This is a genomic window from Pseudomonas sp. P4_C8 (assembly GCF_056401975.1).
In genome coordinates, this window is record NZ_JBFUIH010000004.1 from 57,106 (window position 1) to 114,776 (window position 57,671).

Here is a 57,671-nt window from a genome sequence, read left to right on the forward strand (position 1 = left end):
AACTCGATCACGACCTGGCCCAGGACATTGTCGACCGGGCGATGGCCATCCTGCCCTACAACGTCAACGTCATGGACAGTCAGGGGTTGATTCTCGGCAGCGGCGAGCCAGAGCGCATCAACACCCGCCATGAAGGCGCGCAACTGGTGCTGGCCAACGGTCGGGTGGTGGAGATCGACGCGCAGACGGCGATTCATCTCAAAGGCGTACAGCCGGGAATTAACCTGCCGCTGCTGCTCGATGGGCGCTTGATTGGTGTGCTTGGCATTACCGGCGAACCCGAGCAGTTGCGCACCTATGCAGAGTTGGTGCGAATGACCGCGGAGATGCTGGTCGGCCAGCGCAATCAACAGGCCGAGCAGCAATGGCGGCGCCAGCGTTGCGATGATCTGCTGGCGTTGCTGCTGAGCGAGGCGGGGGATTCGCCACGATTGCTCGACGAAGCGCAGCAGTTGGGGCTCAAGCCGCAGATGACGCGAGTGCCGTATCTGTTTGAGTTGGGCATGGAACACGGCCCGGCGCAAACCGTTGAAGCGCTGAGTACCTGGCTGACCTCGCGTTACCCGGACAGTTGGTGCGTGAGTTCCGCTAAGTCGTCCTTGCTGTGGTGCCGGCCGGCCTCGCAAACTATCGAAAATGAACGGCTGCTGGAAAAACTCGACGGCCTCGGCTGGAACATTTTGCGCATTGCCGTGGGCGGGCAGGCCGAGGGATTGTCGGGGCTGCGGCGCTGCTACCGCCGTGTCGGCGACTTGCTGGCATACGGGCGCGATGTGTTGCCGCGTTCGCGCTTGCTGACGCTCACCCGTTACCGATTACCGGTGATGCTCTGGCGGCATCGCAACGACGATGCGCTGGACGAATTGCTTAAACCGCTGCGCAAAGTCATCGCCAAGGACGGCAACGGCCAACTGTTGGCGACCTTGCGCAGTTGGTGTGATCACGATGGGCAGAGCCAGGCGTGTGCCGATGCGCTGGGGATTCATCGCAACAGCTTGCGGTATCGGATGGAGCGGATTGCCGAGCTGAGTGGGGTTGATCCACTCAAGCTGGATGGGATGCTTGCGCTCTATCTTGGCGTCCAACTCCTGCCGCAATCAGACTGACCGAACACCCGTCCCGTAGCAGCTGCCGAGCCCGCGAGGCTGCGTTCGGCTGCGCAGCAGTCGTAAAATAATGCACTGCGGTGTGTCAGGGAAATTGTGCTTGCCGGGGTTACGACGGCTTCGCCGCCGAACGCAACCTCGCGGGCTCGGCAGCTGCTACAACAAGTGTGTAGGTCGGTAGGATTTTGTGAAAATGAACAATAAACGCCATGCCCCCTTGTGCAGCGGACTGGCGTTATTGTCCGGGGCTAATGGCAGCATGGAACGCATTGGAACTGGAGAATTCGCATGAAAATTGTCATCGCCCCCGATTCGTTCAAGGACAGCCTCAGCGCCCAAGGCGTGGCCGACGCTATTGCGCTGGGTCTGGCAGACGTCTGGCCTGATGCGCAACTGCTCAAGTGCCCGATGGCCGACGGCGGCGAAGGCACGGTCGAGTCGATTCTGGCGGCGTGTGAGGGCGAATTGCGCCGCACCAATGTGCGCGGTCCGCTCGGTGCTACGGTCAATGCCGCATGGGGTTGGCTGCCGCACAACCACACCGCGATCATCGAAATGGCCGAGGCCAGTGGCTTGCAATTGGTGCCGCCGGGCAAGCGCGATGCATGCGTCAGCAGCACCTTCGGTACCGGCGAACTGATTCGCGCGGCCCTCGACGCCGGGGCGCAACGGGTGATTCTGGCGATTGGCGGCAGCGCTACCAACGATGGCGGCGCCGGGGCGATGCAGGCACTGGGCATCAAATTGCTGGATGCGCAGGGGCAAACCGTGGCGCCGGGCGGTTTGGCGTTGGCGCAACTGGATCGCATCGATCTCAGTGACTTCGACCCACGTCTGGCCGAGGTGCGCTTCGACATCGCTGCCGACGTTAACAATCCACTTTGCGGGCCTCACGGCGCTTCAGCCATTTTCGGCCCACAAAAAGGCGCATTGCCCGAGCAAGTGCAGCAACTGGATAACGCGCTTGGGCACTTTGCCGATCTGTGCGCCCATGCGTTGGGTCACGACGTAAAGGATGAACCGGGCAGCGGCGCGGCGGGCGGTCTGGGTTTTGCCGCGAAGGCATTTCTCGGCGCGCAATTTCAGGCTGGCGTGGAAGTGGTTGCCGAACTGGTCGGTTTGGCGGAAGCGGTGCAGGGTGCTGACCTGGTGATCACTGGCGAAGGGCGATTCGATGCCCAGACCTTGCGTGGCAAGACGCCGTTCGGCGTGGCGCGCATTGCCTGGCAGCACGGCGTGCCGGTGATCGTGATCGCCGGCACCTTGGGCGAGGGTTATCAGGCGTTGTACGAACACGGCATCGATGCCGCGTTTGCCTTGGCGAGCGGGCCGATGACGCTGGAACAGGCGTGCGCTGAAGCGCCACGATTGTTGCGTGATCGCGCCAGTGACATCGCACGGGTCTGGCGAATCGCCAAAGCCTGACGCAAAACTCGTAGCAGCTGCCGAGCCTGCGAGGCTGCGTCCGACTGCGCAGCAGTCGCAGGATTTAAACCGCCGCCCATGAACTGTCGCGTCTGGCAGTGGATTTGAATGCCAGGGTGGCGCGTTTCGTGATTTGAGATAGGGTGATGGCTGGGAGTCCGCGCACGACAGGAGAATCACATGCGCTATTCAGCCTTGACCAAACGAATTGCCGGAGACGGAGCGGCAGCCTGGCAGATTCATGACCGAGCGCTGGAAATGCGCGAGCAGGGTGTCGATGTCTTGCTGCTGTCGATTGGTGATCCAGACTTCGACACGCCACAACCCATTGTCCAGGCCGCCATCGACAGCTTGCAGGCCGGCGACACCCATTACCCGGAGGTGCGCGGCAGTCGAGGGTTGCGCAGCAGCATTGCGCGGCGCCATCGCCAGCGCAGTGGTCAGGGCGTGGACGCTGACCATGTCATTGTGTTTCCGGGGGCGCAATGCGCGGTGTACTCGGTCGCGCAATGCCTGCTCGATCCGGGCGATGAAGTGATCGTCGCCGAGCCGATGTACGTGACCTATGAGGGCGTGTTCGGCGCCTGCGCCGCCAAAGTGGTGCCGGTCGCGGTGCGTCCGGAGAACGGCTTTCGTGTCGATCCGGCGGATGTCGCGGCACTGATTACCCCGAGAACCCGGGTCATCCTGCTCAACAGTCCGAACAATCCGTCCGGCGCCAGTTTGCCGCTACACACTTGGCAAGCGCTCGCCGAATTGTGCCTGCGCCATGACCTGTGGCTGATCAGCGATGAGGTCTACAGCGACCTGTTGTTCGAGGGCGAGCACACCAGCCCGGCGAGTCTGCCGGGCATGGCCGAGCGCACGGCGACCATCAACAGCTTGTCCAAGTCCCACGCCATGAGCGGTTGGCGGGTCGGCTGGGTGATTGGCCCGAAAGCCATGGCCGAGCATCTGGTAAATCTGTCGTTGTGCATGCTGTTCGGGATTCCGGACTTCATTCAGAACGCGGCGCAATTGGCGCTGGATCAAAACCTGCCGGAAGTGGCGTTGATGCGCGAGGAATATCGCCAGCGCCGGGATCTGGTGTGCGCGCGGTTGAGCGGTTGTCCCGGCATCAGGCCTGTCCGGCCAGATGGCGGGATGTTTGTGATGGTTGATGTACGCCAGACCGGGCTGGGTGCCCAGGGGTTTGCCGAGCGGTTGCTGGAGGGCTATGGCGTATCAGTGCTGGCGGGGGAGGCGTTCGGGCCGAGCGCGGCGGGGCATATCCGGATAGGGTTGGTGGTGGATCAGGTGCAACTGGCGGATGCGTGTCGAAGAATCGCGTTATGTGCGGCGGATCTTCTCGATGCGCGCCGGGCCTGAAAATTTGCGCTGAGTTTGATGGCCCTTTCGCGAGCAGGCTCGCTCCCACATTGGATTTTGTGAACGCCACAGGTCCAGTGTGGGAGCGAGCCTGCTCGCGAAGGCGGATTAACAAACGCTGATTAACTCAGCCTTGCCACGCCGATGCATTCACCAAATTCTTCGGCCGCTTTCCAGCCAACGCCATCAGCAAATTATCCACCGCGCACGTGGCCATCGCCTCTCGCGTCTCATGCGTCGCCGACCCCATGTGCGGCGTCGCGACCACGTTGTTCAACGTCAACAGCGGCGAATCCGTGTCAAGCGGCTCGCGCTCAAACACATCCAGCCCCGCCCCCCGAATCTGCCCCGCCCGCAGCGCTTCAATCAGCGCCGCTTCGTCCACCACCTTGCCCCGGGAAATGTTGATGAAAATGCTCTCCGGGCGCATCAAGGCGAACTCTTCAGCGCCGATCAACCCTTCGGTTTCAGCCGTCAGCGGTAAGGTCAGGCAAATGAAATCCGCCTGCTGCAACAACTCCGGCAGGCTTCTGTACTGCGCATTGAAACGCTGTTCCACCGCCGGTTTCGCCGAATGGCTGTGATAGATCACCGGCATGCCAAACCCGAAATGCCCGCGCTGCGCCAAGGCTTCGCCGATGCGTCCCATGCCGATGATGCCCAGCGTCTTGCCATGCACATCGGTGCCGAAATGCGCCGGGCCGATGTTGCGTTTCCACTGGCCGCTGCGAACCATGTTCGCCAGTTCCACCACACGCCGGGCGGTCGCCAGAATCAGTGCGAAACCGGTGTCCGCGGTCGTTTCAGTCAGCACGTCGGGGGTGTTGCTGAGCAGGATGCGGCGCTCGGTGAGGTAATCGATGTCGTAGTTGTCGACGCCGACGGAGACGCTGGCGATGGCTTCGAGATTCGGCGCAAGGTCCAACAACTCCGCGTCCAGTTTCAGACTCGCCCCGAGCAAGCCGTGGGCGCGGGGCAGGGCCTCACGCAATTGCGCGAGGCCCTCCGGGTTGAGGTTGTCGATCAGCGTCACCTCGGTGTGCTCATGCAGGCGAGCCATGAGCAGCGGCGAGAGTTTCTTGTACAGCACAACCTGCTTTTTCATCGTCATGTTCTCAATTTCAATTCAAGGGTGAGCAGTCGCTGGACGTTGCGCAGCTGCCTTTTCCACAACCCGGTCACTGGCACCGGGCTTGAGGAAAATCGTCAGCACTACCGAGAGCATCAACGCGCCGCTCATCAGCAAATACGAAGCGCCCGGCGATCCGGTGCTGCTGTTCAAGTAGCCCACCAGATATGAGCCGCCAAACGAACCCAGCGCGCCCATGCTGTTGATTAGCGCCATGGCGCCCCCGGCGACATTGGCCGGAAGAATCTCCGGGATGATCGCGAAAAACGGCCCGTAAGGCGCATACATGCAGGCGCCGGCAATCACCAGCAGGGTGTAGGACCACCAGAAATGTTCGGCGCCCAACGCGTAAGAGCCGTAGAACGCGATGGAGGCGATCAGCAGCGGCGGCCAGACGAAGCGTTTGCGCTTCTGCAATTTGTCCGAGCCCCAGGACACCAGCAGCATGCCAATCACGGCGGCCAGATACGGCAACGCCGACAGCCAACCCGCCTCGATCATGTCCATCTGCGCGCCGGCCTTGAGGATCGACGGCAGCCACAACACGAAACCGTAAACCCCAATGCTCCAGCAGAAAAACTGCAAGGCGAGGATGATCACTTTCGGCGAGCGAAAGGCTTCGGCGTAGTTCTTCACCGCTTTGATGCCGACCTGTTCGGCGGCGAGGGCGCTTTCCAGGTCCTGCTTCTCTTGATCGCTGAGCCACGTGGCTTGTGCCGGACGGTCATCGGCCAGCCGCCACCAGATAAACGCCCAGAGTACCGCCGGCAACCCTTCGATGATGAACATCCAGCGCCAGCTGAAATGCTGCACCAGATAACCCGACACCACCGACATCCAGAGCATGGTCACCGGGTTGCCGAGGATCAGGAAGGTGTTGGCGCGCGAGCGTTCGGCACGGGTAAACCAGTGACACAGATAGATCAGCATCGCCGGCATGACCGCGGCTTCGACCACGCCGAGCATGAAGCGGATGACGATTAGCCAGTAGGCGTTGGAGACGATCCCGGTCAGCGTCGCGAGGCCGCCCCAGAGAATCAGGCTGACGAAAATCAGCTTCTTGACGCTGTGCTTCTGCGCATAAATCGCGCCCGGCACCTGAAAGAAAAAGTAACCGAGAAAGAACAGCGCGCCGAGCATCGACGACAGGCCGGGCGTGATCATCAGGTCGGCGGCCATGCCCGAGGCAGCGGCGAACCCGTAGTTGGCGCGATCCAGATACGCCAGGCTATAGGTGATGAACACGATGGGCATGATGTACCACCAGCGGCGGGTGGGGAGTGAAGCTGTTTTCATGATGGTGCTCCTGAGCTTGTTGTTTTTGTCGCAGCAGGTAACGGTTTAAATCTTTAGTGACTGCAAGCTCCTACAGGTCCTGTAGGAGCAGAGCTTGCTCGCGATTGACGCCCTCAAATTCAGCGGACATTTCGAACCGGGTCGGCAAACCCTCCATATCCCCCCGACTCCGCACCGCACGGCTACCAATCCAGTTGGCCCGCCGCACCGCATCGGCAACGGTTTGGTTTTCCAGCAGCGCGCTGATCATGCCGACGGCAAAACCATCACCAGCGCCGACCGTATCGACCACGGTTGCCACCGGCACACCGGCGACAAATCCCTGATCTACAGGTGTGCGGTAATACGCGCCCTGCGGGCCCAGCTTGATCGCCACCGCTTCAGCACCGAGATCAAGGTAAAACGCCGCAATATCCGCCGGGTCTTCAAAACCGGTCAGCAAGCGACCTTCACTCAACCCCGGCAGCACCCAATGGGCGAGGGCGGCAAGGCGGTTTATCTCGGTGATCATTAACCGTTCGCTGGCCCACAGGCTTGGGCGCAGGTTCGGGTCGAAGGACACACTGCGCCCGGCATGGCGCATGCGCGTCATCAACTCAAAGGACATTTCCCGTGCGGATGCGGACAACGCTGGCGGAATGCCGGTGGCGTGCAAGTGCCGGGCATTGAGAAGTTGCGGGGTAATCGACTGCACCGACAAATGACTGGCCGCCGAACCGCGACGGAAATATTCAACCGCCGGATCGCTGCCATCGTCAGTGCGGGACTTGAGCTGAAACCCGGTCGGGTGCGCCGGGTCGATGGCGACATGGCTGCAATCCAGGCCTTCTTTGCGCAACGTGTCTACGACAAACCGCCCCAACGAATCGGCGCCCACCCGGCTCAACCACGCCACGTTGAATCCAAGTCGTGAAAGGCCAATCGCTACGTTGCTGTCCGCCCCGGCAATACGTTTGTGGAACTGGCCGACGTCGGCCAGATCACCGCTTTGCTCGGCGACAAACATCGCCATGGTCTCGCCGAACGACAGGATATCGAACTCAGACATGCGCACTCTCCAACCGGGGTTGACCAAGGTGGGCGAGGGTGGCGACGTGCTCGCGGGTCAATTGCACCAGGTCATCGCCTTGCAGCGGGTATTCCGCCGCCCGCATAACGCCTTGGGTCATGTGGCGCAACAGTTGTTCCCACAGTTGCACGTCGCTGGGCGTCGGCGCGATCGCGACCAGCTTGCCGTCGGCACGGCGTGTCACCGCTTTGCAGTGCACGTAACCGACATGCCGACCGAGCAGCCGTGCGGCGCTGGCGGCGGACTGGTCTTGCCATTGCCAGTTGCCGATGTCGAAGGTCATTTTGATTGGCAACCGTTGTTGCTCGACCTCGCCGAAGAAGCGTTGAAACGGTTCGATTCGGCCGCCGTGCAAGGTCTGGTCGTTTTCCACCAGCAACTGCACCGGGCTCTGAGCAAGGACGCGGCTCAATGCCTGCAGATCATTGTTGTCGGTGAAGTAACCCAGGGACACTTTCAGCCATTTGGCGCCGAACGTTTGGGCACGCTCAAGCGTGGTGAACAGTTCGGGATTGGGTTTGGACTGACCGGCCAGCCACAGTTCCATCGGGGCGGAGTAGATGCATTCCAGACCTTGGGATCGGCTGTCGTCAGCCAGTTGCAGCGGGTTTTCATCCGTCAGCAACTCTTCGCGCCATTCAATTTGCGTGGCACCGGCAGCGGCCAATATGTCGATAAAACTGCCTTGGCCGCGTTGGCGCACGAGGTCCGCGCCGTAGCTGGACAGGCTGATGGAAACGGGTGGTTTATTCATTGTTTTATACCTCTGAAACCGGTTTCATTTTTGTTCAAAAAAATGGCTAGCTGAATGATGTGGTGTTCTTCAGGGCCTCTTCGCGGGCAAGTCGAATCGTCGCACCGCCGCTCCTACAGGTTTTGTGAACGCCACAGATCTCTGTAGGAGCGGGCTTGCCCGCGAAGAGGCCCGAACATTCACCGCAAATTTCCAAGGGTCGACCCCCGCACAACCAACCGCGCCGAAAAATCCAGGGTCCGCACCGCCCCGACATCCCCGCGCAACCGCTTGAGCAAACACTCAAACGCACTCGCACCAATGTCTTCCGTCGGCTGAGCAAGCGCGGTAATCCCGCTGCCCACCAGCGGATACCAATCCAGATCATCCAATGCGATCAGCCCCACGTCCGCAAACAGATTGCATCGCAATTCACGCAGCGAATGAGTGCTGGCCAGCGCGGCAATGCCATTGGCACAGAACAAGGCTTTCGGGCCCGGGCCGGGAGTGTTCAAGAATGTTTTTAACTGCGTGGTCAGCTCGCTACCCGTCTCGATCACCGCACCTTTGAATGCCGGGCGCTGCGCGATCTGCGCCTTGAAACTGCTCACCCGCTCGATCCGCGCGCTGGTGCCGTCAAGCGGTTCGGTCACCATCAGCACATCGCGATAACCGCGTTCCTGCAAATGGGCCAGCGCCATATCCACCGCCGCCGGGTTGTCCAGCCCGACCAGGTCGCTCTCCAACTGTTCGACCTTGCGATCCACCAGCACCATCGGCATTTCGCGGTGCAGCACGCGCAGCTCGTCGCGGTGATGACCCAGGGTGTTCACGATCAAACCTTCGATGTTGTATGAGCGCAGCAACGCCAGGTGCTGACGTTCCTGCTCGTCATCGCGGTCGGTGTTGCACACCACCAGGCTGTAGCCGTGTTGACGGCAAGCGGTTTCCACCCCGTGCATTACGGCAATCGAATAAGGGTTACGGATATCGGCCACCAGCATGCCGATCAGGCGGGTACGCCCGCGTTTCAGACCGCGGGCCATCTGGTTCGGGCGATAGCCGAGTTCGGCAATTGACTGCTCGATGCGAAGGGCAGTGGCATCGGAGAGCAGGGCGCGGTCGTCGCCGATGAAGCGCGAAACGCTGGCCTTGGAGACGCCGGCGTGTTCGGCGACGTCGAGCATGGTCACGCGGCTGCGCTGGGCGGCGGAGAAGTCTGTCACGGTGGTTGAACCTTATTATTGGTGGTGGTTGTGAAACCGGTTTCAGAAAACAACATTCCCACGGATGCGTCAAGTCGCAAATGTAGGGAGATGAGGGCGTGTTCCGACGAACGGTGGCTTCACCTGTCAGATATGACAGTAGCCAGCCTTGCTCACGCGGCGCTTAATTTACTTAACCCATGACACCTACCCGACGAACAATGCGCTACGGCCCGATGAGGATTTGTTAGATGCCTTCCCGCCAACCGCTTACTTACGACCCGCCGAAAGTAATTGGCGTCGCCGATCCTGACGTTGATCCGGCGGGACACATCCCTTTTGAGTTACTGGCCCTGGGGATTGATGTAGTTGTTCCGCTTTGGGATAACCCCGCCAAAGAGGACGGAGAACGGGACATCCTGCGTGTTTTTTTTGAACAACCTGGCCAGCCCCAAGTAAAGATTGAAAATACTTATTATCCGCCAGATATAAAGCCAGAGTTCATTATCCATATCGGGCCGGAGTATTTGAAAATTAACGGCCCCGGTAATTTGTGGTATGAACAACTTAATACCGCTGATAATCCGGCCAAGTCTTTTCATCGAACACTGACCGTCGATCATTCGCCAATCATTAAGGACCTTCCTGAGGTCGGTTTTCCCGACGCGAACGGTTGGGGATATATCAATTGCCAGACTGATCCGCCAATGTGGGATGGAATTAAAGTAAAAATTCCACCGCTCAAGGGGTTTGAAGTGGGAGATCGGTGTGAAATTGTATGGCGTGCTTATGCGAGCCTGAATGGTAGCAGTATCCAGTTTCGGYGGGCTTATAAAAAAATCAAGCGCGTTGCTATAAGTGATCAAGATGTCAAGGAAGGGTTTGTGGTGCTGGTTGAGCCCTATGATGTGCATATAAAGCCTATGGAGAATAACGCTTCCGCCGTAGTCAATTACATCATGTATCGCGGCAGCAAAAAGCTAGGGCAGTCGATTCCAGGGCTGGTGAGAGTAGACAGGGTTATAGCGGGTAATGGTCTATGTGGACCTGGTTCACGCAAGCATAAGTGAATGTCGAAGTAGAGTGAATAGTTGCGCACGGAGTCGACGGCTCATTGCCTGGTTCGTTGCGCTATCGATGCTGATAGAAGGAGATTATATAAATGAACGCAAAGGTTGAACTTGGCAATCGGACACGAGCAGCATTCCTGCGACAACAAAATTCCAGAGTTGAAGGTTTGCTTGCGGATCCCCCACCAGCGTCTACCATTACACAACAAACGCTGTTGCCTGATTTACGGATACCAATAGAACATTTGGTAGCGCCGTTGGAGTACACCATTCCAAAGCCAACGGCTGAAGCTGCAGGAGACCTCATACAGCTGTTTATCCGTGTGAAGGATGCTCCTGATTGGGTTGAGCTTCAGGAGTTTATAGCGCTTGATGACGATATTTCTGGTCGGCAATGGCCATTGCCACTTTTAATTCCGGTAGGTTTTCTAATAGAAGAAACTAAGGAGGAACCCCCAACCGAATATGAGTTGCAGTATGTTTATTGGGCTGGCGGCACGAATAATGGGGATTCGCTTATCACCACTTTCGCGGTGGATAAAACTGCTCCATATAAAATAAAAGTTTCAGACACAAACCTAACGCCAGCCGCGCCTACGTGGCCTTTAGATCTGGGGCCGACTGTCCCGATAGATGAGGATTCTCTCGCCAAGTATCAAGATGGAGTCCCCGTCAAAGCGGCTACTTACGGTAATTACCATGCAACAGACAGGGTGAAATTTTTCTGGGGGGTAGCGCCTGATACGGAGCGTGATGAGCCAGTGTTTGAGGGAGTATTGCCCGTATCCCTTGAAGTGAAGATCCCCACTGATGTATTCCGGAACGGGGATGAGGGTAGTAATTCGCTTGTCTATGTAGTGACCGATCTTGCTGGTAACAAAGGCAAAAGATCAAATGCCAGCACGCGGAATGTTGTGTTTTTGCCGGGAATTGATCCATCGACGGTACTTCCGCCAGTTATTCCCCTGGCGAATGGTGTTGGTGGCGATGATTTAATTGATCTCGCCGACAGCCAAATGACAACAGTCGTAGTTCAGGTGCCCAAGCCTAGTGCGCCTAAAGACTCTATTGTTATCTATTGGGGCGCACAACAAATTAGTCCAGAGCAAGAGGTCGGGACTAGCACGGAGCTGACCTTTACTATTCCGTACGATGATATAAAAAGTGATTATGGCAACACCGATGGGGAGGAGACAACGAAAGTTAGCTATAAAATGTTTCGCACTGGCAAAGGCGAAATTGCCACGAATTTTAAAAATATAAAAGTTGATATTTCATATATTGGTCCTGATCCGATTCTGATTGGCCTTGATCCTCCGACGCTTAAAACCACAAAAGGCAATGATGATGAAATATTGGAAGAGGATTATGGTGATAACGGCATCAAGGTCTCGATTAAACTCTTCGCAACCCCCCCTACAGAGGAAGGGTGGCTGATAGATGTTTTTTATGATGATATCAAGGTTGGCGCGACCATTCCGTTAACGACGGACCAGGAAGGCACAACGCTGAGCGTCGACCTTCCATGGCAGACTGTGCTTGCTCAGCAAAGCGGAACCAAGGTTTTACGCTATGTGTTGTTTACAGCAACCGGTAATAACCCAACCCGCTCTCGTACAAAAGATATCATTGTTGAAGAATTCCCAATCGAAATGGCCAAGCCTGAAGTATTAAAGTTGGCAGGGCCGGCAAAGCTTATTGGCTGTTCTACCTTGAACTTTGGATCTGGAGGGGACGGTAACTCCAGGCGAAACCTGCAAGTACGTATTTCTAAAAACAAATTCACTGTGGATAAAGAAACCATTACGTTGACGTGGAAAGGAGAAACCTCCGATACCCCCCCGACACCCATTGAAACTACCGCTACGCATGACATAGATGGCGAGTTTCCTGATGAAGGCGTAGTTATTGAAATAGGTACTTATTTGACCCACTTCAGACCATTGCATGGTGTGGATGGAGTGCTTACCTATTCCATTACCCGCGACGGAGGTGCTGATACACCAGAATCTCTACCTGCGACCCATCGCGTATTTTTAACAAACAGTGAGTTGCAGTATTGCGAAGAGGTGGACCCTTTACCCTGAAATCTTGGTGTTACAACAATGCGGCAGGCTATAACGCCTGCCGCATTATTATACCGTAATACTAATCTGTACTTAGCCTACATGTGGAGCGATTTTACCCGCGTAAAAAAAGGATTAATCCTACAGAACTTTGTGCAGCGTCCAGATAGCCTAGCGACCCTCAAAAAGCAGGCTTGCTCGTGTTCGAGTGCGCCAGCCAAGTGCTATATCAAGGTAGGTGTAAATTATGCGAGGCAAATCTTCATCCATTCTCAAGCAACCGTCGCGGCGAGTATTACTGTGCCCTTCGTTATTGGCACTGTTTACTTCGTTTTCAACGGCGGCGCCTGTCGTTGGAGGAAACGAAACAGTCAATGGCGGCACACCGGAAACCTGGTCCCTGAGCCAAAATGCCACGCTGACGGTCAATGCCAAAACATTAGGCATCACCTCTAATAATTCAACACTTAACGTAAATCCCGGCGGTGTCACGCAACAGATTTCTGCCAATAATGGCTCGAGCGTCAACTTGAAAGGCGCAACCGTAACGGGTGTTGGCGGTCTTGYCGCGGTGCTGTTGAGCAATAGTAATGCTGTAATCGATAACAGCACGGTTAACGGTAACCGACTCGGGTTGCAGGTCGTTAGAAACTCTGCCACTCAGACGGGCTCAACCGCTGTCGTGACCGGTAACAGCACCATCAGCGGCGTATTGGGCGGCGCGTTGGTCAGTGCTTTCAGTACACTTGATGTCACCGATTCCACCATTCAGGGGACCGGCGCGACCAGTTATGGGTTGCAGTTGCAGAGTGGGCACGCAAACGCGACCAACAGCACCATTGTCGGTGGGCAAAACGGTGTACTCATCGGACTTGACCCAAATGAGGTCCAACCCGCTGTACTCAACCTTACAAACACGACTGTCCAGGGAACAAGCGGTCCGGCAATTCTGGTGGATTTCGCCAATGCCTCTACGTCCACAGCTGCCATCACGCTTAACAACTCACGGTTAATTGCAGGAAACGACACCTTGCTGGATGTAAGAGGCGGTGCCGACACAACCATGGTGGTCAATGGCAGCACCTTGTCCGGCAATATCGTGTCTGACCAGAACAGTACGACTCGGCTGACGCTGCAAAATGATTCGGTGTTAACAGGTCGATTGGAAAACGTGGCCAGTGCAACCATTAACGACAGATCCAAATGGGTGTTGGTGGATAACAGCCAGGTTGAAAATCTGATTCTCAATAATGGCGGCTCTGTTGTTTTCGGTGCGGATAACGCGTTCTATCAATTGAATGTCACCAACCTCTCGGGCGATGGCCGGTTTGTGATGGGCACAGATTTCGCCACCGGGCAGACCGATCGGCTGGTTGTGTCGGGAAATGCCAGTGGGAACCATGAGTTGCTGATTTCCAGCAGCGGTGTGGACCCGGCAGCTGGCCAGCCTATTCGTGTGGTCGAAACCGCCGGTGGTGATGCCCGATTCTCTTTGTTCAATGGTGCAGTCGACCTGGGGGCCTTTTCCTATGGGCTGGCGAAAAGTGGTAATGACTGGATCCTCGATCCGACTACCCGGACGGTCAGCCCGGGCGCGCGCTCGGTGCTCGCACTCTTCAATACCGCCTCAACGGTTTGGTTAGGCGAGCTGACATCTTTACGCTCCCGCATGGGGGAACTGCGATACAGAAGTGGTAGCGCGGGCGCTTGGGGTCGTACGTATGGCAACAAGTACAATATCGCCGATGGCTCGGGTGTCGGTTATCAGCAAACCCAGCAAGGTTTCACATTGGGCGCAGACGCACCGTTACCCATCGGGGACGGTCATTGGCTGATAGGCGTGATGGCGGGGCAAAGCAAATCCGACCTGAACCTGGACGCCGGCACCTCGGGAGATGTGCAGAGCTACTATCTGGGTACCTATTTGACCTGGATTGATCCAGTAACCGGTCTCTATTTCGACGGTGTCCTGAAGGTCAATCGTTTTCGCAATGAAGCGAAAGTCAGTTTGAGCGATGGCACCCGAGCCAAAGGCGACTATGACAATACGGGGCTGGGTGGTTCGGTGGAGGTCGGGAAACATATAACCTTCGCCAACGGAAACTTCCTTGAACCCTTCACCCAATGGTCTGCGGTGGTCATTGAAGGCAAGAACTATTCCCTGGATAACGATTTACAGGCCGAAGGTGATCGTACCCGTTCCTTTATCGGTAAGGTCGGCGTGACCGCTGGGCGAAATATCGAGTTGAAGAATGGCGCTATGATTCAGCCCTACCTGCGGGCAGCATGGGCTCACGAGTTTTCCAAAAACAATGAGGTTCAGGTTAACAACAACGTGTTTAATAATGATTTGTCCGGTTCTCGTGCCGAGCTAGGTACAGGGGTTGCTGTGGCTGTGACCAAAAAATTACATATGCATGTTGACTTCGACTACAGCAACGGTAAAAATTTCGAGCAGCCTTACGGGGGAAGCGTTGGCGTTCGATATGAGTTTTAAATAATCCAGTTTGCTGATGAAATAAAAAAGGAAGCTTCGGCTTCCTTTTTTTTATCCTGGTTGTTTGAAAAGTCTACGCAGCGATGGATCGTGTGCGAGAACGACTGGACATTGCAGTATTCTTGTTAGCTGAAAACGTCATGTCTAATGTTAGTGTTTTGTCCACGTCATCGTCGTGGTTTTCAACAACAACGCTCGTTAGTGTTCCGGAAAAAACACCGGTGGTGACATCGTATTTCAATTCGGCCGKTCCCCCGTTTTGGGTGTAAATAACCGGTTTGTCCGGGACGCTATAGTCAGCAAAAGTGATGCGGACAATGTGTGAATTTGATGCCGCGTCGTAGGTGCCGTTGGGCTGTTCCTTGGAAAAGGACAGCGTGATTTCCTTTGTCGTGTGAGGAGGTGTCGTGGTGCGCTGCCGGGCAAACATGACGTAAGCGTCATTATGAAGAGGTGGGTAGGTGCGCTCGTATAGCTCAACCAGACCTGCTTCATACACGTCACTAGTGTTAATCGTTCCGACACAGGTCCCGGCCATTACTGCCTGCCTGGTTGTTGGTGTATTCATCTTCATTTATGCGTTCTCCACAGTCATGACAATAGATATCCCGCTATTAAAGGCAGATTCCGGGATAGCGTATAAAAGCGCTTATTGGACGCCGCTGTAAACTGTCAAACATGACAGTTTACAGCGGCGTGCCAGTGTGTTTTGTATTGCAGTTTAAGTAGCGGCATAACCCTTTTATTAGCCGAACCATACACTTAGCCACACAGAACATGCCAGGAGTAACCCCATGGACCGATTGAGATTTCGACACCATGCCAGCAGCGGGTCTATCAAGGGATGGCACCGATGGATAGTTAAACAAGCCAACGAAACGTGCCTTCTTTTACGGAAACCTTTTTATCGGGATCGCCTACGCCTTCGGCGTCGAACGAAAGACGGCCTTCAAGATGCTTGTCGGTAGGGTCGGATGCGAGGTACAGCTCCCCACTGATCGCTGTAAAAACCTCGGAAGACTGATTGGGTGTGACGTAAGCGGCGCGGATAAGTGCTTTGTCCTCGGCGAAACTGTACCGCCCTGCTTTTACGCCGTCCTTGATGAAGAGGGTGATACGGTGCTGCCTGGGTGGGAGCGGTTCCCAAACGGACTGATCCGCAGTGAGTGCCAGTTCTTGATTGACGTGTTTGACATTTATGGAATCAGACACGAATTTCTGGCTGATACCACCTGTCAAGGTCGCGGTGAGTTGACCTTGTTTAGTCCGCGGGAGGATATGTTTAGCATTCGTGATGCCAGTCAAGTCAAAGTTCGCATCGGTGATAGTGATGGTTTCACTTCCGAAACTCGCAGTGCAACGGAAAGAGCCTTTCATTCTTTGCTCGATAGCGAAATAAGCCACCGTGAGCGTTCCTTCAACCGACGTATACGGGCTATGGCCGCCGTCTACGTAACGCCAATACCTTGCTGTAGCCAGATCAGATGCTTTCATCTGATAGGTGCTGGTTTGGCCGTCCCCGGGAATGTCGCCTGGTACATACAGGTCAATGCCTTTGAACGCGTGTGGCTGGGAGGCAGGCCGTTGAGTTGCCCCCAAATACCAAAGGCCTTTGTCCTGGTCTTTGTAAAACTGCATTTCCAGGGGATCGCCAACGAAATGGCCATCGACATCGGTACTGGCAGTAAACGTACCGGTTGTTGAATGTTTCGACTCATCAGGTTTAGTAGAAAGCATGATGTTGCTCCTTGGCTAATGGATCCGGCAGGAAAAGGTTTCCTGCCTGCCCAAAACTATGCCAGGCGCAATCGCTGCGAAACTGTCAAAGATGACAGGTATAAAGGAATGGTCTGCTATCGCGCTTCGAAATCAATCATCAGAAAAGCCCCGCAGCGATGTTGATCGAAAACCCGAGAATCGCCGTATTGAACACAAAGCCGATCAGCGACTGCGCCAGCACAATTTTGCGCATCTCCCGCGTTGCCACGCTGACATCCGAGGTCTGCACCGCGACGCCGATGGTGAACGAGAAGTACAGGAAGTCCCAGTAATCAGGGTTGTCCAGCCCCTCCGCAAAGCGTAACGCCAAGTCTTTGCCGTCCCACGTGTAAAACAAACGGGCGTAGTGCACGCTGAAAATCACCCCGATCAGCAGCCACGAACCGATGACGCTTAGTGCGGTAAATCCGTAATGCAGCCACTTGCGAGTGGTGTCCAGGTCTGTGCTGCCAGCCAGTTCGTAGGTGATGGTGGCCAGGCTGGCAAGCGCTGCGATGCACACCACCAACAGGACCAGCCCGGCGTTTTCGTCTTCGATCTCGGCGATGCGCTTCACATCTGGCGCCTTGGCGCGGACTGCGAGCCACAGCATCAGGATCAAATAAGTCCAGACCCCGACATTCCAGCCGACGAGAATTTTACCAACGACTGTATCGGCAGGCACCAGAATGCTTGTCGCCACCCCCAGGATGGTGGCGGCAGACAGGCGAGGGTGGGTGCGGGCGAGGAAGGGCATGGAGGCTCGATGCGTCAGGGCTTTGCAAATACCTTAGCCCAGTGCAGTCGGTTGTGACCACAACCCTGAAGCCGATGCAAAACACTGTGGGAGCGAGCCTGCTCGCGATGGCGGTATAACAGCCAACAGTGATGTTGAATGTTATGGCCTCTTCGCGGGCAAGTCGGATCGCCGCACCGCCGCTCCGACAGGGGAAATGTTGTTGGTCAGGTGGTTTTATGGCGCTTGCGCACCAACTTCATCACCACCACAAAAAACACCGGCACAAACACCACCGCCAGCGTCGCCGTGATCATCCCGCCAATCACCCCCGTACCAATCGCTTGCTGACTCGCCGAGCTGGCCCCGGTGGCAATTGCCAATGGCACCACGCCGAGGATAAACGCCAGCGACGTCATCACAATCGGCCGCAGTCGCAAGCGCGCGGCTTGCAGTGTTGCATCGATCAGATCATGACCTTCGTCATACAGGCTCTTGGCGAATTCAATGATGAGGATCGCGTTCTTCGCCGACAACCCGATGATGGTGATCAGCCCGACCTTGAAGAATACATCGTTGGGCATCCCGCGAAGGGTCACGGCCAATACCGCGCCGAGCACACCCAGCGGCACCACCAGCAGCACCGAGGTCGGAATCGACCAGCTCTCATACAATGCCGCCAGGCACAGGAACACGATCAGCAACGACAGGCCGAGCAGAATCGGCGCCTGACTGCCGGACAAGCGTTCCTGCAAAGACAACCCGGTCCATTCCTGACCCAATCCCGCCGGGCCCAGTGCAACCAGTCGCTCGATTTCCGCCATGGCTTCGCCGGTACTGTGGCCCGGTGACGGTTCGCCGGAAATGGCGATGGCGGGGTAACCGTTGTAGCGGGTCAGTTGCGCCGGGCCCTGGGTCCATTTGGCCTGGACGAAGGCCGACAACGGCACCATTTTCCCCGCGTTGTTGCGCACGTGCATCTTCAACAGATCGGCCACCTGGCTGCGTTGATCGCCTTCGGCCTGCACCACCACCCGCTGCATGCGCCCCTGATTGGGAAAGTCGTTGATGTAAGCCGAACCGACGGCGGTGGACAGCGCATTACCGATGTCGGCAAAGGACACGCCCAGCGCATTGGCTTGCTTGCGGTCGACTTCCAGTTGCACTTGCGGCGCTTCGGCCAAAGCACTTTCACGCACGTTCATCAGGATCGGGCTTTTCTCGGCAGCGGCGAGCAGTTCACTGCGTGCCTGCATCAGCGTGGCATGGCCAAGGCCTCCACGGTCCTGCAAGCGGAACTCGAAACCGCTGGAAGTGCCGAGGCCGTCAACCGGCGGTGGCAGAACGGAGAAAACCACGGCGTCCTTGATCTGACTCAATGCGACATTGGCCCGGTCGGCAATCGAACTCGCTGAATCGTCACTGTCGCGTTCAGACCAGTCCTTGAGTGTGGCAAAAGCCAGCGCGGCGTTCTGCCCGCTGCCCGAAAAGCTGAAGCCAAGAATGATGGTGCTGTCGCCAATGCCCGGTTCCGTGGCGTTATGCGCTTCTATCTGTTCAACCACCTGCACCGTCCGGTTCTTGCTTGCACCGGGTGGCAGTTGAATGTCGGTGATGGTGTAACCCTGGTCCTCGACCGGCAGGAACGAGGAGGGTAGGCGACTGAAACACACCGCCAGACCGATCAGCAGCACGCCATAGATCAGCAGGTAACGCCCGCTGCGTTTCAGTGCGTAGGCGACCCAACGTTGATAGCGTTCGGTCAAACGGTCAAAACCCCGATTGAACCAGCCGAAGAAACCGCTTTTCTCGTGATGCTCACCCTTGGCAATCGGCTTCAGCAGTGTCGCGCACAACGCCGGGGTCAACGTCAGCGCAAGAAACGCGGAGAACAGGATCGAGGTGGCCATGGACAACGAGAACTGCCGGTAAATCACCCCGACCGAACCTTGCATGAACGCCATCGGAATAAACACCGCCACCAGTACCAGCGTGATGCCGATGATCGCTCCGGTGATCTGCTTCATGGCCTTGCGCGTCGCCTCCTTGGGCGACAGGCCTTCGGTGGCCATGATGCGCTCGACGTTCTCCACCACCACAATGGCGTCGTCCACCAGAATACCGATGGCCAGTACCATACCGAACATGGTCAGCACGTTGATCGAGAACCCCAGCGCCAACATGGTCGCGAACGTGCCCATCAGCGCCACCGGCACCACCAGCGTCGGGATCAGCGTATATCGGATGTTTTGCAGGAACAGAAACATCACCGCAAACACCAACAGCATCGCCTCGCCAAGGGTGTAAACCACTTTGGTGATCGAGACCTTGACGAAGGGCGAGGTGTCGTAAGGGATCTTGTATTCCACGCCGGCCGGGAAGTAGCGCGACAGTTCGTCCATCTTCGCGCGCACCAGCGTGGCGGTGCTCAGGGCATTGGCCCCCGGCGCCAGTTGCACGCTGACAGCGGTCGACGGTTTGCCGTTCAGGCGGGTAGAGAAATTGTATTCCTGGCTGCCGATCTCGACCCGTGCGACATCGCCGATGCGCACGGTAGAGCCATCGGGGCTGGCCTTGAGGACGATGTCAGCAAATTCTTGCGGCGTCGACAACTGGCCCTTCACCAAAATGGTCGCGGTGATTTCCTGTGTGGTGCGGGTCGGCAGGTCGCCGATGCTGCCAGCGGACACCTGGGCGTTTTGCGCGACAATGGCCGCGTTGACGTCGGCCGGGGTCAGGTTGAAACCGATCAGCTTCTGCGGGTCGATCCAGATGCGCATGGCCCGTTCGGCACCATACAACTGCGCCTTGCCGACGCCGTCCAGGCGCTTGATCTCGTTCATCACGTTGCGCGCCAGGTAATCGCTGAGCGCCACGTCGTCGAGCTTGCCGTCGCTGGAGGTGAGGGTGACCAATAGCAGGAAGCCGGCGGAGACTTTTTCTACTTGCAGGCCTTGCTGAATGACCGCTTGCGGCAGCCGCGACTCCACCACCTTGAGGCGGTTTTGCACATCGACCTGAGCCATTTCCGGGTCAGTGCCCGGTTGGAACGTGGCCTTGATGGTGGCGCTGCCAAGGCTGCTTTGCGACTCGAAGTACAGCAAATGATCGGCACCGTTGAGTTCTTCCTCGATCAGGCTGACCACGCTCTCGTCCACGGTCTGCGCCGAAGCGCCAGGGTACACGGCGTAAATTTCGATTTGCGGCGGCGCGACGTCGGGGTACTGCGCCACCGGTAACTGCGGAATGGCCAGTGCGCCGGCCAGCAGGATGAACAAGGCAACCACCCAGGCAAATACCGGGCGATCAATAAAGAACTGCGGCATAAAAAAGCGTCCTGCTTACTGACCAGAAACCTGGGCAAGTGGAAGAGGGGTACTGTCGATCTGGACCTGCTCACCGGGGCGTGCGTGTTGCAGGCCTTCGATGACAATGCGGTCGCCAGGCTTGAGACCGCCGGTGACGATCCAGCGATCGTCCTGCACCGCGCCCAGTTCAACCGGTTGCAAGCCAACGCGCTCCTCGGCGTCGAGCAGCAACACTTGCGCAATACCGGCGCTGTCACGCTGGATCGCCCGTTGCGGCACGCTGATGCCTTGCTGGTTCACCGCTTGCTCGAGGCGTACACGGACGAAACTGCCGGGTAGCAAGTCGAGGTCCGGGTTGGGGAACTCGCTGCGCAGGATGATCTGGCCAGTGCCGGGGTCCACGGTAATGTCGGTGAACAGCAGCTTGCCCGGTAGCGGGTAGAGGCTGCCGTCGTCCTGGATCAACGTGGCTTTGGCTTGACCCTGACCGACTTGCTGCAACTGGCCGGAGCGGAAGGCCCGGCGCAGGTCGTTGAGTTCGCGGGTCGACTGGGTCAGGTCGGCATGAATGGGGTTGAGCTGCTGAATCAGCGCCAGTGGCGTGGTTTCGTTCTGCCCGACCAGCGCGCCTTCGGTCACCAGTGCACGGCCGACGCGCCCGGAAATCGGCGCGGTGACCGTGGCGTAACCGAGGTTGAGTTTCGCCCGCTCCACGGCCGCTTTGTTGGCGGCGACATCCGCTGCGGTTTGCCGCACGTTGGCACGGGCGTTGTCGTAATCCTGGCCGCTGATGGCGTTGCCTTCGATCAACTGGGCATAACGCTGCTCTTGCAGACGGGCCTGGAACGCATTGGCCTCGGCTTTGCGCAACGCGGCTTCGGCGCTGTCCAGGTCAGCCTTGAACGGGGCCGGATCGATACGGAACAGCACGTCGCCTTTTTTCACATCGCTGCCTTCATTGAAGGTGCGTTGCAGCACGACGCCGGCGACACGGGCGCGGACTTCGGCCATCCGTGGCGCAGCAATCCGCCCGCTGAGTTCGCTGGTGATCGACAGAGGCCGGGCTTCGATGGTTTCGATACGCACGGTGGCCAGCGGTGCCTGTTCTTCGGCGTTGGAGGACTTGTCACAGGCGCTCAGCGTCAGCACCAGTGCAAGCAGGCCGAACGCGGCAAGCAGATTCTTTGACATGGAAATACCCCAATATTGACCCCCCGCATCCTACGGGGAGCCGACGAGGGTAGCGGTGAAGCTTTGTTGGTGCTGTGTGAAATTGTGTAAGGGTTTTGCTCAGGCGGGGGTGAGGGCGTATATCCTTCGCAGCTTGAAACTTTTTGCGACGGTCAGGCCGCTTTCGCCGGCAAGCCGGTCTCGCTCCCACAGGTGATTGGGGCTGTTCACAGAATCTGTGTTCACACCAAATCCCTTGTGGGAGCGAGACCGGCTTGCCGGCGAAAGCGGACTATCAGTCGCCACTGCACTTTCTGGAAACACCCATGCCCAACATCCTCTTGGTCGAAGACGACACCGCGCTCTCCGAACTGATCGCCAGCTACCTGGAACGCAACGGCTATTCAGTCAGCGTGATCAGCCGTGGCGACCACGTGCGTGAGCGCGCGCGGGTCAATCCCCCGGACCTGGTGATCCTCGACCTGATGCTGCCGGGCCTCGACGGTCTGCAAGTCTGCCGCTTGCTGCGCGCAGATTCGGCCACGCTGCCGATCCTGATGCTCACCGCCCGCGACGACAGCCACGATCAAGTCCTGGGCCTGGAAATGGGCGCCGATGATTACGTCACCAAGCCCTGCGAGCCCCGTGTTTTGCTGGCCCGCGTACGCACGCTGTTGCGCCGCAGCAGCCTTGGCGAGCCGCAGGCCGTCAACGACCGTATCCTCATGGGCAACCTGTGCATCGACCTGTCCGAGCGCACCGTGACCTGGCGCGAGCAACTGGTCGAGCTGTCCAGCGGCGAGTACAACCTTTTAGTGGTGCTGGCTCGTCATGCCGGCGAAGTGCTGAGCCGCGACCAGATCCTGCAACGCCTGCGCGGCATCGAGTTCAACGGCACCGACCGCTCGGTGGATGTGGCGATTTCCAAGTTGCGGCGCAAATTCGACGACAACGCGGGCGAGGCGCGCAAGATCAAGACCGTGTGGGGCAAGGGTTACCTGTTCAGCCGTTCAGAGTGGGAATGCTGAGACGATGTTCAGGATTCTGTTTCGCCTGTACCTGGTGACCATCGTTTCGTTCAGCGCGGCGATTTATCTGGTGCCAGACCTGGTGATCAAGGTTTTCCATGAGCGCTTCGTCACCTACAACCTCGACTATTCGCGCGGCTTGCAAACCCTCATCGTCAAACAATTCCACGCCGTGCCCGAAGCGCAATGGCCGGCAATGGCGGTCGAGATGGACAAGGATTTCGCCCCGCTACACATCGTGTTGACGCGCAATGACGATCCCGATTTCACCCTGTTCGAGCGCGAAAGCCTGCAGCGAGGCGAGAACGTGGTGCGCATCGGCGACTGGGGCTGGCGCACCCTGGCCGTGGCGCCGCTGAACGAGCAATTGGTCGTACAAATGGTTGTGCCGCCGGACCCAATGGACGTCAGCCTGTTGTACTGGAGCATCAACGTGCTGATCGGTGCGACCATGCTCGCGTGCCTGCTGCTGTGGCTGCGCCCACACTGGCGCGATCTGGAACGCCTCAAGCGCACCGCCGAACGTTTCGGCAAAGGCCTCTTGAGCGAGCGCACGCAGATTTCCCGACACTCCAACATCGGCAGCCTGGCCAACGTCTTCGACACCATGGCCGGCGACATCGAAAACCTGCTGAACCAGCAGCGCGACTTGCTCAATGCGGTGTCCCACGAACTGCGCACGCCGCTGACCCGTCTGGACTTCGGCCTGGCCCTGGCACTGTCCGACGATTTGCCCACGGCCAGCCGCGAGCGCTTGCAAGCGTTGGTCGCGCACATCCGCGAACTCGATGAGTTGGTCCTGGAGTTGCTGTCCTACAGCCGCCTGCAAAACCCGGCACAGTTGCCGGAACAGATTGAAGTGTCGCTGGATGAGTTTATCGACAGCATCCTGGGGAGCGTTGATGAAGAACTGGAGTCGCCGCACGTCGTGATGGACGTGCGGCTTCACGGCCAACTCGAACGCTTCACGCTTGACCCGCGCCTGACCGCCCGCGCGATTCAAAACCTGCTGCGCAATGCCATGCGCTATTGCGAAAAACGCATTCAGATTAGTGTGCAAGTGTGCGCGAAGGGCTGTGAGATATGGGTGGATGACGATGGGATCGGCATTCCGGATGATGAGCGGGAGCGGATCTTCGAACCGTTTTATCGGCTGGATCGCAGTCGGGATCGAGCGACGGGTGGTTTTGGCCTGGGACTGGCGATCAGCCGTCGGGCGCTGGAAGCGCAAGGTGGCACACTGACAGTCGAACCGTCGCCTCTGGGCGGCGCACGGTTCCGTTTGTGGTTGCCCACTCAAACCTGACGCCTTCTTTGTAGCAGCTGCCGAGCCCGCGAGGCTGCGTTCGAGGACACAGTCCTCGTAAAATCAGGCAACCGGTTATTTCAGAAAAACCACACAACCCCGATTCGCGAGGACTACGTCCTCGAACGCAGCCTCGCGGGCTCGGCAGCTGCTACAGGCTACGTGCTAAACCGGGTTCGCAACAATTTCGCCATGTCCTCCAGCTCCGACGCCGGGTTGTGTCCGATCAGCATCCAGGCGTGTTCCATGTCTGCCCAGTACACGACGTTCATGCCATGCCGGCGTTCGCGGGCGAAGTGTCGACTGCCGCTGTTGGAGCGGGTCGCACACAGCGCAATCGGGCCATGCACCGGGTCGAGGTAGGTTATCTGCGCAATGGGCACACCCTCGTATTCAAGGATTTGAGCGCGCCGGAATTCGGACCGTGGCAGTAGCAGTTTTGCCGGCGACAGGTTCAGGCCCAGGCGCGTGTCGATGACTTGCAGTTGCGCCCTTTGCGTGGATTCATCGCTGGGTAAGTGCTCCAGGGTTTCGGGCACGTAGAGCGACATGTAATCCGCCACCAGCCCGCGCCAATTGGGCTTTTGTTGGCTCGATTGCCAACTGAGGAACAAACGGTCCGCCACCACGCTGCCGACCACCAGACTGGCCGCGGCCGCGAGAAACCAGCGGCGATTCATCGACGGGCGCTCAGGGGACGGTAATCTGTCGAGCATGAGCTGCAATCGGTCCCGGGGCGCCTGTTGGCCCATTTCGGCATAAGCCTCCTTGAACGGCAGGCTGCTGCGGGCCAGCCATTGCAGGCGCAGGTTGAGCGTCGAGTCTTCGGCGAGGGCCGTGTCGATGCGAGTGCGTTGTTCGACATCGAGTTGGTCGTCGAGATAGGCCACGAGTTGCTCGTCTGAGGGTGTGGCGCGATCGTTCATCGACGTTCTCCCGTGAAAGGGTTCGGTACGGCATGCAGCGGTGGATATTCGGCCAGTTTTACCCGTGCAGCGGCCAGCCGGCTCATGACCGTGCCAATAGGCACTTGCAGCACCTCGGCGACTTCGCGGTACGACAAACCTTCGACGTACGCCAGGTACACCGTTTCGCGTTGGGTTTCGGGCAACGCGTCCACTCGCCGGATCACTTGAGCCGCGCGCACATGGGTTTGCGCCGCGTGCTCGCCGTCAAACGACAACTGGCTTTCGGCATCCACCAATCCCTGACCCTGGCGTACCCGTCGGGAGCGTACTTCGTTGAGCCAGATCGAATGCAGAATGCTCAGCAGCCAGCGGTCCATGCGCGTCTCGGGGTCAAACTGCCCGGCACGTTCAAGCGCCCGCACGCAGGTCGACTGCACCAGGTCTTCGGCCACATGTCGTTGCCGGGACAACAACAAGCCATAGCGCCACAAACGCGCTAAATGCTGGCCCAGTTCGGCCCTGATTGTTTGATCGCTGGCGATGGCGACCTCCGTCTGTACTAGGTGTCAGGTTTTCGATGAATCGTTAATGGCTTCGGCCAGGTCCTGGTATTCCTCGCAGGTGCTGCCGCAGATCGATTTGATGTGCTGCAACTGTTCTTGAGCCAGGTCCAGCCGTCCTTTGATCACATACGCTTCGCCGAGGTATTCGCGTACTTTCGCATACCGCGGGTCGAGTTTGACCGATTGCAGGTAGTAACCGATGCCTTCGTCGGTGCGCCCCAGTTTACGCGTGGCGTAACCGCGATAGTTCAAGGCTTTGGCAGTATTTGGTTCTTTTAGCGTATCGAGCAGGGCCAAGGCTTCTTCGTAACGACCGTCCTTGGCCAGACGATAGGCGTAATTGGTGCGGTCGTCGTCCGGCACCAGACTGCTGGTTTGTTTGAGGCATTTTTGCGATCTGGAGTCGAAGACCTGACCTTTAGGGCAGTTGGGTTTGGCGGGCGCGTCATCGTCGCCATGGGCCACGGCCAGCGAACTGGTCAGCGCAGCCGTCAGACAACCGGCAAGCAGCAGCGGGGCGGTGAAAACAACAAAGCGCGCGTTCATGGGCAAGGCTCCAAGGGTTACGGGTTTCGGTTAAAACCACGATCGTTTTGGGTCATGTAATAAGAACACCGCAGTGAGAACAATTATTCATTTCTATCTGGCGATTTTTGCAAGGAAAACGCAAACCCTGGCGCTATGTTCGACAGCATTATTATCCCGGTGCCTTCGTTGGCGTTTGTGGGGTGAAGGGCGGTTAAATCGGCGGTGTGGCCTTCGCGAGCAGGCTCGCTCCCACACAAATCCCCTGTAGGAGCGAGCCTGCTCGCGAAAGGGCCGACCCAGACACCACAAAACTCTGCCGAGTCCCGTTTTTGGCCGAACCACTGCCTTACTCCCCCCACCCATGCCTTGTTATAGTCCGGGCCTCATTTTTTGCCCGGTAAAAGGATCACTGCATGTCTCAGTACACTGCGTTCACCGTCGAACTCGCCGACAACATCGCCCATGTGCAGATCAACCGCCCGGAAAAGATCAACTCGATGAACGCCGCGTTCTGGAGCGAGATCATCGAGATTTTCCAGTGGGTCGACGACACCGACGAAGTTCGCGTGGTAGTCCTCAGCGGCGCCGGCAAGCATTTCTCCTCCGGCATCGACCTGATGATGCTGGCCGGCGTAGCCAATGAACTGGGCAAGGATGTCGGTCGCAACGCGCGCCTGCTGCGCCGCAAGATCCTCGCCCTGCAAGCCTCCTTCAACGCTGTCGATAATTGCCGAAAACCGGTACTGGCCGCGATTCAGGGCTATTGCCTGGGTGGGGCGATTGATCTGATCGCCGCGTGTGACATGCGTTACGCCGCCGAAGACGCGCAATTCTCCATCAAGGAAATCGACATCGGCATGGCGGCCGACGTCGGTACGTTGCAACGCTTGCCGCGCATCATCGGTGACGGCATGCTGCGTGAACTGGCTTACACTGGTCGCACCTTTGGCGCCGACGAAGCGCGCAACATCGGCCTGGTCAATCGCGTCTACAGCGACAGCGCCAGCCTGCTGGATGGCGTCATGAGCATTGCCTGGCAAATCGCCAGCAAGTCACCGATTGCGGTCACCGGTACCAAAGAGATGATCAGTTACATGCGCGACCATCGCATCGATGACGGCCTCGAATACGTCGCCACCTGGAACGCCGCCATGCTGCAATCCACTGACTTGCGCGTGGCCATGGCTGCCCATATGAGCAAACAGAAACCCGAATTTCTGGATTGATTAAAAATGACTTCACGCTGGACCACCGCAGTACTGGACACTGATCAACCCGGCGGCTGGGCCGTGGCCCGCAGCCCGGAAGGCTTCCTGTTCGATGACAATGGCGCACTGTTTCCGCGCGAATGGCTCAAGCGTCAGGACCTGTCGATTCTCGCCGAGCATGGCATTGGCCATCTGGACGGAGAGGCGGTCTATCTGCTGGAACTGCGCAGTTCCAGCGACGTTGCGGGTTGCAACTGGAAAGGTCTGCGGGCGTTCATGCTTGAAGGCGATCACACGGTGTACAAGGTGCTTGGTTACGCCGCGCAGATTGGCACCTGGTACCGTGAGCATCGCTTTTGTGGCAACTGCGGTCAGGCGGCAACGCAAGTTCCGCGTGAGCGGGCTATGTACTGCGAACCGTGTGATTTGCGCTATTACCCGCGCATTTCGCCGAGCATGATCGTGCTGGTGACCCGTGGCGATGAAGTGTTGCTGGCCCGTTCGCCGCGTTTCGTCAGTGGGGTCTACAGCACGCTGGCCGGGTTTGCCGAACCGGGTGAGTCGGCAGAGGATTGCCTGATTCGCGAGGTTCGCGAGGAAGTGCAGATCGAGGTCAAGAACATCCAGTATCTGGGCAGCCAGTGCTGGCCGTTCCCGCATTCGATGATGCTGGGTTTCCATGCCGAGTACGCCGGTGGCGAGATTGTCTGTCAGGAAGACGAAATCGAAGACGCCCAGTGGTTCAACGTTCACGCGCTGCCGCCGTTGCCGGCATCGCGCTCGATTGCCCGTTACCTGATTGATGTCTATGTGGCGCGGCGCTTAGGCCACGCTGAACCAGTGCTGCCAGGCTAAGCGTACGGTCAAGCCCAGCACCACGGTGATGAACACCGGTCGAATGAACTTCGCGCCGCCACTGATGGCGGTGCGAGCCCCGAAGAACGCACCGACCATCACCGACAGGCCCATGCTCAGGCCGATGATCCAGTCCACCTGCCCGGAAAACACAAACACCGACAGCGCCGCAATGTTGCTGACGAAGTTCATGCTGCGCGCCACGCCGCTGGCCTTCACCAGATCGATGGGGTACATCAGCAGGCTGCTGACGGTCCAGAACGCACCCGTGCCGGGTCCGGCCACGCCGTCGTAGAAACCGAGGCTGAAACCTTGGGTCGATTGCCACTTTTTCTTGATCGGTGCATCGCTGTCCAGCGGTGCCTTGGGTGTGCCGCCGAACAACAGATACACGCCGCAGGCGAAGACGATCACCGGGAGCATTTTGTTCAGCCACTCGGCCGGCAAGTAATGCGCGACCACGGCGCCGGTTAATGCGCCGATCAGTGTGCCGACGATGGCGTGCACCCACTGCCGGGGATGGAACAGCTTGCGACGGTAGAAGGTAAAACTGGCGGTGGCCGAGCCGAAGGTCGAACTCAACTTGTTGGTGCCCAGCACCAGATGCGGCGGCAGGCCGGCGGTCAGCAGTGCCGGGGTGGTCAGCAGACCGCCACCCCCGGCAATCGCGTCGATGAAACCGGCAATAAAGGCAACAACGGCCAGAATGGCCAAAGTGGTGAGGTCAACGCTGAGTTCGAAAGGCATGGAATCGGCTTATTCGGCGGGGTGCAGGAAAGGGCTGCGGGGAAGGGCCGGTATCTTACCTAGATCCGACTTCTGCGGCGACCCGTCTGGATCCCACATTGGATCTATGCCTCACCCGAATCCCTGTAGGAGCCGGGCTTGCCCGCGATGGCGATGTCACAAGCAACTGAAGTGTTGAATGTGGTACCGCCATCGCGGGCAAGCCCGGCTCCTACAGGATCCTATAGACCGAGGTCAGACAGCCCTGGGTGATCATCCGGCCGGCGCCCCAGCGGCCAGTGGTATTTGCGCTCGCTTTCCTTGATCGGCAGGTCGTTGATGCTGGCAAACCGATTGGCCATCAGCCCGTTCTCGTCGAACTCCCAGTTTTCGTTGCCGTAGGAGCGGAACCAGTTGCCCGAGTCGTCGTGCCATTCATAGGCATAACGCACAGCGATTCGGTTGCCGGTGAAGGCCCAGAGTTCCTTGATCAAGCGATAATCCAGTTCCTTGGCCCATTTGCGGGTCAGGAAACTTTTGGCTTCTTCACGGTTGTTTGCGAACTCGGCGCGGTTACGCCATTTGGTGTCCAGGGTGTAAGCCAGCGACACGCGTTCCGGGTCGCGAGAGTTCCAGCCGTCTTCGGCCAAGCGAACTTTTTCGATGGCCGATTCACGGGTGAAGGGCGGTAATGGAGGACGAACTTCAGCGTTAGACATGTATAGTCTCCCAGTAAAATTAAAGTTCAAACACGTTGTCGGGCTTATATGAAGTGTTACAAGTCCAATAACTTTCGCGCCATGCATTGCGCATTATCGGCAGCACTGTGATCACCCATGACAAGCGCCACGGTAATGGCACCGTCGATCAGGATCAGCAGCTGTTTGGCCAGCGTGTCCGGGTCGGTAGCGCCATGTTCGGTGCAGAGCTCGCGCACGTAGTCGAGCAGCTTTTGTTTGTGTTCTTTGGCGACCAGGCGAACCGGGTCTTGCGGGTCGCCGGTTTCGCCGCTGGTGTTGATGAAGGCGCAACCGCGGAAGCCTTCCGAGGTGAACCAGCCCTTGAGCACGGTAAACAGGTTGAGCAGCCGGTCGGCGGGTGTTTCAGCCTGATCGACGGCGTTCTTGTACCAGTGCATCCAGCGTACATCGCGGCGTTGCAGGGCCGCGACAGTCAGTTCTTCCTTGTTGGCGAAGTAGCGGTAAATACTTTTTCTGGAGACGCCAGCGGTTTTCACCAGAAGGTCCATGCCGGTGGCCGCGATGCCACTTTTGTAGATCAACTTTTCGGTGACATCCAGAATGATGTCGCGTGTGTCGTTGCTGGTTAATTTGTTCATGTGGCGAACAGTAGAACGATCGTTCTCCTTGGTCAACCTAAAATTTTATCGCCTGGAATGCCGCCATCGCGAGCAGGCTCGCTCCCACAGGGGATCGCATTTCAAATGTGGGAGCGAGCCTGCTCGCGAAGGGGCCCTCAACAACACCGGAAGACCCGAACCGATCCATGGTGTAAGCTCATGAATTCTCTGGATTCGACCCACTGCGAGCCCTATGCCGTCGCTTTTCAAACGCTCTCTGCTGCCCAAACTGCGCAGTTYTCCGCTGACCGCCGATGCCGTCACCATCCTTTCCGGCGCTGCCGAGTTTCGTCGTTGCCTGCTGGAGAAAATCGCCCAGGCCACGCACCGCATCTATATCGTCGCGCTGTATCTGCAACAGGATGAGGCCGGCCAGGAAATTCTCGATGCCTTGCACGCCGCCAAACTCGCGCGTCCGGAACTGGACGTAGTCGTGGTGGTGGACTGGCTGCGCGCCCAGCGCGGTCTGATTGGTGCCGGCAAGCAACCCGGCAACTCGGCGTGGTATCAGGAAGCGACCCGCACCCGTGCAAGTGAAGTGCCGGTGTATGGCGTACCGGTGCAAACGCGCGAACTGTTCGGCGTGCTGCATTTGAAGGGCTTCGTGATCGATGATTGCGTGATTTACAGCGGTGCGAGCCTGAACAACGTTTACCTGCACAAATTCGATAAATACCGATTCGACCGATATCACGTACTGCAGAACCAGGCGCTGGCCAATTCTATGCAGCATCTGATCCAGCACGGTTTCATTGCGTCCAAAGCCGTGCACCGTCTCGATTTGCCGAACCTGCCGACCACCCGTAGCCTGCGCCACGACATCGGCGACTTGCGTAGCCGACTCAAGCACGCGACGTACGACACCACGGCGGGCACCACGCTGAAGGGCGGTTTGTCGGTTAGCCCGTTGCTTGGAGTTGGCAAGAACAATCCATTGAACCGGGTGATTTGCGAGTTGATCGCCAGTGCCCAGCACCAACTGACCATCTGCACGCCGTACTTCAACCTGCCGTTGGCAGTGACCCGGGAAATCAACCGGGCGCTGGGTCGGGGCGTGAAGGTCGACATTGTGGTCGGCGACAAAACCGCCAACGATTTCTACATCCCGCCGAGCGAGCCGTTCAAGGTGATCGCAGCGCTGCCGTATCTGTACGAGATCAGCCTGCGACGCTTTGCCAAAAAGCATCAGCACAGCATCGACAGCGGCAAACTGAACCTGCATTTGTGGCGTGATGGCGACAACACCTATCACCTCAAAGGTATGTGGATCGACCAGCGCTATACCTTGCTGACCGGCAACAACCTCAACCCGCGGGCCTTCCGTCTTGATTTGGAAAACGCGCTGCTGATCGATGACCCGAAGGGCGAATTGCTTGAGCCACGCAAGGCCGAACTGGTCGAAATTTTCCAGAACACCAGCCGCATCGAGCGTTACCAGGACCTCGAAACGCTGCTGGACTACCCGCCGGCCGTGGCCAAGTTCCTTACGCGCGTCAGTCGGGTGCGGATTGAGCGTTTGCTCTATCGGATTCTGTAACGCTTAACGCTGCCGGGGGCTTTGGCCACAGGGCCACCAATAGCAGCAGCGCAGCGGCCACCAGGTAGGGCAGGCGTGGTTCGAGGTCATAGATCAACGTGGCCGCCAACGGCCCGATGACCACGCCAAACCCTTGCGCCGCGCCAATGGAGCCTGCGGTCGCGCCTTGCTCCGAGGCGTCCACGGCATTCGCTGCCAGTGCGGCGAATGACGGAAAAACCAGCCCCATTCCGCCCGCCGAAACGAAAAAGCACAGCCACAAACCCCACGCGGTATTCGCAAGGATGCTGCCAGCAAATCCCACGGATGCCACCAGCGCACCGGCGCGGATCAACCGCAGCGGCGGCCATTCGAGACGGCGCACCACCAATTGCGCAAAGATCAATGCAAAACCGACCATGGTCAGCGCAATGCCCGCCGTTTGCGCGGCGTCGGCCGGGCTCATGCCGAGCCGGTCCAGGGCGAAGAAACCGACGGTGATCTGCGCGATCGACACACACAGCATCGCCACAAATGCGACCGCCATAGGCCGGCGCAGGCGTGGGTCGTTCAGGCGCACCTTGCGCGGTGCTTGCCGCAGGTGCAGTTCCTGGCCCTTGAGCTTGAAGCGCAACACCAGAAAGGCCAGCAACGGCAGGACGGCCATGGCATAGAACGGCAGGCTCAAACTGAAACGCGACAGCAACGCGGCGATGGCCGGCCCGATCACCAGGCCGCAGGCGTTGGCGGCGCCCAAAGCCGCCATGGCTTTGGCACGGTGTTGCGGTTCGATGTTGTCAGCAATCAATGCGTTGCCACCCACCGGGATCGCTGCGTAGAACACGCCGATCAATCCGCGCCCGATCATCAAGCCGATAAACCCCAGCAGTGCCGACGGCAGTAAGCGCAAGGACGCGTCGATGAACAGGCACAAGGCCCAATAGGCGAGGGTGAAGCCAGCTGTGGCGATCAATAGAATACGTCGCCGACCATAGCGGTCACTGGCCTGGCCCCAAGGGCGGGCGAGCAGCATCCAGATCACCCCGGACACCGTCACCGCCGCACCGGCCTGCCAGGTGGCAAGGCCCAGTACCCGGGCAATCGGGCCGATCAGCGAGACGAACGCCATCATCGACATGGAGCAGGCCATGTTGGCAACCATTAAGGGGCGCAGGTCGAAGGCGGGGGTGGTCATGGGTGAGTCTTCCGTGAGCTTTTATAGTTTGCGGGAGATGGTAGCGCGGGTTAGGTGCAAGCTGGAGGAATATCGGTGGCAGTGATAATGCCATCGCGGGCAAGTCGAATCGTCGCACCGCCGCTCCTACAGGAGTTCTGGCCCACAGCGGATCTCCTACAGGGAGCTGCGTGCGGTAAGATGCCCGCACTCAAAAAACAACAAGGCTCACCGCGCTCAATGTCGGAAAAAGACACCATCTCCATTCAACTGGTGCGCGAAGCGCTGCTGCAAAGTTGCGCCCCCGGCCAGGCCACCGAAGAGGTGTTGAACAAGGTCGGTATCGAACCAGCGCTGCTGCAAAACGCCAATGCCCGCGTCCCGGCCACCGCGTATGCGCGGCTCTGGCGCTTACTGGCCCGGCGCGGCGACGACGAGTTTTTTGGCATGGACCCGCGCAAGCTCAAGTCCGGCAGCCTGGAGTTTCTGTGCCGCTGTTCGATGGTCCAGCCGAGCCTTGGCGCCGGGCTGACGTCAGGCCTGAGCTTTCTGTCGTTAATGCTTGAACACATGCCCGCGCAACTGGTTCGCCAACAAAGCCTGGCCGAAATCGTGTTGTTGGAAGACGACCAGGACCCGCGCCGCGCCTTTACCTATTTCACCTATTGGATGATCGTTCATGGCGTTGCCTGCTGGCTGGCTGGACGGCGGATACCGATTCTGGCGGTAGAGTTACGCTGTGCGGCGCCGGATTTTTGCGATGACTATCAGGTGATGTTCTCCGAGAACCTGCGCTTTGACCGGCCGCGCACCCGGATGATTTTCTCGGCCGACTGCCTGGATTTGCCGATCAAGCGCAGCGCTGAAGAACTCAAGCGCTTTCTGGCCCATGCACCGGCCAATATTCTGGTCAAGTACCGTGATCCAGAGAGCCTGGCAAGCCGGATCAAACACGATTTGCGGCAACTCCCCGCCGCACAGTGGCCGGAAACCGAGCCGCTGGCGCAGCAACTGTGCATGTCGGCCTCGACCTTACGCCGGCGCCTGGCGGAGGAAGGGCAGACCTATCAAGGGCTCAAGGACAGCGTGCGCAAGGAACTGGCCATTGTCTGGCTGGCGGAGCCGAATATCAGCTTTGCCGAGATCGCCACGCGGTTGGGGTTTGCTGATGCCAGTTCGTTCTACAAGGCGTTTCGCAAGTGGTCGGGGTCTAATCCGGGGCATTACCGGAGTTTGATTCTGAACGAAGCTCACTGATCCTCCGTTGTCGTGCTTGTGCCGACGCCATCGCTGGCAAGCCAGGCTCCTACAGGGGGTTGTGGTTTGAACACTCCCTAAGCCACACCAAAATCCTCTGTAGGAGCCTGGCTTGCCAGCGATGGCATCCGTCCAGGCGATACATCCTTCAAATCTTGGCCAAACCAGTCAAGCAACTTGATAACTTTGACCATTGCCCTGTACTGCCCACGGAGCGAGTATTTCTCTGGTTTTTTACGGTTCCCCCAGCCTAATAAAAATACAAAGGGATTCTGGCAATGCGCGATTATCTGTCTGCTTCATCACAGTTCAATTATCAGCACACCGTCGACGCCGCGCTCAGCGGTTCCCTGCAAGCCCTCAACGCCTGTGTCGAGTGTTGCGACCGACATGCTTTGCCAGGGCGCATCGCGCTGTTCTGGGAAGGTCGCGACGGCGCCAGCGCCACGTACACCTTCAGCGACTTGCAGGACAAAGCCGCGCGCTTTGCCAATTTCCTGCTGGCCCAAGGGGTGAAGAAGGGCGACAAGGTCGCCGGTCTCCTGCCACGTAACATCGAATTATTGATCACCGTGTTTGCCACCTGGCGCATCGGTGCGGTGTATCAGCCGCTGTTTACCGCTTTTGGCCCGAAAGCCATCGAACACCGCCTCGGCAGCTCGGCTGCCAAAGTCGTGGTGACCGACGCGGTCAATCGCTCGAAACTCGCTGAAGTGGCCGACTGCCCGACCATCGTCACCGTCGGCGGTGCAAAAGGCCAAGGTATCGTCCGTGGCGATTACAGCTTCTGGGCCGAGCTGGCCAATTATTCCCCAGATTGCGAACCGGTGCTGCTGACCGGCGAAGACCCGTTCCTGCTGATGTTCACCTCGGGCACCACCGGCCCGTCGAAAGCGTTGTCGGTGCCGCTCAAAGCCATCGTCGCGTTCCAGAGCTACACCCGCGACGCCGTGGATTTGCGCCCCGAAGACGCGTTCTGGAACGTTGCCGATCCGGGCTGGGCCTACGGCATCTATTTCGGCGTCACCGGGCCGATGGCGATGGGGCATCCGATCACCTTTTACGATGGTCCGTTCACCCTCGAAAGCACCTGCCGGGTGATCAACAAATATGGGATCACCAACCTTACCGGTTCACCGACGGCTTACCGTCTGCTGATCGCTGGCGGCGACGAGTTCGCCAAATCGATCAAGGGCAAGCTGCGCATCGTCAGCAGCGCCGGCGAGCCGCTTAACCCGGAAGTGATCCGCTGGTTTGCCGACAATCTTGGCGTGGTCATCCACGACCATTACGGCCAGACCGAACTGGGCATGGTCCTGTGCAACCACCACGCACTGGAGCATCCGGTCCATGTCGGCGCCGCCGGTTTTGCTTCACCTGGCCACCGCATCGTGGTGCTGGACGACCAATACAAAGAACTTGGCGTCGGCCAGCCAGGCATTCTGGCCATAGACCGCACCCAGTCACCCATGTGCTGGTTCAATGGCTACGAAGGCGCGCCGACCAAAGCGTTCGTCGGCGACTATTATTTAAGTGGTGACACCGTGGAGTGGAACCCGGACGGCAGCATCAGCTTCGTCGGTCGCAGTGATGACGTGATCACCACATCCGGCTACCGCGTCGGCCCATTCGACGTGGAAAGTGCGTTGATCGAACATCCGGCCGTGATCGAGGCGGCTGTGGTTGGCAAACCCGATCCGGAGCGCACCGAACTGGTCAAAGCCTTCGTCGTGATTTGCGAGCAATACCGCGCCACGCCGGAGCTGGCCGAAGAGTTGCGCCAACATGTGCGCAAGCGTCTGGCGGCGCATTCCTATCCCCGTGAAATTGAATTTGTCAGCGAGTTGCCGAAAACCCCAAGCGGCAAATTGCAGCGCTTTATCTTGCGCAACCAGGAAATCGCCAAGGCTCAAGAGGCCGCGGCAAAGAACGTTTCAGCTTGAATCCAAGGAAACAATGATGCAGATCGAAAACAAGGTTTTTCTCGTCACCGGCGGTGCTTCCGGTCTGGGTGCTGCAACGGCTGAAATGCTGGTCGCAGCCGGCGCCAAAGTGATGCTGGTGGACATGAATGCCGAGGCCGTTGCGGCGCAGGCCCAGCGTCTGGGCGCGCAAAGCGTGGTCGCGGACATCAGCAACGAAGCGGCTGCCGAAGCGGCGGTGCAGGCGACGGTCAAAGCCTTTGGCGGCCTGAATGGGCTGGTCAATTGCGCCGGTATCGTGCGTGGCGAGAAAATCCTCGGCAAAAACGGCCCACATGCTTTGGCCAGTTTCAGCCAGGTGATCAACGTCAACCTGATCGGCAGCTTCAACATGCTGCGCCTGGCGTCTGCTGCCATTGCTGAAACCGAGCCGGATGCCGACGGCGAGCGCGGCGTGATCATCAACACCGCTTCGGCTGCCGCCTACGACGGCCAGATCGGCCAGGCTGCTTATGCCGCCTCCAAAGGTGCCATTGTCAGCCTGACCTTGCCCGCCGCCCGTGAACTGGCGCGCTTTGGCATCCGTGTGATGACCATCGCTCCGGGCATTTTCGAAACGCCGATGATGGCCGGCATGACGCAGGAAGTCCGCGATTCGCTGGCCGCTGGCGTGCCATTCCCGCCGCGCCTGGGCAAACCGGGCGAGTACGCCGCGCTGGTCCGGCATATCATTGAAAACAGCATGCTCAATGGCGAGGTGATCCGTCTCGACGGTGCCTTGCGCATGGCCGCCAAGTAAGGAGATTTGTCATGACAATTGCCAACGATCCCATCGTTATCGTCAGCGCCGTCCGTACCCCCATGGGCGGTTTTCAGGGCGAACTGAAAAGTCTGACTGCGCCGCAACTCGGCGCAGCAGCGATCCGCGCGGCGGTCGAACGCGCCGGCATCAAAGCCGAGTCGGTCGAAGAAGTGCTGTTCGGCTGCGTACTGTCCGCCGGCCTCGGCCAGGCACCGGCACGTCAGGCAGCGCTAGGGGCCGGGCTGGATAAGTCGACCCGTTGCACCACGCTGAACAAGATGTGCGGTTCGGGCATGGAAGCGGCGATTCTGGCCCACGACATGTTGGTGGCCGGCAGCGCCGACGTGGTGGTGGCGGGGGGCATGGAAAGCATGTCCAACGCGCCTTATCTGCAGGACCGCGCGCGTAGCGGCTATCGCATGGGCCACGGTCGTGTGCTCGATCACATGTTCCTCGACGGCCTGGAAGATGCCTACGACAAGGGGCGCCTGATGGGCACCTTTGCCGAGGATTGCGCCGAAACCAACGGCTTCACCCGCGAAGCTCAAGACACGTTTGCCATCGCTTCGACCACCCGCGCGCAGCAGGCGATCAAGGACGGCAGCTTCAATGCCGAGATCGTCCCGGTGTCGGTCATGGTCGGTAAAGAACAGGTGCTGATCAGCAATGACGAACAGCCGCCGAAAGCCAAGCTGGACAAGATTACTTCGTTGAAACCGGCGTTCCGCGACGGCGGCACGGTGACAGCGGCGAACTCCAGCTCGATCTCCGATGGCGCGGCGGCACTGGTGTTGATGCGCCGTTCCGAAGCCGAGAAACAAGGGCTGAAACCGCTGGCAGTGATTCACGGGCACGCAGCGTTTGCTGACACCCCGGGCTTGTTCCCGGTGGCACCGGTGGGCGCGATCAAAAAGCTGATGAAGAAAACCGGCTGGTCGCTGGACCAGGTCGATCTGTTCGAAGTGAACGAAGCTTTCGCTGTGGTCAGTCTGGTGACCATGGCCAAACTGGAAATCCCCCACGAGAAGGTCAACGTTCACGGCGGCGCGTGCGCCTTGGGCCACCCGATCGGTGCGTCTGGTGCGCGGATTCTCGTAACCTTGCTCTCTGCCCTGCGCCAGAAAGGCCTGAAACGCGGCGTTGCAGCAATCTGCATCGGCGGCGGCGAAGCCACGGCCATGGCCGTTGAATGCCTCTTGTAGGAGCACGGCTTGCCGGCGATGGGGGCCTTGAGATCGCCATCGCGAGCAAGCTCGGCTCCTACAGGGCTTATTTTTAAGGATTTGGCATGATTCCCAATGACGAACAACTGCAGATCAGCGAAGCGGCCCGGCAGTTTGCCCAGGAACGGCTGAAACCGTTCGCCGCCGAGTGGGATCGCGAGCACCGCTTCCCCAAGGAAGCCATCGGTGAAATGGCCGCGCTGGGCTTCTTCGGCATGTTGGTGCCGGAGCAGTGGGGTGGTTGCGACACCGGATACCTAGCCTACGCCATGGCGCTGGAAGAAATCGCCGCCGGTGACGGCGCGTGCTCGACCATCATGAGCGTGCATAACTCGGTCGGTTGCGTGCCGATCCTCCACTACGGCAACGACGACCAGAAAGAGCGCTTCCTCAAGCCCTTGGCCAGCGGAGCGATGCTGGGCGCCTTTGCCTTGACCGAACCGCAAGCCGGTTCCGACGCCAGCGGCTTGAAAACCCGCGCGCGTCTGGAAGGCGATCACTACGTGCTCAATGGCTGCAAGCAGTTCATTACCTCCGGGCAGAACGCCGGGGTGGTGATTGTATTCGCTGTCACTGACCCGAGCGCCGGCAAACGTGGCATCACCGCGCTGATCGTGCCGACCGATTCGCCAGGCTACAAAGTCGCCCGAGTCGAAGACAAACTCGGTCAGCACGCGTCCGACACCTGCCAGATTCTGTTTGAAGACGTGAAAGTCCCGGTCGCAAACCGTCTGGGCGAGGAGGGCGAAGGTTACCGAATTGCCTTGGCCAACCTCGAAGGCGGCCGCGTCGGCATCGCTTCGCAATCGGTGGGCATGGCCCGCGCCGCCTTCGAAGCGGCCCGCGATTACGCCCGTGAGCGCGAGAGTTTTGGCAAGCCGATCATCGAACACCAGGCGGTTGCATTCCGTCTGGCCGATATGGCCACGCAAATCGCCGTGGCCCGGCAGATGGTGCATTACGCGGCGGCATTGAGGGACAGCGGTAAACCGGCACTGGTCGAAGCGTCCATGGCCAAACTGTTCGCCTCGGAAATGGCCGAAAAGGTCTGTTCTTCGGCGTTGCAAACCCTCGGCGGTTACGGTTACCTCAACGACTTCCCGCTGGAGCGGATCTACCGCGACGTGCGGGTCTGCCAGATCTACGAAGGCACCAGCGATATTCAACGCATGGTTATCTCGCGCAATTTATAAGAAGGAGTCCATCTGTGAGTTACGAAACGATTTTGCTGGAAATCCAGGGTCGCGTCGGCCTGATTACCTTGAACCGCCCGCAAGCGCTGAACGCATTGAATGCGCAGATCGTCAGCGAACTGAACCACGCCCTCGATGGACTGGAAGCCGACTCGAACATCGGCTGCATCGTGCTGACCGGCTCGAAAAAAGCCTTCGCCGCCGGTGCCGACATCAAGGAAATGGCCGAGCTGACCTATCCGCAAATCTACATCGACGACTTGTTCAGCGACAGCGACCGCGTGGCCAACCGCCGCAAGCCGATCATCGCGGCGGTCAACGGTTTTGCCCTGGGCGGTGGTTGTGAACTGGCACTGATGTGCGACTTCATCCTGGCTGGCGACAACGCCAAATTCGGCCAGCCGGAAATCAACCTCGGCGTGCTGCCGGGCATGGGCGGCACCCAGCGCCTGACCCGCGCCGTGGGCAAGGCCAAGGCCATGGAAATGTGTCTGAGCGGGCGTTTGATCGATGCCGTGGAAGCGGAGCGCTGCGGAATCGTCGCGCGGATCGTCCCGGCGGATGAACTGTTGGACGAAGCGCTGAAAGTCGCGGCGTTGATCGCGAAGAAGTCGCTGCCGATTGCGATGATGGTCAAGGAAAGCGTCAACCGCGCATTTGAAGTGAGCCTGTCCGAAGGCGTGCGCTTTGAGCGTCGGGTGTTCCATGCGGCGTTTGCGACGCAGGATCAGAAGGAAGGGATGGCGGCGTTTATTGCCAAGCGTGAGGCGGAGTTCGTCGGTAAGTAATGTAGCGTTCTTGCTGACGCCATCGCGGGCAAGCCCGGCTCCCACAGGTTATACGCAATCCTGTAGGAGCCGAGCTTGCTCGCGAAGCTTTTAAGGCTTCAAACCAGATAGTTTTTGAGTTCGCGGGCGATCACCATTCGTTGAATCTCGCTCGACCCTTCGTAAATCTGCGTGATCCGCGCATCCCGGTAGTACTTCTCCACCGGATAGTCTTCCAGATACCCATAACCGCCATGAATCTGAATCGCGGACGAGCACACCTTCTCGGCTATTTCCGAGGCGAATAGTTTGGCCTGTGATGCTTCCGACAGGCAGGGTTTGCCGGCTGTGCGCAGGCGTGCCGCGTGCAGGATGAGCAATCGCGCGGCGTTCAACTGCATGTGCATGTCGGCGAGCATATTGGCGATGCTCTGGTGTTCATTGATCGTTTTGCCGAACTGCACCCGATCCCGTGAATAAGCCAGCGCTGATTCGAACGCCGCACGGGCAATGCCCAACGCTTGCGCGGCGATGCCGATGCGGCCGCCTTCGAGGTTGGACAGGGCGATGGCCAGGCCTTTGCCACGTTCACCTAGCAGGTTGGCTTCGGGAATCGTGCAGTTGTTCAGCGTCACTGCGCAGGTGTCGGAGGCGCGGATGCCCATCTTGTGTTCGGTGCGATCCACGATAAAACCGGCGGTGTCGGTCGGCACCAGAAACGCCGATATACCGCGCTTGCCCAGGTCCGGATCGGTCACGGCAAACACAATCGCCAGTTTCGCCCGTTTGCCGTTGCTGACAAATTGCTTGGCTCCGTTGATCACCCACTGGCCGTCGCGCAGTTCGGCGCGAGTGCGCAGGTTGTGCGCTTCGGAACCCGCTTGCGGTTCGGTCAGGCAGAAGCAGCCGATGGCCTGGCCGCTGGCGAGATCCGGCAGCCAGGTCTGTTTTTGTTCTTCAGTGCCATAGTTCAAAACGGGGCCGCATCCGACGGAGTTGTGGATGCTCATCAGCGCACCGGTAGCACCGTCGCCCGCTGAAATCTCTTCCACCGCCAGCGCGTAGGCGACGTAGTCGACATAGGTGCCGCCCCATTCTTCAGGCACCACCATGCCCAGCAGGCCCAGCTCACCCATCTTCGCCACCAGACCGTCGTCGATCCAGCCAGCCTTTTCCCAGGCTTGTGCGTGGGGCGCGATCTCGCCACGGGCAAAATCCCGGGCCATGTCGCGGATCATGACTTGCTCTTCACTCAATTCGATATCGTGCATGGCTCAGTTCCCGCTTTCATCAAGGCCGGTGAAGAAACTCGCGACGTGCTCGGCGTCCAGCGCCTGCAAGGTCGGCGGATTCCAGCGCGGGCTCTTGTCTTTGTCTATCAGCAAGGCGCGCACGCCTTCGATCAGGTCGCCGCGCTCGAACCACTGACGGTCCAGGTGCAGCTCAAGGGCGAAGCAATCCTCCAGATCCAAGTGCCGACCGCGACGGAGCATTTCCAGGGTCACACCCATGGCCAGGGGCGAACGGCTTTGCAGCAAGTCGGCGGTGGTGACCGCCCACTCACGGCTATCAGCAATCGTCACTTCACGCAGTTGCTCAACAATACTCGGCACATCGGGCAAGGCGAAGAAGTGGTCGATGGCCGGGCGCAATGCTTCTAACGGTGCATCGGGCAGTTGCTGTACCGCGAGTTTAGACAGCAAGCCCTGGAGGTCTTTGAGCGGCGTGTCGTGCCATTCGAGCTGATCGAGCTTCTCGTCAAGCGTGGCCAGCTTTTTACTGTCCAGATACCAGTCGGCAAGCCCGCAATACAGCGCATCGGCTGCGCGAATCTGTACGCCGCTGACGCCGAGGTACATCCCCAATTCGCCGGGGATGCGTGGCAGGAAATAGCTGCCGCCGACGTCCGGGAAGTAACCGATGCCAACTTCCGGCATCGCCAGACGGCTTTTTTCGGTGACCACCCGCAAATCCGCGCCTTGCACCAGGCCCATACCGCCGCCCAGCACGAAGCCGTCCATCAAGGCGAGTACAGGTTTACGGTAGTGGTGAATCGTCAGGTCGAGGGCGTATTCCTCGACAAAGAAATCCTGGTGCAGTGTGTCGCCGCTTTTGTAGCTGTCATACAGCGAGCGAATATCGCCACCGGCACAGAAGGCTTTCTCGCCGGCACCGCGTAACACCACAGCATGCACCTGAGAATCCTGAGCCCAGGCGTCCAGCTGACGTTGCAGGTTGCGCACCATGTCCAGGGTCAAGGCGTTAAGGCCGGCGGGGCGGTTGAGGGTCAGGTGACCGATGTGGTTGCGAACCTCGGCCAGCACTTCGTTTTGCGTGGCGTCCATGGACGAAGTCCCCTTCGATAAAACCTGAGCAGTCATCACTAACTCCCTGCTTTTATTGTTCTTTATAGAGATGCTCGCGCGCGAGCGATGCTGGATCGTACCAGTGCAAATTTGTGATGTACAACCCGGATATATGCAGGTTCTGTCTGCGTTTTTGCCTTAAGGCTGCTCGAAGGTTCGCAGCCTTCGGCGGCGCCGGCCTGGACCTGTAGAAGCTGTCGAAGGCTTCTTCGATGACCGACGACAGAATCGGCTGTGAAACGCCTGCGTTCAGCGCAGTTGAGCTGTCTGGACCGGGCCTTACGACACCTGCGCCGTCCCGGCAATTGGCATTCTGGCGGTCCGTTTCAAGCACAACTGCGCTGCGCTTGAAGCGGCTGCACCCCGACGACTGGCTCGACCGGTCGATAACAACAACAAATACGGCTGCGGTGAATACCGCATCGACTCTCTGCCCCTGTCAAAAAGTGTGGTTCGGCGCCAGCGCCAGGCCGCGATAACTCCAAATAATCCGGGACTCAAGAAGATGAACATCAAATGGCTGACCTTGCCGGCACTTGCGTTGCTGTGCTGCTCCACTGGCGCCAGCGCCAAGGAATGGAAAGAGCTGCGCTTCGGCGTCAACCCAAGCTACCCACCTTTTGAATCCACCACCGCGGATGGCGGTGTGCAAGGGTTTGGCGTGGACCTGGGCAATGCGATCTGTGTCGAGCTGAAGTTGACGTGCGTGTGGGTCAGCAATGATTTTGACGGGCTGATCCCGGGCCTCAAGGCCGGCAAATTCGATGCGATCGAGTCCTCGATGACCGTCACCGATACACGCAAAAAACAGATCGACTTCACCGATCGCCTGTATGCCGGGCCGACCGCCATCGTCACCCGCAAAGACTCCGGGTTGCAGCCCAACGTCGAGTCCCTGCGCGGCAAGACCATCGGTTACATGCAGGGCACGATTCAGGAAACCTACGCCAAGGCCAAACTGGGGCCGGGTGGCGTGAAGCTGCGCGCTTATCAGAATCAGGACCAGGTGTACGCCGACCTGGTTTACGGCCGTCTCGATGCGTCGATTCAGGACAAGCTGCAAGCGCAGATGAGCTTCCTGATATCGCCTCAGGGCGCAGACTTCCAGAACAGCGAAGGCATCAGCGACCCCCTGGTGCCGTCGGAAATCGCCATTGGTGTGCGCAAGGACAACGAAGAACTCAAAGGCATGCTCAATGCCGCCATCAAGGCCCTGCATGACAAGGGCATCTACGCGCAGATCCAGCAGAAACACTTCGGCGATCTGGACCTCTACAACAACTGATCCTCGCGCCCCGGTCGCTGTGTTGCAGTGACCATTGGGGCGCCTCAAGACAGGTGACTGGCGTGAATTCCTTCCTGAATCTGATCGGGGTCGATCTCTCGGCCCTGCAAGGCTATGGCCCGTTGTTGCTGCATGGCACCTGGGTCACCCTCAAACTGGCGGCGCTCTCTTTGCTGGTGAGCATGGCGCTGGGGTTGCTCGGTGCGGCGGCGAAGTTGTCGCCGCTGAAGCTGTTGAACCTGCCGGCGACCTTTTACACGACGCTGATTCGCGGTGTGCCGGATCTGGTGCTGATGCTGCTGATTTTCTACAGCTTGCAAGGCTGGCTGAGCAGCCTGACCGAGGCCATGGGCTGGCCCTACATGGAAATTGATCCGTTCGTGGCGGGCATCGTCACCCTCGGTTTCATCTACGGTGCGTATTTCACCGAGACCTTTCGCGGGGCGATTTTGAGCGTGCCACGCGGTCAGCAGGAAGCTGCCGCGTGTTTTGGCTTGAATCGCTGGCAGCGCTTTCGCTTTGTGGTGTTCCCGCAAATGATGCGCTTCGCATTGCCGAGCCTGGGCAACAACTGGCTGGTGTTGCTCAAGGCCACGGCTTTGGTATCGATCATTGGTTTGTCGGACCTGGTCAAAGTGGCGCAGGAGGCCGGTAAGAGCACGTTCAACATGCTCGACTTTTTGCTGCTGGCAGCGGCGTTGTATTTGCTGATCACCAGTGCTTCGAACTACGTCTTGCGCGTGTTGGAGCGGCGCTATAACCAAGGCGTGCGGGGGATGGCGCGATGATCGAATTAATTGCCGAATACTGGAAACCCTTCCTGTTCACCGACGGCGACACACTGACCGGCCTGGCCATGACCTTGTGGTTGCTGGTGGCGAGCATCGTGATGGGGTTCTTCCTGTCGCTGCCCCTGGCGATCCTGCGGGTTTCGCGATGGGGCGCGCTACGCTGGCCGGTGCAGTTGTTCACCTATGTGTTTCGCGGTACGCCGCTGTATATCCAGTTGCTGATTTGCTACAGCGGTATCTACGGTATCGCGGTGGTACGTTCGCAACCGCTGCTCGAAGCGTTCTTTCGCGACGCAATGAACTGCACGTTGCTCGCGTTCACCCTGAACACCTGTGCCTATACCGTCGAAATCTTCGCCGGGGCGATTCGCAGCATTCCCTACGGTGAAATCGAGGCCGCCCACGCCTATGGCCTGAGCGGATGGCGCCTGTATGTGCAGTTGATCCTGCCTTCGGCGCTGCGCCGGGCGCTGCCGTATTACAGCAACGAAGTGATCCTGATGTTGCACGCGACGTCGGTGGCGTTCACCGCCACCATTCCGGACATCCTCAAAGTCGCCCGGGATGCCAATGCCGCGACCTTCATGACCTTTCAGGCCTTCGGCATTGCCGGTCTGCTGTACCTCACGCTGTCTTTCGGCCTGGTCGGGGCATTCCGGCTGGCGGAGAAACGCTGGCTGAGTTTCCTCGGTCCGGCTCACTAATTCTTCCCTCCAGAACAGAGCAGAGTCGCGTCGAGGCCGGCGCGGCTGCAGGAGTTTTCCGCATGTACAAACTCACGGTTGAAAATCTGTATAAACGTTTTGGTGACAATGAAGTGCTCAAGGGCGTCTCGTTGAATGCACGGGCAGGGGACGTGGTGAGCATGATCGGCGCCAGCGGATCGGGTAAGAGCACCATGCTGCGCTGCATCAACTTTCTGGAGCGCGCGGACGAAGGCGCCATCGAACTGGACGGCGAGCGCATCATCACGCGCAAGGGCGCCGGCGGTATGCGCGTCGCGCATCCGGCGCAATTGCAGCGTCTGCGCACGCGGTTGGCGATGGTGTTTCAGCACTTCAACCTGTGGAGTCACCTGACGGTGCTGGAGAACATCGTATTGGCGCCGTGTCGGGTGCTGGGGGTGAGTCGCAAGGCTGCCGAAGACAGCGCGCGGGCCTATCTGGACAAGGTCGGCTTGCCGCAACGGGTCGCCGATCAATACCCGGCATTTCTGTCTGGCGGGCAGCAACAGCGTGTCGCGATTGCCCGGGCATTGGCCGTGGAACCGGAGATTCTTCTGTTTGACGAACCGACCTCGGCACTCGATCCGGAACTGGTGGGCGAGGTGTTGAAGGTGATTCAGGCGCTGGCCGAAGAAGGCCGCACGATGTTGATGGTGACCCACGAAATGGGCTTCGCCAGGCAAGTGTCCAGCCAAGTGTTGTTCTTGCATCAGGGACGGGTTGAGGAGCAGGGTGATGCAACGATGCTCGATCAGCCCAAGAGTGAACGTTTACAGCAATTCCTATCGGGTCGTTTGAAGTGAGGCAAGAAGTACATGTCGGAAATCCGCGATCTGTCGATCGTGCTTGATCGTATCGATCAGGCAATCATCGAGGTGTTGCGCCATGACGGGCGCATCACTTATCAAAAGCTTTCCGAGCGCGTTCACCTGACGCCCAGGCCCTGCCTGGAACGGGTGCGCAAGCTCGAGCAGCTCGGGGTTATCCGTGGTTACGGCGCGATTCTCGATGAGAAGAAACTAACGCCCGGCTTATCGTTGCTGGTGTTGGTGGCGCTGTCGAACCAGAGCGGGCGGGCGGCGCAAAAGGCGTTCGAGGCCAAAGTCCGTGCCTGCCCGCAGGTGCTGGAATGTCGCTTGATCAGCGGCGCGTTCGACTACAGCCTGCGCATGCGTTGCCGGGACATGGAGCATTACCGGGTGCTGACCGAAGTCTGGTTTGACGATCCGGATTTGCACATCGACAAGTTGGTGAGCCATCCGGAACTGGCGATGGTCAAGACCACGATGGAATAAARCCGCCCACGATCGTTGTAGCAGCTGCCGAGCCTGCGAGGCTGCGTTCGGCCGCGCAGCGGTCGTGAAATCAGGCGGCGCGATGTTTCAGTAAAACCGAGTGCACAGGGTTTACGACGACTTCGTCGCCGAACGCAGCCTCGCAGGCTCGGCAGCTGCTACAGAATCGGCTGGTGGATCGTGAATCTTCAGCCGTTTTCATCATCCCGCACCCCCTTATCAACCGGGTTTTCCGCGCGCCGAAACAGACAATGAGTCCCTCTCAACCCTCATTGAAGCCGTGCCCATGCAAACCACCAATACCGTTTTGATGATTCGCCCGACACGTTTCTCCTTTAATCAGGACACGGCGGCGAACAACCGTTTCCAGCGTCCGGCAGCGATGTCGGAGGATGTCCAGCTCAAAGCCCTGCAAGAGTTCGATGGCTACGTCGCCGCGTTGCGTGAGCATGGCGTCGAAGTCGTGGTTCACAACGATCGCGAAGCGCCGCATACCCCGGACTCGATCTTCCCAAACAACTGGTGGAGCAGCCACCCGGACGGCACGTTGGTGCTGTACCCGATGCAGGGCCATAACCGCCGGCTGGAACGGGACAAAGGGGTACTCGATTGGTTGCGTGACGAGTATCGGGTGGAGCAGATGCTGGACCTTTCCAGCCTCGAACAGCAGGAAGTGTTCCTGGAAGGCACCGGCAGCATGGTGCTGGATCGTCAGCAACGGATTTGCTACGCCGGTTATTCCACGCGCACCCATGCGCGTGCGCTGGATCAGTTGGTCGATCATCTGGGGTATGAACTCTGCGCTTTCAACGCGGTTGACCGCCAGGGTGTCGCGATTTACCACACCAACGTGATGATGAGTGTCGGCACGCGGCTGGCCGTGGCTTGCCTTGAGTCTGTCACACAACCCGGCGAGCGCCAGGCCTTGCATAAACGGCTGGAAGACAGCGGCAAGCAAGTCATCGCCCTGAACTGGGCGCAGCTGGAATCCTTCGCCGGCAACATGCTGGAAGTTCACAACACCGCGGGCGAACCCGTGCTGGTGATGTCGCGCACGGCCTGGCAATCGCTGGATGCCGGCCAGCGCCGCTTGATCGAAACCCACACCACACCGCTGCCGGTGAATATCGACACCATTGAACGCATTGGCGGTGGCAGCGCTCGCTGCATGCTGGCCGAAGTCTTCCTGCCCAAACACTTTGCTGCCAAGGAGCAACTGCAATGATCGTGCGTCCCGCCACACCCGCAGACTTGCCGGCACTGCTGGCCCTGGCCCATAGCGCCGGTACCGGCTTGACCACTTTACCCGCCGATGCGACGCGTTTGCGCCAGCGTCTGGAATGGGCCGCGAAAACCTTCTCGGGCAAGGCCGAACGGGCCGATGCCGACTATCTGTTTGTGCTGGAGAACGACCAGCACGAAGCCATCGGCATTTGTGCGCTGGCCGGTGCCGTCGGCCTGCGTGAGCCCTGGTACAACTATCGGCTGGGTCTGTTTGTCGCCGCCTCGAAAAATCTCGGGATCAATCAGCAACTGCCGACCTTGTTCCTGGGCAACGACATGACCGGCCATTCGGAGTTGTGTTCGCTGTTCTTGCATGCCGATCACCGAAGCGGGCTGAACGGCCGGTTGCTGTCCAAGGCGCGGTTCCTGTTTCTGGCGGAGTTTCGCCAGCACTTCGGCGACAAGGTCATCGCCGAGATGCGCGGCTACTCGGACGAAGACGGTGTATCACCATTTTGGGAAGGCCTGGGGCGGCACTTCTTCAAGATGGACTTCGCTGATGCCGACTACCTCACGGGCCTTGGCAACAAGACATTCATTGCCGAACTGATGCCCAAGTTTCCGCTGCCGACCTGCTTGCTACCCGAAGCGGCACGAACGGCGATCGGCCGGGTGCATCCCAACACCGAACCGGCGTTGGGCATGCTCAAGGCTGAAGGTTTCGAGCATCGCGACTACATCGACATCTTCGACGGTGGACCGCTGATCGAATGCGCCACCGGGGATATCCGTGCGGTGCGTGACAGCCAGGTGCTGCAATTGAGCATCGGCACCCCGGGAGAGCAGGCTGCGACTTATCTGATTCATAACCGCCAATTTGCCGAGTGCCGGATTACGGCGGCACCGGCGCGAGTGGCGGCGGGTACGTTGATTGTGGATGCGCAGACGGCGAAAACCCTGGGTCTGAGTGCGGGTGCGTCGGTGCGTGCGGTGAGCCTGGCGGTGCCAGTGCGGCAATTGTCAGCGGCCTGATTTTTTAACCTGCACCGAACCTGTGGGAGCGAGCCTGCTCGCGAAAGCGGAGTGACAGCCAACTTCGATGTTGAATAGTCGTACGCTTTCGCGAGCAGGCTCGCTCCCACAAGGATTCGTCAGATTCTGTTTCTGAGTACTTCGCTGATACTGCGCCGCTTGGCGTGCAATTCACTGGCATGAATCAGTTGTTCGAGGTCTTCAGGGGTGACGTCGAAGAACGCTTCCATGTCTGCCAACGCCAGTTTCAGGTCCTGGGCGGTGATCGCCTGGTTGTCGATGGGCGGGTGGTCGGCGGGTATCACGGCCACCGGTTCGCTGGCGCGTTTCGGGTAGCGGATGCGCGTCAGGTTGTTGTAGGCCAGGGCGCTGAGCAGCATCGCTGAGGCGCCGAGCATCACCGGGCCGAGGGCTTTCCAGTCCATGGCGATGGTGGCCGGGTCGGCCAACACCAGCGTCAACGCCAAAGCGCCGGCTGGTGGATGCAGGCAACGCAGCCAGCACATCAGAATCAGCGCCATGCCCGCCGCCAGACAGGCACTGCCGAGGGTTCGTCCAAGCACGTGGGCGACCAGCAGCGAAATCACCCCGGCGCTCAGATAGCCGCCAAGAATCGACCACGGCTGGGCGAGGGCGCCGGAGGACACGGCGAACAGCAACACCGCCGAAGCGCCCAGTGGACCGATCAGGTGCAGTGCCACATCGATGCCAAACACTTGCCCGCAAACCCAGACGCTGAGCATCGTACCTAGGGCCATGCCGATGGCGGCGCGGCTCCATTCGGAAGGTCGGGTGTTAATGGCGGCAGGCAACCAGCGAGCGAGCATGATGAAATCGATCCGTAGGCAAAAACTTGAGCAAAAAAAAAGGCTTGGCTGGGATACCCAGAAAGCCCTTGAAGTTGTTCCAACTATTGGGGGAGGAACGGGGCACAGTGTGCCGTTGATTCCAGACTCTTACAAATTCATATTAATGAGGCTTCAGTGCATTAATTTTGCAGTATGGCGACCCGCCGTCCGCTCATGAAACAGAGGAAACCACCCATCGCGGTCAGTGTGCTCAGGGCATAGAACATCGTGGGCGCGGGCGTGTGCATCAGCAGGAAGCCGCAGATCACCGGGCTCAGTGCGCCGCCGAGCGCTGCGAGGTTCTGTGCACCGTAATAGCTGCCGCGTAGTTCTTCCGGGGCCAGGGTGTCGACGAAGAGGAATTCGGCGGGGTAAATGATCATCTCGCCGAGGGTGAAGATGAACATGGCCACACACCACGACACCAGGCTATCGGCCAGGCTGAAGCCGATTAATCCGACGATAAACAGGCTGGTGCCGCCGGCGATCCAATAGCGCAGTTGTTCTCGCTTGAGAAACCGGCCGATCTGGTATTGCAGCAGGATCACGCTGATGGCGTTGCATGCGAGCAGGGCGGCCATGGTGTCCAGGGCCCGTTTGGAGTCGTGGGTCACCAGAAGGTATTGCGAAAGGTACAGGGTGAACCGGCCGTGCACCACGGTACTGAGCAGGCAACCACAGGTGAACATGATCAATGTGCGGTCGTTTTTCAGGGTGGTCAGCGTTTTGAGAAAGCTCTGGGGCTGACCGATGGCGGGTGCCGGGGCCGAGTCCTTGGGAATCCCGATCATCAGGAAGATGCTGAAAAACGCGATGCCGCCGGCAATCAAAAACGGCGCAATCGGGTACACGCCGGCAATCACCACGCCGAGCATCGGCCCGGTGGCATAGCCGATGTTGGTCAAGGTGTAGCGCAGCGAAAAGGCCTTGGCGCGCTGGCCCATGGGCAGGTTTTCGCTGAGGATCGCCTTCGATCCGATCAGGAACAGCGCGGAGGCGGTTTCGGTAATCACCAGTGTGGCGGTGGTCAGGTAGAGGTTTTCGGCGAACGTCAGCAATACAAAGCCGATGGCACTTGAGAGCATGGCGAGGATCAGCAGGCGGCGCTTTTCGAGGCGGTCGATGATGTAGCCGCCGTAAAGCGCGAGCAGGGTCGCGATGAATACCGCGATACCCAGCAGCAGACCGACGTCCTGTTGGTTGAGGCCGAGTTTGTTGCTCAGGAACAGCGTGAGCAGCGGGCTGGTGATGGCTCGGCTGACGACAATTGTCAGGGACACGATCATCAACCGGCGGATAACGAGCGAGTAAGTAACCACGGTGGGGCAAATGTCCTTATTTAGTTACTGTAGTGTTCGCCGAGGGACCGAGTTGCGGCCAATCGCGAGCAGGTCGAATCGTCGCACCGTCGCTCCCACAGGGGGACGCATTCCAATGGTGGGAGTGAGCCTGCTCGCGATGGCGTCAGCCGATTCAACACCTTGATCAACCCAGCCACCGATCCAGCGAACGAACCGATTCCATCTCATCCAGCCGCCACAACTGCCCAAGCAACTCTGTCGCCTGCTCCTGCGACATCACCCGCCCAGCCAGACTGAAAAATTTCTGTTCCAGCGCCGCATCACTCAGCGGATTGCCCGGTGCACCCAGCGGCAATTGAACACACAGGCTCGCCTGCCGACCGTCCACGGTTCGCAAGCTGACGACGGGCTCGCCATCCTCTGACAACTGCGGGTCCACTTCAAGGCAAATGCGCGACATCCAGTGCGCGATGCGCGGATCTTTACGCTGTGCCTCGTCATACGCTTGCAGCCGGCAATGACCGTGAACCAAGCGTGCAGCCAGGGCATACGGCAAGCTCATCTGCGCCGCCGCCAGTGTGCTCACCTCCTGGCCACCGCACATATTTTGAAGAAACTCGCACAGCAAAACATGAATGTCTTCCACTTGATCGACTTCAACCTGCAATTGATCCAGCAACAGCCCCAATGCGTCGATGGCTGAATGTGTTCCCCGGCAAGAGGCGTAAGGCTTGATCGAGCAGCGGGCGAGTTTCCAGACGACGCCGAGATCTGCATCCAGCGCCTCTGGTTGAGACGTCACACCGGCGAGGGTTTTCAGAAACCCGCCCCAGACATCATCGAACAACATCGTCGGCCCGCTGATGCCTTGTTGGGCAAACCGCGTCGCCAGCAATCCACCTTCAGCGGCGCGGCCACTGTGCAGTTTTTTGCTGTGAGAACCGTCGTGGATAAAGGCCCACAACCCGCCACTGAAACTGCCGGCGATGCCCAGCGCCGATAACGTTTGCTGAATATCCAGGCGCAGAATCCGTGCGCTCGCCGCAGCGGCGCCGAAGACACCGCACGTTGCGGTGGAATGCCACCCCGCGCCGTTGTGCGCCGAATAACCGCCGCAGGCTTCGAGCACCCGACGGCCGACTTCGTAGCCGATGACCACGGCGGTGATCAATTCGCGGCCGCTCACAGGGGTTGGCGACATCGATACCGCAGCCATGACCGCCGGCAGCACCACCGCGCCGGAATGGTCACAGCCACCGGTGTCGTCCAGTTCCAGGGCATGGGCAGCGACTCCGTTGAGCATGGCCGCCTGAATAGCCCCGACCCGCTGTCCAGTGCCCCAGACCAGGGTTTCGCCGGTTTCACCGGCGAATACGTGCTGTGCCAGTTTCGCCACGTCACTGATAGAACCGGCCAACGTCGCACCGAAGGTATCGAGGATGTGCCGTTTGGCTTGCGCCACCAAGGCCGGTGGCAAGTCCTCATAGCGTGTATCGACGCAAAACTGCGCCAGTCGATGCATGCGTTCGGTCATATCAAGTAGTCCCGATAATGGCGCTCATACACGCAGGCCGGGTGGTCCTCGGTCACTGCCTGTGCCGAGTCAGCCCACCATTGTGCGACCTCACCGGCCGTGGCGATCCACACGTCATCGTGCTGCTGAATGCCCTCAAGCAATTCGCGCAGCACACCGATTCGTCCCGGCGTGGCAATGATCTCCGGGTGCAACCGCAGCACGTAGCACAGACCAAACCGGTGGAATCCGGCGAAATCCATTTGCAGGTTGCCCAGGGTGTGGCTGTAAGAAGCGATCCGTGATTGTGCGGGGGGCACGGCGGGGCTGAGGTTGAAGGCGAAGTAGGGCTCGTCTTCCATTTCATAGTGCAGCGGTAGTTCAATGACGTCGGGCGCGGTCGGGTGCGCGAACGGCAAGTCATCGCCACGCCACGACGAGGACCAGCGAATGCCATGATCCCTCAATGCCTCGATGAAACCCGGCGCACCGTTGCCGGCCGGGATGCGAAATCCCGTTGGGCGCTGGCCAGTCAGCGCCATCAGCGCCGCGCAACCTTTGGCTATCTCGGCGCTCTGTTGGGCGAGATCGAGCGTGTCGTAGTTCTGATGGCGATAGCCTGAACAGGCGATTTCATGCCCGCCTGCCTGAATCGCGCGGATGTGCTCGGGGTTTTCCTCGGCGACGATGCCCGGAATGCACCAACTGCTGGACACCCCCAATTCCTTGAATAAACCAAGCAAACGCTCGACACCGCGCTGGGTGCCATAACGCCAGACGGACAGCGTCTTGTCGCGCCCGGCTACTTCAGGCGCCTGAGTCAGAATGCCGTGGATGTCGTTGTAATCAACGGTCAACACAACGGCGCAGCGCTTGCTTTTGGGCCAGACAGTGGAATCAGCCATGGTGATGCTCCTTCAGCCACCACTGGGCGACATCGCGGCACGTGGCGAACCACACGTCATCGCGCTGGCGCATGTGTTCGAAGAGTTTTTCCAGTAACAGGATTCGCCCCGGTTTACCGGTGATCTTGGGGTGGAACAGGGTGGTCAGGCACAGGCCTTCGTTCATCGCGCCATCGTATTCGCGACACCAGTTGTCGAGCGTCAGCTCATAGCTGGCGGTGCGATCCAGGCCGCAAGGGAAGTCCGGGGCGCGGGTGTAGGCGAGGGAGGCGTAATCGTCCATTTCCCAGCGACCGGGGATTTCCACCAGTGGCGTGTCGTGGCCGGGCACTTTCACCAGATACGGCCGGTCATCGCCGCGCATGCTGCTGGAATAGGTCACGCCGGCTTCAACCAGCATCGCCGGGGTCTCGGCGCGCCAATCGCCGGAGGGAGTGCGGAAGCCTTCGGCGCGGATGGCCAGGTGCTTCCAGAACACCTCGCGGGATTTCTTCATAACGTCCTTTTGCTGGTCCAGCGACAAGGCGTAAAAGGATTCGTGTTTGTAGCCGTGGTAAGCCACCTCATGCCCGCGCTCGACAATCGCCCGGCACTGTTTCGGCCAGTTCTCTACCACCCAGGCCGGAACGAAGAACGTGGTCGGGATCCGGTACTCGTCGAGCACATCGAGGATTCGCGGCAGTGCCCGGTAAGGGCCGTAACCGCCGAAACCGAAGTACTCGGGCTTGTGCCAGATCGAGCCGTTGAGCATGGCATCGCCAGTCGGGCCGTCGAGGTCGAAGGCCAGTGCAAGGCAGGCTTTGTGCTGGTCTGGCCAGGTGGGTTGCAGCGAGGAGGACATCAGTGGCACTCCGCAAAATTAAGGTTGAAACACCCGTAGCAGCTGTCGAGCCTGCGAGGCTGCGTCCGGCGGCGTAGCCGTCGTAAAACAGGCAACGCGGTCCTTCAGGCAAACCGCGTGCATTGGATTTGCGAGGACTTCGTCCTCGAACGCAGCCTCGCAGGCTCGGCAGCTGCTACAGATCAGCGTGTTATTTGCCGGCGTTGATGGTCACCGTCTTGATCGCGCCCAGTTCCAGGTCCCATTTCTTCAAAATGGTCTGGTAGCTGCCGTCATCAATCATGCTCTGCAACGCAACCTTCACCGATTCACTCAACTCAGGCTTTTTCTTGCTCACGCCCAACCCGGTGAACTGCACGGAAATCGGCAGGCCCAGGGTTTTGTACATGTCCTTTTCCTGAGTCTTGAGGTACGGCAGGGTCTCGCTGCCCTGCATCGCCGCGTCAATACGGCTCTGACGCAGTTGCGCGCGGGCATCGGCCGAACCTTCGGTGCCGATCACATTGATCGCAGGCTTGCCGGCTGCTTCGCAGTTGGTTTTGCTCCACTCTGCGATTTCCGCCGGGAACGTGGTGCGGCGGCTGGTGCCGACTTTCTTGCCGCACAGGTCGGTGATTTCGTTGAAGTCCTTGTTCTTCTGCAAGGTGTAGAACTGTGGACCGCTGGTGAAGTAGTCAACGAAGGTCACGCTGGCCTGACGCTCGGCGGTGTCGGTCATGCCGGACATCACCATGTCCACGCGGTCGGTAGTCAGCGCGTTGATCATTTGTTCGAAACCGGTTTCCTGCCATTTGATCTTCACGCCCAGACGCTCGGCCAGGGCATTGCCCAAGTCATAGTCGAGGCCGGTGAGGGTGTTGGTGGCAGGGTCTTTGAAATCCATTGGCGGGTAGTTCGGCATGATCGCTACCACGATCTCGCCCTTTTCCTTGATGCTGGCCGGCAATTCGGCCGCCACGGTGAAGCCTGAGGCCATAACGCTTGCGAGTACTGCTGGAATAACGAAGTTCTTCATGGTCGTTCTCTTATGAGTGTTGTTACGCAGCTCTTGGTTTCTGAGACTGGCGCTTAGGTTCGAACGGCAGAAATGAAGCTTTGGGTGCGCGGGTTTTGCGGACTTATTAGTATTTCTTCGGGGCTTCCAGCCTCCACGATCTGTCCTTCGTCCATGAACACCATGCGGTTGGAAACCTCGCGAGCGAAGCCCAGTTCATGGGTGACGACGATCATGGTCATGCCGGTTTGCGCCAGATCGCGCATGACCGACAGCACCTCACCGACCAGTTCCGGGTCGAGTGCCGAAGTGGGTTCATCGAACAGCATCAGCTTGGGGCGCATGGCCAGGGCACGGGCAATGGCCACGCGTTGTTGCTGCCCCCCCGAAAGCTCGATCGGGTAACTGTTGCGTTTGTCGGCCAAGCCGACGCGGGCGAGCAGTTCCACGGCTTCTTCGTGCGCCTCTTTGGGCGAACGCTTGAGCACCTGGCACGGCCCTTCGATGATGTTTTGCAGCACAGTCATGTGCGGGAACAGGTTGAAACGCTGGAACACCATGCCGGTGGCCAGGCGTTGACGGGCAATTTGCGACTCGTTGAGTTCATGCAGTTTGTTGCCGACGATCCGGTAACCCACCAGTTCGCCGTCGACCCACAGGCCGCCCTTGTCGATTTTTTCCAGCTGGTTGACGCAACGCAGCAAAGTACTTTTGCCGGAGCCGGACGGGCCAATGATGCATAGCACTTCGCCTTGCTCGACCTCGATGTTGATGTCCTTGAGCGCGTGGAAATGGTCGTAGTACTTGTTGAGGCTCACGGCCTTGACGATGCTTCTCATGTGGGGTTCCTCAAGAACGCTTGCCGGCGCCGCGAGCGAAACGACGCTCCAGACGGCTTTGACCAAAGGAGAGCACGGTGACCGTGGCCAGGTACCAGATACCGGCGACGATCAGCAGCTCCATCACGCGGGCGTTGGCGTAGTAGATGTTCTGGGCGTTGTAGAGCAGTTCCGAGTACTGGATAACGCTCGCCAGGGAGGTCATTTTCACCATGCCGATGAACTCGTTACCGACCGGCGGAATGATGATGCGCATGGCCTGCGGCAGAATGATTCGGCGCAGTGCTTGCAGGCGCGGCATACCGATCGACTTGGCGGCTTCGTATTGACCGGTGTCCACCGACAGCAGTCCGGCGCGCACCACTTCAGCGGTGTAGGCGCCCTGGTTGATGCTCAAGCCGAGCAGGGCGGCCGCGAACGGCGTCATCAGGCTCACGGTGTCCATTTCGAACAGGCCGGGGATGCCGATGGTGGGGAAAATCAACGCCAGGTTGAACCACAACAGCAGCTGCAGGATCAGCGGCGTGCCGCGAAACAGCCAGGTGTAAGTCACTGCCACGTAGCGCAGGATCGGGTTGGCCGACATGCGCATGACGGCGGTGATCACCCCGAAAATAATGCCCAGCGCCATCGCCAGCACGGCCATGACGATGGTGTTGAGCAAGCCCCACATGATCGCTTGGGACGTCAGGAACTGGCCGATGTACGACCATTCGATCTTGCCTTCGGCAAAGGCCCGCACCAGTGCGAGAATGGCGATGACGATGACGGTGGCAAAGAAAATCCGCCCGTAATAACGCCGTGGCACATGCTGGTACTGAGTGATGTCGAACTGGTTTTCTGCCAGTTTGCGCTCCGACTGGAGTCGTTCTGCCTGGGTCTGGCTCATGTTGTTTCTCCGTACGCTGGTGTATCAGGTCAAGCACAATCCCCGTAGGAGCCGAGCTTGCTCGCGATGGCTGTGTGTCAGACAACATCAGTGCTGAATGTCAGACCGCTATCGCGAGCAAGCTCGGCTCCTACAGGTTTTTCGTTGTCGATCAGAGCCGGAAACCTTGATAGTTCTCGGTCCATTCGTGCTGCGCGGCGAGGGCGTTTTTCAGGCGGCCGATCTGCTCGCGTACCTGTTGCGGCGCGGTGCCGCCCCAGCCACTGCGTGCGGCGATGGCGGCTTCCAGCGTCAGGCTGTCACGCACTTCAGGCGTCAGGCGCGGGTCGATCTCGGCCAGCAGCGCCGGCGAGGCTTCCCACAATTCGATGTCGTGTTTCTCGCAAGCCTGGACCAGCGCGCCGGTAATCTCATGCGCTTCCTTAAACGGTACGCCGCGCATCGCCAGCCAGTCAGCGACTTCGGTAGCGAGAGTGAAGCCGAGCGGTGCCTGTCGTCGCAATTCTTCGACGTTGACCTTCATGGTCGCGACCATCCCGGCCATGGCTGGC

The 57,671-nt window shown here is 59.0% G+C and carries 52 protein-coding genes (2 of these 52 only partly in view); 24 read left to right on the forward strand and 28 right to left on the reverse strand.

Translation table 11 applies throughout. The annotated features are described in order from the left end of the window. From AC1DWM_RS03320 to AC1DWM_RS03330, 3 genes are all read left to right on the forward strand, one after another. On the forward strand, positions 1–1,106 hold the 3' portion of the coding sequence (locus AC1DWM_RS03320) for a sugar diacid recognition domain-containing protein (RefSeq protein WP_223513506.1). The gene continues 7 nt to the left of window position 1, outside the view; 1,106 of the gene's 1,113 nt are visible here — the last part of the coding sequence; the start codon falls outside the window, past its left edge; its stop codon occupies positions 1,104–1,106. A gap of 288 nt (positions 1,107–1,394) precedes the next feature. After that, the gene (locus AC1DWM_RS03325; protein ID WP_477794614.1) at positions 1,395–2,531 is read left to right on the forward strand and encodes a glycerate kinase; all 1,137 of its coding nucleotides are present in this window, start codon (positions 1,395–1,397) and stop codon (positions 2,529–2,531) included. Between the two features lie 180 nt (positions 2,532–2,711). Further along, positions 2,712–3,899 (forward strand): pyridoxal phosphate-dependent aminotransferase, encoded by a 1,188-nt coding sequence (locus AC1DWM_RS03330; RefSeq protein WP_223513511.1) that lies wholly within the window; start codon positions 2,712–2,714, stop codon positions 3,897–3,899. 127 nt (positions 3,900–4,026) lie between these two features. Here the strand turns inward: AC1DWM_RS03330 and AC1DWM_RS03335 are convergent, their stop codons facing one another. The 5 genes from AC1DWM_RS03335 to AC1DWM_RS03355 form a co-directional block, all read right to left on the reverse strand. Continuing rightward, on the reverse strand, positions 4,027–5,004 hold the full coding sequence (locus AC1DWM_RS03335; protein ID WP_477794615.1) for a 2-hydroxyacid dehydrogenase: 978 nt from the start codon (positions 5,002–5,004) through the stop codon (positions 4,027–4,029). 21 nt (positions 5,005–5,025) lie between these two features. Then, a complete protein-coding gene (locus AC1DWM_RS03340; RefSeq protein ID WP_223513526.1) occupies positions 5,026–6,324 on the reverse strand; it encodes an MFS transporter in 1,299 nt (432 codons plus the stop codon). Between the two features lie 70 nt (positions 6,325–6,394). Continuing rightward, positions 6,395–7,372, reverse strand: coding sequence for a sugar kinase (locus AC1DWM_RS03345; protein ID WP_477794616.1), 978 nt, complete (start codon positions 7,370–7,372; stop codon positions 6,395–6,397). Further along, entirely contained in the window at positions 7,365–8,147 is a 783-nt protein-coding gene (locus AC1DWM_RS03350) for a sugar phosphate isomerase/epimerase family protein (RefSeq protein WP_477794617.1), read from the reverse strand. Before AC1DWM_RS03350 ends, AC1DWM_RS03345 begins: the two co-directional genes overlap by 8 nt. A gap of 179 nt (positions 8,148–8,326) precedes the next feature. Next, positions 8,327–9,352: a LacI family DNA-binding transcriptional regulator gene (locus AC1DWM_RS03355; RefSeq protein WP_477794618.1), complete on the reverse strand. Its 1,026-nt coding sequence runs from the start codon at positions 9,350–9,352 to the stop codon at positions 8,327–8,329. Between the two features lie 230 nt (positions 9,353–9,582). Here AC1DWM_RS03355 and AC1DWM_RS03360 point away from each other — a divergent pair, with 230 nt between their 5' ends. The 3 genes from AC1DWM_RS03360 to AC1DWM_RS03370 all read left to right on the forward strand — a co-directional run bounded on the left by AC1DWM_RS03360 (position 9,583) and on the right by AC1DWM_RS03370 (position 14,964). Then, entirely contained in the window at positions 9,583–10,401 is an 819-nt protein-coding gene (locus AC1DWM_RS03360; protein ID WP_477794619.1) for a hypothetical protein, read from the forward strand. 92 nt (positions 10,402–10,493) lie between these two features. Beyond that, positions 10,494–12,488 (forward strand): hypothetical protein, encoded by a 1,995-nt coding sequence (locus AC1DWM_RS03365; protein ID WP_477794620.1) that lies wholly within the window; start codon positions 10,494–10,496, stop codon positions 12,486–12,488. Between the two features lie 226 nt (positions 12,489–12,714). Beyond that, entirely contained in the window at positions 12,715–14,964 is a 2,250-nt protein-coding gene (locus AC1DWM_RS03370; RefSeq protein WP_477794621.1) for an autotransporter outer membrane beta-barrel domain-containing protein, read from the forward strand. 73 nt (positions 14,965–15,037) lie between these two features. Here AC1DWM_RS03370 and AC1DWM_RS03375 read toward each other — a convergent pair whose 3' ends face one another. The 5 genes from AC1DWM_RS03375 to AC1DWM_RS03395 form a co-directional block, all read right to left on the reverse strand. Continuing rightward, on the reverse strand, positions 15,038–15,538 hold the full coding sequence (locus tag AC1DWM_RS03375; protein WP_477794622.1) for a hypothetical protein: 501 nt from the start codon (positions 15,536–15,538) through the stop codon (positions 15,038–15,040). A gap of 287 nt (positions 15,539–15,825) precedes the next feature. Continuing rightward, the gene (locus tag AC1DWM_RS03380; RefSeq protein WP_477794623.1) at positions 15,826–16,701 is read right to left on the reverse strand and encodes a hypothetical protein; all 876 of its coding nucleotides are present in this window, start codon (positions 16,699–16,701) and stop codon (positions 15,826–15,828) included. A gap of 139 nt (positions 16,702–16,840) precedes the next feature. Further along, positions 16,841–17,479, reverse strand: a complete 639-nt coding sequence (locus tag AC1DWM_RS03385; RefSeq protein WP_223513551.1) for a DUF1345 domain-containing protein — start codon at positions 17,477–17,479, stop codon at positions 16,841–16,843. Between the two features lie 206 nt (positions 17,480–17,685). After that, a complete protein-coding gene (locus AC1DWM_RS03390; protein WP_477794624.1) occupies positions 17,686–20,784 on the reverse strand; it encodes a multidrug efflux RND transporter permease subunit in 3,099 nt (1,032 codons plus the stop codon). Positions 20,785–20,799: 15 nt separating this feature from the next. Next, the gene (locus tag AC1DWM_RS03395; protein ID WP_223513569.1) at positions 20,800–21,957 is read right to left on the reverse strand and encodes an efflux RND transporter periplasmic adaptor subunit; all 1,158 of its coding nucleotides are present in this window, start codon (positions 21,955–21,957) and stop codon (positions 20,800–20,802) included. Between the two features lie 305 nt (positions 21,958–22,262). Here AC1DWM_RS03395 and AC1DWM_RS03400 point away from each other — a divergent pair, with 305 nt between their 5' ends. After that, positions 22,263–22,964 (forward strand): response regulator, encoded by a 702-nt coding sequence (locus tag AC1DWM_RS03400; protein ID WP_452626691.1) that lies wholly within the window; start codon positions 22,263–22,265, stop codon positions 22,962–22,964. A gap of 4 nt (positions 22,965–22,968) precedes the next feature. Continuing rightward, the gene (locus AC1DWM_RS03405; protein WP_223513575.1) at positions 22,969–24,270 is read left to right on the forward strand and encodes an ATP-binding protein; all 1,302 of its coding nucleotides are present in this window, start codon (positions 22,969–22,971) and stop codon (positions 24,268–24,270) included. Positions 24,271–24,428: 158 nt separating this feature from the next. On the opposite strand, the gene AC1DWM_RS03410 is transcribed toward AC1DWM_RS03405, so the two are convergent. Genes AC1DWM_RS03410 through AC1DWM_RS03420 form a run of 3 tightly spaced genes read right to left on the reverse strand, consistent with a single transcriptional unit; the run spans position 24,429 to position 26,287 of the window. Then, on the reverse strand, positions 24,429–25,196 hold the full coding sequence (locus AC1DWM_RS03410) for an anti-sigma factor family protein (RefSeq protein WP_223513577.1): 768 nt from the start codon (positions 25,194–25,196) through the stop codon (positions 24,429–24,431). Continuing rightward, complete coding sequence (locus tag AC1DWM_RS03415) at positions 25,193–25,690, reverse strand: RNA polymerase sigma factor (RefSeq protein WP_223513891.1); 498 nt, start codon at positions 25,688–25,690, stop codon at positions 25,193–25,195. The genes AC1DWM_RS03410 and AC1DWM_RS03415 overlap by 4 nt, the downstream gene beginning before the upstream one ends. 54 nt (positions 25,691–25,744) lie before the next feature. Beyond that, positions 25,745–26,287, reverse strand: coding sequence for a tetratricopeptide repeat protein (locus AC1DWM_RS03420; protein WP_223513578.1), 543 nt, complete (start codon positions 26,285–26,287; stop codon positions 25,745–25,747). A gap of 395 nt (positions 26,288–26,682) precedes the next feature. Here AC1DWM_RS03420 and AC1DWM_RS03425 point away from each other — a divergent pair, with 395 nt between their 5' ends. Both AC1DWM_RS03425 and nudC read left to right on the forward strand, forming a co-directional pair. Further along, positions 26,683–27,495, forward strand: a complete 813-nt coding sequence (locus AC1DWM_RS03425) for a crotonase/enoyl-CoA hydratase family protein (RefSeq protein WP_223513580.1) — start codon at positions 26,683–26,685, stop codon at positions 27,493–27,495. 6 nt (positions 27,496–27,501) lie between these two features. Continuing rightward, the gene (nudC, locus tag AC1DWM_RS03430) at positions 27,502–28,332 is read left to right on the forward strand and encodes an NAD(+) diphosphatase (RefSeq protein ID WP_223513582.1); all 831 of its coding nucleotides are present in this window, start codon (positions 27,502–27,504) and stop codon (positions 28,330–28,332) included. On the opposite strand, the gene AC1DWM_RS03435 is transcribed toward nudC, so the two are convergent. From AC1DWM_RS03435 to AC1DWM_RS03445, 3 genes are all read right to left on the reverse strand, one after another. Further along, positions 28,300–29,079, reverse strand: a complete 780-nt coding sequence (locus AC1DWM_RS03435; RefSeq protein WP_223513583.1) for a TSUP family transporter — start codon at positions 29,077–29,079, stop codon at positions 28,300–28,302. The genes nudC and AC1DWM_RS03435 overlap by 33 nt on opposite strands. A 221-nt stretch (positions 29,080–29,300) precedes the next feature. Next, on the reverse strand, positions 29,301–29,777 hold the full coding sequence (locus tag AC1DWM_RS03440) for a nuclear transport factor 2 family protein (protein ID WP_477794625.1): 477 nt from the start codon (positions 29,775–29,777) through the stop codon (positions 29,301–29,303). A gap of 56 nt (positions 29,778–29,833) precedes the next feature. Continuing rightward, a complete protein-coding gene (locus AC1DWM_RS03445; protein ID WP_223513585.1) occupies positions 29,834–30,397 on the reverse strand; it encodes a TetR/AcrR family transcriptional regulator in 564 nt (187 codons plus the stop codon). Between the two features lie 214 nt (positions 30,398–30,611). On the opposite strand from AC1DWM_RS03445, the gene pssA reads away from it, so the two are divergent. Continuing rightward, positions 30,612–31,955, forward strand: coding sequence for a CDP-diacylglycerol--serine O-phosphatidyltransferase (gene pssA / locus AC1DWM_RS03450; protein WP_477794626.1), 1,344 nt, complete (start codon positions 30,612–30,614; stop codon positions 31,953–31,955). Here pssA and AC1DWM_RS03455 read toward each other — a convergent pair. Continuing rightward, positions 31,912–33,129: an MFS transporter gene (locus AC1DWM_RS03455; protein ID WP_223513587.1), complete on the reverse strand. Its 1,218-nt coding sequence runs from the start codon at positions 33,127–33,129 to the stop codon at positions 31,912–31,914. The genes pssA and AC1DWM_RS03455 overlap by 44 nt on opposite strands. Positions 33,130–33,348: 219 nt before the next feature. On the opposite strand from AC1DWM_RS03455, the gene AC1DWM_RS03460 reads away from it, so the two are divergent. From AC1DWM_RS03460 to AC1DWM_RS03485, 6 genes are all read left to right on the forward strand, one after another. Further along, positions 33,349–34,365: an AraC family transcriptional regulator gene (locus AC1DWM_RS03460; protein ID WP_477794652.1), complete on the forward strand. Its 1,017-nt coding sequence runs from the start codon at positions 33,349–33,351 to the stop codon at positions 34,363–34,365. A 278-nt stretch (positions 34,366–34,643) separates the two neighbouring features. Further along, on the forward strand, positions 34,644–36,308 hold the full coding sequence (locus AC1DWM_RS03465; RefSeq protein WP_223513588.1) for an AMP-binding protein: 1,665 nt from the start codon (positions 34,644–34,646) through the stop codon (positions 36,306–36,308). Positions 36,309–36,324: 16 nt separating this feature from the next. After that, positions 36,325–37,086 (forward strand): SDR family NAD(P)-dependent oxidoreductase, encoded by a 762-nt coding sequence (locus AC1DWM_RS03470; protein ID WP_223513590.1) that lies wholly within the window; start codon positions 36,325–36,327, stop codon positions 37,084–37,086. Positions 37,087–37,097: 11 nt separating this feature from the next. Next, positions 37,098–38,291, forward strand: a complete 1,194-nt coding sequence (locus AC1DWM_RS03475) for an acetyl-CoA C-acyltransferase (RefSeq protein ID WP_477794627.1) — start codon at positions 37,098–37,100, stop codon at positions 38,289–38,291. A gap of 86 nt (positions 38,292–38,377) precedes the next feature. Next, complete coding sequence (locus AC1DWM_RS03480) at positions 38,378–39,505, forward strand: acyl-CoA dehydrogenase (protein ID WP_150779819.1); 1,128 nt, start codon at positions 38,378–38,380, stop codon at positions 39,503–39,505. 14 nt (positions 39,506–39,519) lie between these two features. Further along, positions 39,520–40,293 carry an enoyl-CoA hydratase gene (locus AC1DWM_RS03485; protein WP_223513596.1) on the forward strand — a complete coding sequence of 258 codons (774 nt, stop codon included), beginning with the start codon at positions 39,520–39,522 and terminating at the stop codon, positions 40,291–40,293. Positions 40,294–40,391: 98 nt separating this feature from the next. On the opposite strand, the gene AC1DWM_RS03490 is transcribed toward AC1DWM_RS03485, so the two are convergent. Next, positions 40,392–41,543 (reverse strand): acyl-CoA dehydrogenase family protein, encoded by a 1,152-nt coding sequence (locus tag AC1DWM_RS03490; protein WP_477794628.1) that lies wholly within the window; start codon positions 41,541–41,543, stop codon positions 40,392–40,394. 3 nt (positions 41,544–41,546) lie between these two features. After that, on the reverse strand, positions 41,547–42,653 hold the full coding sequence (locus AC1DWM_RS03495; RefSeq protein ID WP_223513603.1) for an enoyl-CoA hydratase/isomerase family protein: 1,107 nt from the start codon (positions 42,651–42,653) through the stop codon (positions 41,547–41,549). 490 nt (positions 42,654–43,143) lie between these two features. Here AC1DWM_RS03495 and AC1DWM_RS03500 point away from each other — a divergent pair, with 490 nt between their 5' ends. The 7 genes from AC1DWM_RS03500 to astA all read left to right on the forward strand — a co-directional run bounded on the left by AC1DWM_RS03500 (position 43,144) and on the right by astA (position 48,990). Continuing rightward, complete coding sequence (locus AC1DWM_RS03500) at positions 43,144–43,923, forward strand: transporter substrate-binding domain-containing protein (RefSeq protein ID WP_223513605.1); 780 nt, start codon at positions 43,144–43,146, stop codon at positions 43,921–43,923. A gap of 62 nt (positions 43,924–43,985) precedes the next feature. Next, positions 43,986–44,711 (forward strand): ABC transporter permease, encoded by a 726-nt coding sequence (locus AC1DWM_RS03505; RefSeq protein ID WP_223513609.1) that lies wholly within the window; start codon positions 43,986–43,988, stop codon positions 44,709–44,711. Beyond that, the gene (locus AC1DWM_RS03510; RefSeq protein WP_223513612.1) at positions 44,708–45,418 is read left to right on the forward strand and encodes an ABC transporter permease; all 711 of its coding nucleotides are present in this window, start codon (positions 44,708–44,710) and stop codon (positions 45,416–45,418) included. Before AC1DWM_RS03505 ends, AC1DWM_RS03510 begins: the two co-directional genes overlap by 4 nt. Positions 45,419–45,480: 62 nt before the next feature. After that, on the forward strand, positions 45,481–46,242 hold the full coding sequence (locus AC1DWM_RS03515; protein ID WP_477794629.1) for an ABC transporter ATP-binding protein: 762 nt from the start codon (positions 45,481–45,483) through the stop codon (positions 46,240–46,242). A gap of 12 nt (positions 46,243–46,254) precedes the next feature. Then, complete coding sequence (locus AC1DWM_RS03520; RefSeq protein WP_223513617.1) at positions 46,255–46,734, forward strand: Lrp/AsnC family transcriptional regulator; 480 nt, start codon at positions 46,255–46,257, stop codon at positions 46,732–46,734. A 286-nt stretch (positions 46,735–47,020) separates the two neighbouring features. Further along, positions 47,021–47,959 carry a citrulline utilization hydrolase CtlX gene (gene ctlX, locus AC1DWM_RS03525; RefSeq protein WP_223513620.1) on the forward strand — a complete coding sequence of 313 codons (939 nt, stop codon included), beginning with the start codon at positions 47,021–47,023 and terminating at the stop codon, positions 47,957–47,959. Further along, the gene (gene astA, locus AC1DWM_RS03530) at positions 47,956–48,990 is read left to right on the forward strand and encodes an arginine N-succinyltransferase (protein WP_223513623.1); all 1,035 of its coding nucleotides are present in this window, start codon (positions 47,956–47,958) and stop codon (positions 48,988–48,990) included. Before ctlX ends, astA begins: the two co-directional genes overlap by 4 nt. 119 nt (positions 48,991–49,109) lie before the next feature. Here astA and AC1DWM_RS03535 read toward each other — a convergent pair whose 3' ends face one another. The 9 genes from AC1DWM_RS03535 to argH all read right to left on the reverse strand — a co-directional run. Then, the gene (locus AC1DWM_RS03535; RefSeq protein ID WP_223513627.1) at positions 49,110–49,817 is read right to left on the reverse strand and encodes an HPP family protein; all 708 of its coding nucleotides are present in this window, start codon (positions 49,815–49,817) and stop codon (positions 49,110–49,112) included. Between the two features lie 161 nt (positions 49,818–49,978). Further along, entirely contained in the window at positions 49,979–51,157 is a 1,179-nt protein-coding gene (locus tag AC1DWM_RS03540) for an MFS transporter (protein ID WP_223513630.1), read from the reverse strand. A 166-nt stretch (positions 51,158–51,323) separates the two neighbouring features. Further along, on the reverse strand, positions 51,324–52,673 hold the full coding sequence (locus tag AC1DWM_RS03545; RefSeq protein ID WP_477794630.1) for an MmgE/PrpD family protein: 1,350 nt from the start codon (positions 52,671–52,673) through the stop codon (positions 51,324–51,326). After that, positions 52,670–53,557, reverse strand: a complete 888-nt coding sequence (locus AC1DWM_RS03550) for a polysaccharide deacetylase family protein (protein ID WP_477794631.1) — start codon at positions 53,555–53,557, stop codon at positions 52,670–52,672. Before AC1DWM_RS03550 ends, AC1DWM_RS03545 begins: the two co-directional genes overlap by 4 nt. Next, on the reverse strand, positions 53,550–54,398 hold the full coding sequence (locus AC1DWM_RS03555) for a polysaccharide deacetylase family protein (protein ID WP_223513637.1): 849 nt from the start codon (positions 54,396–54,398) through the stop codon (positions 53,550–53,552). The genes AC1DWM_RS03550 and AC1DWM_RS03555 overlap by 8 nt, the downstream gene beginning before the upstream one ends. 190 nt (positions 54,399–54,588) lie before the next feature. Beyond that, positions 54,589–55,413: an ABC transporter substrate-binding protein gene (locus tag AC1DWM_RS03560; protein ID WP_223513639.1), complete on the reverse strand. Its 825-nt coding sequence runs from the start codon at positions 55,411–55,413 to the stop codon at positions 54,589–54,591. A gap of 53 nt (positions 55,414–55,466) precedes the next feature. Next, positions 55,467–56,231 carry an amino acid ABC transporter ATP-binding protein gene (locus AC1DWM_RS03565; RefSeq protein ID WP_223513642.1) on the reverse strand — a complete coding sequence of 255 codons (765 nt, stop codon included), beginning with the start codon at positions 56,229–56,231 and terminating at the stop codon, positions 55,467–55,469. Between the two features lie 10 nt (positions 56,232–56,241). After that, the gene (locus tag AC1DWM_RS03570; protein ID WP_223513644.1) at positions 56,242–57,120 is read right to left on the reverse strand and encodes an amino acid ABC transporter permease; all 879 of its coding nucleotides are present in this window, start codon (positions 57,118–57,120) and stop codon (positions 56,242–56,244) included. Positions 57,121–57,271: 151 nt separating this feature from the next. Continuing rightward, positions 57,272–57,671: the end of an argininosuccinate lyase gene (gene argH, locus AC1DWM_RS03575; RefSeq protein WP_477794632.1), read on the reverse strand. It continues 1,028 nt past the right edge of the window; 400 of the gene's 1,428 nt are visible here — the last part of the coding sequence; the start codon falls outside the window, past its right edge; its stop codon occupies positions 57,272–57,274.

Bases quoted from the DNA above. Each gene is read 5' to 3' on its own strand.
- AC1DWM_RS03325 (WP_477794614.1), top strand. From the start codon at position 1,395: ATGAAAATTGTCATCGCCCCCGATTCGTTCAAGGACAGCCTCAGCGCC.
- AC1DWM_RS03330 (WP_223513511.1), top strand. From the start codon at position 2,712: ATGCGCTATTCAGCCTTGACCAAACGAATTGCCGGAGACGGAGCGGCA.
- AC1DWM_RS03335 (WP_477794615.1), bottom strand. From the start codon at position 5,004: ATGAAAAAGCAGGTTGTGCTGTACAAGAAACTCTCGCCGCTGCTCATG.
- AC1DWM_RS03340 (WP_223513526.1), bottom strand. From the start codon at position 6,324: ATGAAAACAGCTTCACTCCCCACCCGCCGCTGGTGGTACATCATGCCC.
- AC1DWM_RS03345 (WP_477794616.1), bottom strand. From the start codon at position 7,372: ATGTCTGAGTTCGATATCCTGTCGTTCGGCGAGACCATGGCGATGTTT.
- AC1DWM_RS03350 (WP_477794617.1), bottom strand. From the start codon at position 8,147: ATGAATAAACCACCCGTTTCCATCAGCCTGTCCAGCTACGGCGCGGAC.
- AC1DWM_RS03365 (WP_477794620.1), top strand. From the start codon at position 10,494: ATGAACGCAAAGGTTGAACTTGGCAATCGGACACGAGCAGCATTCCTG.
- AC1DWM_RS03380 (WP_477794623.1), bottom strand. From the start codon at position 16,701: ATGCTTTCTACTAAACCTGATGAGTCGAAACATTCAACAACCGGTACG.
- AC1DWM_RS03385 (WP_223513551.1), bottom strand. From the start codon at position 17,479: ATGCCCTTCCTCGCCCGCACCCACCCTCGCCTGTCTGCCGCCACCATC.
- AC1DWM_RS03390 (WP_477794624.1), bottom strand. From the start codon at position 20,784: ATGCCGCAGTTCTTTATTGATCGCCCGGTATTTGCCTGGGTGGTTGCC.
- AC1DWM_RS03395 (WP_223513569.1), bottom strand. From the start codon at position 21,957: ATGTCAAAGAATCTGCTTGCCGCGTTCGGCCTGCTTGCACTGGTGCTG.
- AC1DWM_RS03400 (WP_452626691.1), top strand. From the start codon at position 22,263: ATGCCCAACATCCTCTTGGTCGAAGACGACACCGCGCTCTCCGAACTG.
- AC1DWM_RS03405 (WP_223513575.1), top strand. From the start codon at position 22,969: ATGTTCAGGATTCTGTTTCGCCTGTACCTGGTGACCATCGTTTCGTTC.
- AC1DWM_RS03410 (WP_223513577.1), bottom strand. From the start codon at position 25,196: ATGAACGATCGCGCCACACCCTCAGACGAGCAACTCGTGGCCTATCTC.
- AC1DWM_RS03420 (WP_223513578.1), bottom strand. From the start codon at position 26,287: ATGAACGCGCGCTTTGTTGTTTTCACCGCCCCGCTGCTGCTTGCCGGT.
- AC1DWM_RS03425 (WP_223513580.1), top strand. From the start codon at position 26,683: ATGTCTCAGTACACTGCGTTCACCGTCGAACTCGCCGACAACATCGCC.
- nudC (WP_223513582.1), top strand. From the start codon at position 27,502: ATGACTTCACGCTGGACCACCGCAGTACTGGACACTGATCAACCCGGC.
- AC1DWM_RS03435 (WP_223513583.1), bottom strand. From the start codon at position 29,079: ATGCCTTTCGAACTCAGCGTTGACCTCACCACTTTGGCCATTCTGGCC.
- AC1DWM_RS03440 (WP_477794625.1), bottom strand. From the start codon at position 29,777: ATGTCTAACGCTGAAGTTCGTCCTCCATTACCGCCCTTCACCCGTGAA.
- AC1DWM_RS03445 (WP_223513585.1), bottom strand. From the start codon at position 30,397: ATGAACAAATTAACCAGCAACGACACACGCGACATCATTCTGGATGTC.
- AC1DWM_RS03455 (WP_223513587.1), bottom strand. From the start codon at position 33,129: ATGACCACCCCCGCCTTCGACCTGCGCCCCTTAATGGTTGCCAACATG.
- AC1DWM_RS03460 (WP_477794652.1), top strand. From the start codon at position 33,349: ATGTCGGAAAAAGACACCATCTCCATTCAACTGGTGCGCGAAGCGCTG.
- AC1DWM_RS03465 (WP_223513588.1), top strand. From the start codon at position 34,644: ATGCGCGATTATCTGTCTGCTTCATCACAGTTCAATTATCAGCACACC.
- AC1DWM_RS03470 (WP_223513590.1), top strand. From the start codon at position 36,325: ATGCAGATCGAAAACAAGGTTTTTCTCGTCACCGGCGGTGCTTCCGGT.
- AC1DWM_RS03475 (WP_477794627.1), top strand. From the start codon at position 37,098: ATGACAATTGCCAACGATCCCATCGTTATCGTCAGCGCCGTCCGTACC.
- AC1DWM_RS03480 (WP_150779819.1), top strand. From the start codon at position 38,378: ATGATTCCCAATGACGAACAACTGCAGATCAGCGAAGCGGCCCGGCAG.
- AC1DWM_RS03490 (WP_477794628.1), bottom strand. From the start codon at position 41,543: ATGCACGATATCGAATTGAGTGAAGAGCAAGTCATGATCCGCGACATG.
- AC1DWM_RS03495 (WP_223513603.1), bottom strand. From the start codon at position 42,653: ATGACTGCTCAGGTTTTATCGAAGGGGACTTCGTCCATGGACGCCACG.
- AC1DWM_RS03500 (WP_223513605.1), top strand. From the start codon at position 43,144: ATGAACATCAAATGGCTGACCTTGCCGGCACTTGCGTTGCTGTGCTGC.
- AC1DWM_RS03510 (WP_223513612.1), top strand. From the start codon at position 44,708: ATGATCGAATTAATTGCCGAATACTGGAAACCCTTCCTGTTCACCGAC.
- AC1DWM_RS03515 (WP_477794629.1), top strand. From the start codon at position 45,481: ATGTACAAACTCACGGTTGAAAATCTGTATAAACGTTTTGGTGACAAT.
- AC1DWM_RS03520 (WP_223513617.1), top strand. From the start codon at position 46,255: ATGTCGGAAATCCGCGATCTGTCGATCGTGCTTGATCGTATCGATCAG.
- ctlX (WP_223513620.1), top strand. From the start codon at position 47,021: ATGCAAACCACCAATACCGTTTTGATGATTCGCCCGACACGTTTCTCC.
- astA (WP_223513623.1), top strand. From the start codon at position 47,956: ATGATCGTGCGTCCCGCCACACCCGCAGACTTGCCGGCACTGCTGGCC.
- AC1DWM_RS03535 (WP_223513627.1), bottom strand. From the start codon at position 49,817: ATGCTCGCTCGCTGGTTGCCTGCCGCCATTAACACCCGACCTTCCGAA.
- AC1DWM_RS03545 (WP_477794630.1), bottom strand. From the start codon at position 52,673: ATGACCGAACGCATGCATCGACTGGCGCAGTTTTGCGTCGATACACGC.
- AC1DWM_RS03550 (WP_477794631.1), bottom strand. From the start codon at position 53,557: ATGGCTGATTCCACTGTCTGGCCCAAAAGCAAGCGCTGCGCCGTTGTG.
- AC1DWM_RS03555 (WP_223513637.1), bottom strand. From the start codon at position 54,398: ATGTCCTCCTCGCTGCAACCCACCTGGCCAGACCAGCACAAAGCCTGC.
- AC1DWM_RS03560 (WP_223513639.1), bottom strand. From the start codon at position 55,413: ATGAAGAACTTCGTTATTCCAGCAGTACTCGCAAGCGTTATGGCCTCA.
- AC1DWM_RS03565 (WP_223513642.1), bottom strand. From the start codon at position 56,231: ATGAGAAGCATCGTCAAGGCCGTGAGCCTCAACAAGTACTACGACCAT.
- AC1DWM_RS03570 (WP_223513644.1), bottom strand. From the start codon at position 57,120: ATGAGCCAGACCCAGGCAGAACGACTCCAGTCGGAGCGCAAACTGGCA.